General features: G+C 71.9%; 36 protein-coding genes, 1 pseudogene and 1 CRISPR repeat array (1 of these 38 only partly in view). Of the genes and pseudogenes, 25 read left to right on the top strand and 12 right to left on the bottom strand.

What is annotated here, in order from left to right:
- On the top strand, positions 1 to 239 hold the end of the coding sequence (locus ACFVTF_RS22000; RefSeq protein WP_387815734.1) for an ABC transporter permease. It extends 2,266 nt beyond the left edge of the window; 239 of the gene's 2,505 nt are visible here — the last part of the coding sequence; its start codon lies off the left edge, out of view; it ends in the stop codon at positions 237 to 239.
- Positions 240 to 293: 54 nt separating this feature from the next.
- Here the strand turns inward: ACFVTF_RS22000 and ACFVTF_RS21995 are convergent, their stop codons facing one another.
- The gene (locus ACFVTF_RS21995) at positions 294 to 1,277 is read right to left on the bottom strand and encodes a LuxR C-terminal-related transcriptional regulator (RefSeq protein ID WP_387815733.1); all 984 of its coding nucleotides are present in this window, start codon (positions 1,275 to 1,277) and stop codon (positions 294 to 296) included.
- Between the two features lie 337 nt (positions 1,278 to 1,614).
- On the opposite strand from ACFVTF_RS21995, the gene ACFVTF_RS21990 reads away from it, so the two are divergent.
- From ACFVTF_RS21990 to ACFVTF_RS21940, 11 genes are all read left to right on the top strand, one after another.
- The gene (locus ACFVTF_RS21990; RefSeq protein WP_387815731.1) at positions 1,615 to 2,847 is read left to right on the top strand and encodes an IS256 family transposase; all 1,233 of its coding nucleotides are present in this window, start codon (positions 1,615 to 1,617) and stop codon (positions 2,845 to 2,847) included.
- 260 nt (positions 2,848 to 3,107) lie between these two features.
- Positions 3,108 to 3,236 (top strand): hypothetical protein, encoded by a 129-nt coding sequence (locus ACFVTF_RS21985; RefSeq protein WP_387815729.1) that lies wholly within the window; start codon positions 3,108 to 3,110, stop codon positions 3,234 to 3,236.
- Positions 3,237 to 3,296: 60 nt separating this feature from the next.
- On the top strand, positions 3,297 to 3,509 hold the full coding sequence (locus ACFVTF_RS21980) for an MbtH family protein (protein WP_363585184.1): 213 nt from the start codon (positions 3,297 to 3,299) through the stop codon (positions 3,507 to 3,509).
- Between the two features lie 219 nt (positions 3,510 to 3,728).
- The gene (locus tag ACFVTF_RS21975) at positions 3,729 to 13,274 is read left to right on the top strand and encodes an amino acid adenylation domain-containing protein (protein ID WP_387815727.1); all 9,546 of its coding nucleotides are present in this window, start codon (positions 3,729 to 3,731) and stop codon (positions 13,272 to 13,274) included.
- 158 nt (positions 13,275 to 13,432) lie between these two features.
- Positions 13,433 to 20,560, top strand: a complete 7,128-nt coding sequence (locus tag ACFVTF_RS21970; RefSeq protein ID WP_387815725.1) for an amino acid adenylation domain-containing protein — start codon at positions 13,433 to 13,435, stop codon at positions 20,558 to 20,560.
- Positions 20,561 to 20,708: 148 nt separating this feature from the next.
- Positions 20,709 to 21,755 carry a class I SAM-dependent methyltransferase gene (locus tag ACFVTF_RS21965; RefSeq protein WP_363586159.1) on the top strand — a complete coding sequence of 349 codons (1,047 nt, stop codon included), beginning with the start codon at positions 20,709 to 20,711 and terminating at the stop codon, positions 21,753 to 21,755.
- The gene (locus ACFVTF_RS21960; protein ID WP_387815723.1) at positions 21,755 to 22,768 is read left to right on the top strand and encodes a pyridoxal phosphate-dependent aminotransferase; all 1,014 of its coding nucleotides are present in this window, start codon (positions 21,755 to 21,757) and stop codon (positions 22,766 to 22,768) included. The genes ACFVTF_RS21965 and ACFVTF_RS21960 overlap by 1 nt, the downstream gene beginning before the upstream one ends.
- Before the next feature lie 210 nt (positions 22,769 to 22,978).
- Complete coding sequence (locus ACFVTF_RS21955; RefSeq protein WP_387815721.1) at positions 22,979 to 24,313, top strand: MFS transporter; 1,335 nt, start codon at positions 22,979 to 22,981, stop codon at positions 24,311 to 24,313.
- Between the two features lie 52 nt (positions 24,314 to 24,365).
- Positions 24,366 to 25,463, top strand: a complete 1,098-nt coding sequence (gene hppD / locus ACFVTF_RS21950; RefSeq protein ID WP_387815719.1) for a 4-hydroxyphenylpyruvate dioxygenase — start codon at positions 24,366 to 24,368, stop codon at positions 25,461 to 25,463.
- Positions 25,460 to 26,662: an alpha-hydroxy acid oxidase gene (locus ACFVTF_RS21945; protein WP_387815717.1), complete on the top strand. Its 1,203-nt coding sequence runs from the start codon at positions 25,460 to 25,462 to the stop codon at positions 26,660 to 26,662. The genes hppD and ACFVTF_RS21945 overlap by 4 nt, the downstream gene beginning before the upstream one ends.
- Before the next feature lie 65 nt (positions 26,663 to 26,727).
- Positions 26,728 to 27,957 (top strand): PLP-dependent aminotransferase family protein, encoded by a 1,230-nt coding sequence (locus ACFVTF_RS21940; RefSeq protein ID WP_387815812.1) that lies wholly within the window; start codon positions 26,728 to 26,730, stop codon positions 27,955 to 27,957.
- Positions 27,958 to 28,066: 109 nt separating this feature from the next.
- Here ACFVTF_RS21940 and ACFVTF_RS21935 read toward each other — a convergent pair whose 3' ends face one another.
- Positions 28,067 to 28,639 carry a MarR family winged helix-turn-helix transcriptional regulator gene (locus ACFVTF_RS21935; RefSeq protein ID WP_387815715.1) on the bottom strand — a complete coding sequence of 191 codons (573 nt, stop codon included), beginning with the start codon at positions 28,637 to 28,639 and terminating at the stop codon, positions 28,067 to 28,069.
- Positions 28,640 to 28,871: 232 nt separating this feature from the next.
- On the opposite strand from ACFVTF_RS21935, the gene ACFVTF_RS21930 reads away from it, so the two are divergent.
- From ACFVTF_RS21930 to ACFVTF_RS21920, 3 genes are all read left to right on the top strand, one after another.
- Positions 28,872 to 30,071, top strand: a complete 1,200-nt coding sequence (locus ACFVTF_RS21930; protein ID WP_371519723.1) for a cytochrome P450 — start codon at positions 28,872 to 28,874, stop codon at positions 30,069 to 30,071.
- 40 nt (positions 30,072 to 30,111) lie between these two features.
- The gene (locus ACFVTF_RS21925; protein WP_371519721.1) at positions 30,112 to 30,306 is read left to right on the top strand and encodes a ferredoxin; all 195 of its coding nucleotides are present in this window, start codon (positions 30,112 to 30,114) and stop codon (positions 30,304 to 30,306) included.
- Between the two features lie 722 nt (positions 30,307 to 31,028).
- A complete protein-coding gene (locus tag ACFVTF_RS21920) occupies positions 31,029 to 32,300 on the top strand; it encodes a hypothetical protein (protein ID WP_387815712.1) in 1,272 nt (423 codons plus the stop codon).
- On the opposite strand, the gene ACFVTF_RS21915 is transcribed toward ACFVTF_RS21920, so the two are convergent.
- Positions 32,284 to 34,440, bottom strand: coding sequence for a tetratricopeptide repeat protein (locus tag ACFVTF_RS21915; protein ID WP_387815710.1), 2,157 nt, complete (start codon positions 34,438 to 34,440; stop codon positions 32,284 to 32,286). The genes ACFVTF_RS21920 and ACFVTF_RS21915 overlap by 17 nt on opposite strands.
- 475 nt (positions 34,441 to 34,915) lie before the next feature.
- Here ACFVTF_RS21915 and ACFVTF_RS21910 point away from each other — a divergent pair, with 475 nt between their 5' ends.
- Together ACFVTF_RS21910 and ACFVTF_RS21905 are read left to right on the top strand one after the other, a co-directional pair.
- The gene (locus tag ACFVTF_RS21910) at positions 34,916 to 35,215 is read left to right on the top strand and encodes a YciI family protein (protein ID WP_387815707.1); all 300 of its coding nucleotides are present in this window, start codon (positions 34,916 to 34,918) and stop codon (positions 35,213 to 35,215) included.
- Positions 35,216 to 35,347: 132 nt separating this feature from the next.
- Positions 35,348 to 35,671, top strand: coding sequence for a hypothetical protein (locus ACFVTF_RS21905; RefSeq protein WP_387815705.1), 324 nt, complete (start codon positions 35,348 to 35,350; stop codon positions 35,669 to 35,671).
- Between the two features lie 215 nt (positions 35,672 to 35,886).
- On the opposite strand, the gene ACFVTF_RS21900 is transcribed toward ACFVTF_RS21905, so the two are convergent.
- Positions 35,887 to 36,297 (bottom strand): RidA family protein, encoded by a 411-nt coding sequence (locus ACFVTF_RS21900; protein ID WP_387815701.1) that lies wholly within the window; start codon positions 36,295 to 36,297, stop codon positions 35,887 to 35,889.
- 135 nt (positions 36,298 to 36,432) lie between these two features.
- Here ACFVTF_RS21900 and ACFVTF_RS21895 point away from each other — a divergent pair, with 135 nt between their 5' ends.
- The gene (locus ACFVTF_RS21895) at positions 36,433 to 36,819 is read left to right on the top strand and encodes a winged helix-turn-helix transcriptional regulator (RefSeq protein WP_387815699.1); all 387 of its coding nucleotides are present in this window, start codon (positions 36,433 to 36,435) and stop codon (positions 36,817 to 36,819) included.
- A 29-nt stretch (positions 36,820 to 36,848) separates the two neighbouring features.
- Here the strand turns inward: ACFVTF_RS21895 and ACFVTF_RS21890 are convergent, their stop codons facing one another.
- Positions 36,849 to 37,466, bottom strand: coding sequence for a TetR/AcrR family transcriptional regulator (locus tag ACFVTF_RS21890; protein ID WP_387815697.1), 618 nt, complete (start codon positions 37,464 to 37,466; stop codon positions 36,849 to 36,851).
- Positions 37,463 to 38,311, bottom strand: coding sequence for an oxidoreductase (locus ACFVTF_RS21885; RefSeq protein WP_387815695.1), 849 nt, complete (start codon positions 38,309 to 38,311; stop codon positions 37,463 to 37,465). The genes ACFVTF_RS21890 and ACFVTF_RS21885 overlap by 4 nt, the downstream gene beginning before the upstream one ends.
- A 181-nt stretch (positions 38,312 to 38,492) precedes the next feature.
- On the opposite strand from ACFVTF_RS21885, the gene ACFVTF_RS21880 reads away from it, so the two are divergent.
- A complete protein-coding gene (locus ACFVTF_RS21880; protein WP_387815693.1) occupies positions 38,493 to 38,972 on the top strand; it encodes a hypothetical protein in 480 nt (159 codons plus the stop codon).
- Positions 38,857 to 39,708, top strand: coding sequence for a tyrosine-type recombinase/integrase (locus ACFVTF_RS21875; RefSeq protein ID WP_387815810.1), 852 nt, complete (start codon positions 38,857 to 38,859; stop codon positions 39,706 to 39,708). Before ACFVTF_RS21880 ends, ACFVTF_RS21875 begins: the two co-directional genes overlap by 116 nt.
- 531 nt (positions 39,709 to 40,239) lie before the next feature.
- Here the strand turns inward: ACFVTF_RS21875 and ACFVTF_RS21870 are convergent.
- Both ACFVTF_RS21870 and ACFVTF_RS21865 read right to left on the bottom strand, forming a co-directional pair.
- Positions 40,240 to 40,899: a DUF2290 domain-containing protein gene (locus ACFVTF_RS21870; RefSeq protein WP_387815691.1), complete on the bottom strand. Its 660-nt coding sequence runs from the start codon at positions 40,897 to 40,899 to the stop codon at positions 40,240 to 40,242.
- Complete coding sequence (locus ACFVTF_RS21865; protein ID WP_387815689.1) at positions 40,886 to 43,033, bottom strand: DEAD/DEAH box helicase; 2,148 nt, start codon at positions 43,031 to 43,033, stop codon at positions 40,886 to 40,888. Before ACFVTF_RS21865 ends, ACFVTF_RS21870 begins: the two co-directional genes overlap by 14 nt.
- 1,231 nt (positions 43,034 to 44,264) lie before the next feature.
- Here ACFVTF_RS21865 and ACFVTF_RS21860 point away from each other — a divergent pair.
- The 4 genes and pseudogenes from ACFVTF_RS21860 (at position 44,265) to ACFVTF_RS21845 (ending at position 47,363) form a co-directional block, all read left to right on the top strand.
- Positions 44,265 to 44,954 (top strand): hypothetical protein, encoded by a 690-nt coding sequence (locus ACFVTF_RS21860; protein WP_387815687.1) that lies wholly within the window; start codon positions 44,265 to 44,267, stop codon positions 44,952 to 44,954.
- The gene (locus ACFVTF_RS21855; RefSeq protein ID WP_387815685.1) at positions 44,951 to 45,559 is read left to right on the top strand and encodes a restriction endonuclease; all 609 of its coding nucleotides are present in this window, start codon (positions 44,951 to 44,953) and stop codon (positions 45,557 to 45,559) included. Before ACFVTF_RS21860 ends, ACFVTF_RS21855 begins: the two co-directional genes overlap by 4 nt.
- Before the next feature lie 553 nt (positions 45,560 to 46,112).
- A pseudogene (locus tag ACFVTF_RS21850) lies at positions 46,113 to 46,322 on the top strand (Arm DNA-binding domain-containing protein); the annotation flags it as partial.
- The gene (locus ACFVTF_RS21845) at positions 46,323 to 47,363 is read left to right on the top strand and encodes a tyrosine-type recombinase/integrase (protein WP_387815808.1); all 1,041 of its coding nucleotides are present in this window, start codon (positions 46,323 to 46,325) and stop codon (positions 47,361 to 47,363) included.
- A gap of 171 nt (positions 47,364 to 47,534) precedes the next feature.
- A CRISPR array of direct repeats spans positions 47,535 to 48,601; the repeat unit is 36 nt; unit sequence TTGCGATCCTCGGCCGCCCCGGAGGGCGACCGCCAC.
- A 1,754-nt stretch (positions 48,602 to 50,355) separates the two neighbouring features.
- Here the strand turns inward: ACFVTF_RS21845 and cas7c are convergent.
- The 4 genes from cas7c to ACFVTF_RS21825 form a co-directional block, all read right to left on the bottom strand.
- Positions 50,356 to 51,213 carry a type I-C CRISPR-associated protein Cas7/Csd2 gene (gene cas7c, locus ACFVTF_RS21840; protein WP_387815683.1) on the bottom strand — a complete coding sequence of 286 codons (858 nt, stop codon included), beginning with the start codon at positions 51,211 to 51,213 and terminating at the stop codon, positions 50,356 to 50,358.
- 33 nt (positions 51,214 to 51,246) lie between these two features.
- A complete protein-coding gene (gene cas8c / locus ACFVTF_RS21835) occupies positions 51,247 to 53,073 on the bottom strand; it encodes a type I-C CRISPR-associated protein Cas8c/Csd1 (protein WP_387815681.1) in 1,827 nt (608 codons plus the stop codon).
- A gap of 1 nt (position 53,074) precedes the next feature.
- Entirely contained in the window at positions 53,075 to 53,767 is a 693-nt protein-coding gene (gene cas5c / locus ACFVTF_RS21830; protein ID WP_387815679.1) for a type I-C CRISPR-associated protein Cas5c, read from the bottom strand.
- A gap of 465 nt (positions 53,768 to 54,232) precedes the next feature.
- Positions 54,233 to 56,371, bottom strand: a complete 2,139-nt coding sequence (locus tag ACFVTF_RS21825) for a CRISPR-associated endonuclease Cas3'' (protein ID WP_387815677.1) — start codon at positions 56,369 to 56,371, stop codon at positions 54,233 to 54,235.
- Positions 56,372 to 57,430: 1,059 nt separating this feature from the next.
- On the opposite strand from ACFVTF_RS21825, the gene ACFVTF_RS21820 reads away from it, so the two are divergent.
- Positions 57,431 to 57,671, top strand: a 241-nt coding sequence (locus ACFVTF_RS21820; protein WP_387815675.1) for a hypothetical protein, incomplete at its 3' end; no start/stop codon positions are given.

Below are 57,671 nucleotides of genomic sequence, written 5' to 3'. Positions count from 1 at the left end.
GCCTGTCGGTGCTGTGGCAGACCCTCGTCCCGATGGCCCTGGGCATGCTGCTGGCCGTCGTCGGCGGCCTGCTGATGGGAGCCGTCCTCCAGTACACAGCGGGCCTGCCCTTCGCCCTCGACTGGGGCTCCATGCTGGCCATGTCCGCGATCGCCGCCGGCGCCGTCCTCCTCACGACCGCGCTCGGCCTGCCGCAGCTCCTGCGCCTGATGCGGCCCGGCGAACTGCGCTACGAGTAGCACCGGCCACCGGGGGCCGTCCCGCCAGGCGGCGGCGACGGCCCCCGGTGCCGGTCACAGGTCGTCGAGGGGTTCGTCCAGGACGCCCTCACGGGCGATGATGTAGCCGAGGTGGCCGCGGCTGCGGCTGCCGAGGAGTTCGCTGGCCTTCTGGATGTGGCTGGAGACCGTACGGGTGCTCATGCCGAGGCGGGAGGCGATGGCCTCGTCGGTGTAGCCGTTGACCATCAGGCGCAGGACGTTCTGGCGGGTGCGGTCGGTGAGCAGCTGGGGGCGGTGGCGGCCCTCCAGGTAGGTGACCGGCTCGGCGCGTTCCCACATCAACTCGTAGATCTTGAGCAGGTACTCGACCAGCGGTGGGAACTGGATGAGCATCGCGGCGGCCTCGCGGTCGGCCGCGGCCGGGACGAAGGCCGTGGAGCGGTCGCAGATGATCACCCGGTCGAACACCTCGTTCAGGGTGCGTATCCGGGCGCCCTGGGCCGTGACCTGCTCGATGTAGGCCAGCGTCGGGCCGTGCGCGCGCACGGTGTGCTGGTAGAGGGTGCGCTGGCGCACGCCGCGCCCGGCGAGGGCGAGGTCGCGCGGGAGGGCGTCCGCGAGGTGCTCGGGGCTGCGGCCGCCGCCGGGCTGGGCGGTGCGCAGTTCCTCGGTGCAGGCGGCGACGGCCTTCTCCAGCGCGGGGTTGATCTCCTCGCCCGTCAGGAGGCGGACCGGCAGCTGGGCCCGGCGCATGACGTCCTGGTAGGCGCGGTCGGCGGCGGTGAAGGCGGTGCGCAGCTCGGCGAGCCGCTCCTGGTGGCCCAGCACGGCGAGTTCGAGCGGCCGGGTCAGGCCGGTGGCCGCGATGTCCGGCGGGACGGGGGTCAGCCGCTCGCCGGAGCCGGGCACGGAGCGCAGCAGGCCCATCGAGAGCAGGCACTCGGGGGCGTCCCCGGCGGCGCGGCCCTCGGCCAGCGCCACCCGGTAGAACTCGATCCCCCGGTCACAGAGCTGCGGTGTCCCCATTCCCGCGCTGTTGTCCTGGGATAGGCACATCTGGGCATCCTTCCGGCTTCGGCATTGCGGTTTCACGAATGCCCGTACCGGCCACCGCCAAGCGTCTGAAATGGCAGGATGGAAATCACCTGTCGTTCGGAAGCCGTCCCCCCGGGCTCTGACTGCCGTGAGTGTACGCCCAAGTGGCGCGGAAATCAGCGGCCGGCGGCGAAGCCGAGCACGCCCGGAGGCGGGGGAGCCGACCGCGGCAGTGTCGGACCCGAGCGCACCCGGCCGCGGTGACAGGCGGATGGCCGCCGTTGCGCGCCTGTCGCCCCGTCAGGGCGGCCGGAGCGGACGGCCGGCGGACGAACGGCCGACAGACGGAGGGCACCCCTTGTTGCGAGCTGATCCCGGCCCGGCGGTCCCGCCCGTGGACCTGGCCGAGCTGGTGGACCAGCGGCTGGTACGGCAGTTGGCGGAGGCCGCCGCCGAGCAGGTCGGCTCCGGCGCGATCAGGCTGCTGGGCGACGGCGGGCTGTTCCAGACGCTCGCCAAGCAGCTGATCGAGCACGCCCTGGAGCTCGAACTCCAGGAGCACCTGCGCGGGGCCGAACCCGGCGCCAACGTCCGCAACGGCGCCCGGGCCAGACGGCTGCTCACCGAGGTCGGCCCGGTCGAGGTGCGGGTGCCCCGGGACCGCCAGGGCAGCTTCACCCCCCGGGCCGTCCGCCCCCGGGCCCGCCGGCTGCCCGGACTCGACCGGCTGGTCATCTCGCTCACCGCGCGCGGCCTCAGCTCGGGCGAGCTGGTGGCGCACCTGGCCGAGGTGTACGGCGTGGAGCTCAGCCGGGAGACCGTCTCCGCCATCACCGACCAGGTGCTCGACGAGCTCGACGAGCGGCGCCGGTGCCCGCTCGACCCCGTCTACCCGGCGGTCTTCCTCGACGCGGTGCGCAGCGGCCGCTCGGGCGGCCCGCTGGTGCACCTGGCGCTCGGGATCTCCGCCGACGGCCGGCGCGAGGTCCTGGGCCTGTGGCCGGCCGCGGACGGGGAGCACTGGCCGCAGGTGCTGGCCGAGCTCACCGAGCGCGGGGTGCGCGAGGTCTGGGTGCTGGTCGGCGACACCGGCGGGGGCCTGGCCGAGGCGGTGGCGGCGCGGTGGCCGCGCACCGTGGTGCACGGCTCGATGGCCCACCTGCTGCCCGCGGCGCTGCGGCACGCGCCCGGCGAGGACTGGGGTGCGCTCGCGCGGACGCTGCGCGAGATCTGTGCCGCGCCCACCGAACGGGCGGCGATGGCGCGGCTGTCCCGGGCCGAGCGGGAGTGGGGTCCGAGCCATCGCGAGGTGTTCCGGGTGTGGCGGTCGGCCTGGCCGCTGCTCGCCGCCGGCTTCCGTTTCGGCCCCGAGGCGCGGCGCCTGCTCGCGGGCGGGGGCGCGCTGGAGCGGCTGCACGCCCGGCTGCGCCGGATCGAGCAGGCCTCGGGCCGGGTGCAGGACGAGCGGGCCGCGCTCAAGCGCGCCTACCTGGCGACGATCGCCCTGGAGTCACCCGCCTCGGCGGGGCGGACGTGGTCCGACGACTGGCCCACCGTCCGCGATGAACTGCGCCAGGGCTCCCGCTTCTGACGCTCCGTTGACCGAAACCCTCGCCGGTGACCGGTTCCCACCACTGATCTGACAGTGCCAGGCACTCTTTGGATCAGATCTGTCTGTTTTTGACATGGTCTGTTCGGGCTTCCGGTTCCCGCAATGCGTGTTCCCGATCATGGCCAGAGCTTCCACCCCCGTTTGAGCCTCGGCAGGATGAATTTCCGAGCGAAGAGGGCCGACCGCCCCCTCGGAAAAAGGAATTAACGATGAAGAATCTTGCCGTTCGCATTCACCATATGCTCGGGATTCTCGCCGTTCTGCTGGTCGCCGGACTGGGCGTCCAGAGCAGCGCCGACCCGTACGCGCCCCTGGCCGCCGCCACCCTCGTCTCGGCGCCCAACGCCGACTCCGGCTGGGGTCCGTGAGCCGCGCTCCGGCGTAATTCCCCCCTCCCGAAATTTCTCCGAACAAAGAGGAAACCGACGATGGCGAACCCGTTCGAGGACCCCGACGCCAGCTACCTCGTCCTGGTGAACGACGAGGGCCAGCACTCGCTGTGGCCGGTCTTCAGCCCGGTGCCCGACGGCTGGCAGCAGGTCTTCGGCGCCGCCGGCCGGCAGGACTGCCTCGACTACGTCGAACAGCACTGGCAGGACCTGCGGCCGAAGAGCCTGCTCGCCCAGCAGTCCGGCCACTGACCGCGACAGCCCGGCGCTGAAGCCGCACCACCAGCACAGCAAGACCCGCCAGAACAGCAAGACCCGCCAGAACCGGCCAGAACCGGCCAGAACCGCCGAACCGCGCCACCACGCCACCGCACCGCCGCTCCACCGACCACCCGGGCCGACCGCCCCGAAGGTCGCCGAGCAAGCCGTTCCCGCCACCGCGGGGGCCAGCCGTACGAGGGAGAGAGTCACATGTCCGGGGTCCAGCAGACGCACAGAGCCGACCGGCGGCCGACCCTGACCGCGCTGGTGGACGCCCAGACGTCCCGCACCCCGCAGGCCCCCGCCCTGTACGCCGAGGGCACCACCCTCACGTACGCCGAGCTGGACGCCCGCGCCAACCGGCTGGCCCGGGTGCTCGCGGCCCGCGGCCTGGGCACCGAGGACATCGTCGCGCTCGCCCTGCCGAAGTCCCCCGAGGCCGTCGCCGCGATCCTCGCCGTGGCCAAGACCGGCGCCGCCTGGCTGCCCGCCGACCCGGCCTACCCCGCCGAGCGGCTGCGCCACATGCTGACCGACTCCCGCGCCGCCCTGGTGCTCACCACCGCCGAGGCCGCCGCCCAGCTGCCCGGGACCGGCGCCCCCCGGCTGCTGCTCGACTCCCCCGAGCACCTCGCCGAGCTGGCCGCACTGCCCGGCACCCCCTTCACCGCCGCCGAGCGGGTGCGGCCGCTGAGCGCCGGGAACACCGCGTACGTGATCTACACCTCCGGCTCCACCGGAGTGCCCAAGGGCGTGGCCGTCACCCACACCGGGCTGCCCAGCATGATCGACACCCAGGTCGCCGCCACCGGGGTCGGCCCCGGCAGCCGGGTGCTCCAGGCCGCCTCGCTCAGCTTCGACGTCTCCGTCTCCGACCTGGCCGTGGCACTCTCCACCGGCGCCGCCCTGGTGCTCCCCCGCGAGCAGAGCCAGCTGGTCGGCGAGCCGCTGGCCGCGCTGATCGAGCAGTACGGCGTCACCCACGCCGACATCGCCACCGCGATGGCGGCCACCCTGCCGGACGTGCCGCTGCCCTCCCTGCGCACCCTGATCGGCGGCGGCGAGGCCATCCCGCGCGAACTGGCCGCCCGCTGCGGCCGCGACCGCCTGATGCTCAACAGCTACGGCCCGACCGAGACCACCGTCATCGTCACCATGAGCGAGCCGCTCACCGGCGAGGAGCAGCCCCCCATCGGCCACCCCTGCCAGGACGTGCGCATCCACGTGCTGGACGAGCGGCTGCGCCCGGTCGAGCCGGGCACCGTGGGCGAGCTGTACGTCTCCGGCCCGCACCTGGCCCGGGGCTACCTCGGGCGCCCCGGCCTGACCGCCGAGCGCTTCGTCGCCTGCCCCTTCGGCGAGCCCGGCGAGCCCGGCGAGCGGATGTACCGCACCGGCGACCTCGGCAGCCGACGGCCGGACGGGCAGCTGGACTTCGTCGGCCGGGCCGACGACCAGGTGAAGATCCGCGGCTTCCGGGTGGAGCTCGGCGAGGTCGAGCAGGCCCTCTCCGCCCACCCCGAGGTGCGCCAGGCCGTGGTGCTGGTCCGCGAGGACCGCCCGGGCGAGCGCCGCCTGGTCGGCTACACCGTCGGCGCCGCCGACCCGGCCGAGCTGCGCGCGTACTGCTCCGAGCGGCTGCCCGACCACATGGTGCCCACCGTCGTGGTGCTCGACCGGCTGCCGCTCACGCCCAACGGCAAGGTGGACAAGCGCGCCCTGCCCGCGCCGGTCTTCGCCGCCGCCGAGGAGGGCGGCCGGGCCCCCGCCGGAGAGCTGGAGCACACCCTCGCCCGCCTCTTCGCCGAGGTGCTGGGCCTGCCCGCGGTGGGCGTCACGGACTCCTTCTTCGAGCTCGGCGGCGACTCCATCGTGGCCATCCGGCTCGTCTCCCGGGCCCGGCACGCCGGGCTGCAGCTCACCCCCCGCGAGGTGTTCCTCTCGCCGACCGTCGAGGCACTGGCCCGGATCGCCCGACCGCTGGAGGGGCCGGTCGTCGCCGAACCCGCCGGCGCCGGCCTCGGCGAGGTGCCGCCGACGCCCATCGTGCACTGGCTGGCCGCGCAGCACGGCGCCGTCGAGAGCTTCTACCAGTCGACCCTGCTCACCCTCCCCGCCGGGAGCGGGCCCGAGCACGTGGCCACGGCCCTCCAGGCGCTGCTCTACCACCACGACGTCTTCCGCGCCCGCACCTCCCCGCTCGCCGAGCGCCCCTGGACCCTGCACGTCCCCGCCCCCGGCGCCGTCCCCGCCGAGGCCGCGCTGCGGCACGTCGCGGGCCCGGCCACCGAGGAGGCGCTGCGCGCCGAGACCGAGGCCGCCCGCGAGCGCCTCTCGCCCGAGGACGGCCGGATGCTCCAGGCCGTCCGGTTCGACGCCGGGCCGGGCCTGTCCCCGCAGCTCCTGCTCGTGATCCACCACCTGGCGGTGGACGGCGTCACCTGGCGCATCGTCGAGGAGGACCTGCTCGCCGCCCTCGCCGCCCTCCGCGAGGGCCGGGCCGTGGCGCTGGCGCCGGTGCCCACCTCCTTCCGCCGCTGGGCCCAGCGGCTCACCGCCGAGGCCGGGACCGACCGTCGGGCCGCCGAACTCCCGCTCTGGGAGGCCGCCCTGGCCACCCCGGACCCGCTGCTCGGCGAGCGCCCGCTCGACCCGGCCCGGGACACCTACGCCACCGAGGGCGTCCTGCGGCTCGTGCTGCCCGCCGAGACCACCCAGGCGCTGCTGACCCGGGTCACGGCGGCCTACCACGCGCAGGTCAACGACGTGCTGCTGACCGCGCTGGCGCTCGCCCTCGGCCACTGGCGCGGCGCGGCGACCACCGGTCCGGACGGCGCCGTGCTGGTGACCGCGGAGGGCCACGGCCGCGAGGAGATCGTCGACGGCGTCGACCTGCACCGCACCGCCGGCTGGTTCACCTCCCTCTACCCCGTCCGGCTCGCCCCCGGGGCGCTGCCCTGGTCCGAGGTCACCGCGGCCGGCCCCGGGCTCGGCCGGGCCCTCGGCCGGGTCAAGGAGCAGCTGCGCGCCGTCCCGGACAACGGCATCGGCTACGGCCTGCTGCGCCACCTCAACCCGGCCACCGCCGCCGTGCTGGCGGGGTACGCCGATCCGCAGGTCGAGTTCAACTACCTGGGCCGCTTCGCGCCGGAGGGCGTCACCGCCGAGGACGTGCTCGCCGGCACCGAGGCGATGAGCGAGGGCGCCGCGACCGGGCTCGCGCTCGGCCGGGTGCTCGGCCTGGACGCCACCACCGTCGACACCCCGCAGGGCCCGCTGCTGGTCGCCCAGTGGTCCTACGCCACCGGGCTGCTCACCGAGGAGCGCGTGGCCGCGCTCGCCGAGGCGTGGTTCACCGCGCTGCGCGCGCTCGCCGAGCACGCCGACCGGCCGGACGCGGGCGGACACACCCCCTCCGACTTCCCGCTCGTCACGCTCGACCAGTCCGAACTGGACCAGCTCGCCGAACACCACGCCCCCGCCCGCCTGGTGGACGTCTGGCCCACCTCGCCGCTCCAGCAGGGCATGGCCTTCCACGCGGCGTACGACACCGACGGCGCCGACGTCTACACCTCCGTCTGCACCTTCGACCTCACCGGCCCGGTGGACGCCGACCGGCTGCGCGCCGCCGCCGAGGCGCTGCTGCTGCGCCACCCCAACCTCAAGGCGGGCTTCCACCAGCGCCCCGACGGCCCGCCCGTGCAGGCCGTGCCGGACGGCGTCGAACTGCCCTTCACCGTCCTCGACCTGACGGCGCACGCCGACCCGCGGGCCGAGGCCGCGCGGATCGCCGCCGCCGAGTACGGCCGCCGCTTCGACCTCGCCCGGCCGCCGCTGCTGCGCTACACCCTGCTCACCCTCGCCCCCGGGCGCCACCAGCTGATCGCCGCCGCGCACCACATCCTGCTGGACGGCTGGTCCACCCCGCTGTTCGCCGAGGAGCTGTGGGGCCTGTACTTCCAGCAGCCGATGCCCCCGGCCGCCCCCTACCGCGAGTACCTGCGCTGGCTCACCCGGCGCGACGGCGCCGCCGCCCGCGCCGCCTGGGCCCAGGCCCTGGCGGGCGCCGACGAGCCCACCCTGCTGGCCCCCGGCCGCTCCGCCGCCGCCCCGCAGCTGCCGCTGCGCCTGCACACCGGCCTCACCCCGGCGGCCACCGAGGCGCTGGCCCGCACCGCCCGCCGCTACGGCGTCACCCTCAACACCCTCGTCCAGGCCGCCTGGGGCGTGCTGCTGGCCCGGCTCACCGGGCGCGAGGACGTGCTCTTCGGCACCACCGTCTCCGGCCGGCCGCACGACCTGCCGGGCGTGGAGCGGATGGTGGGCCTGCTCATCAACACCGTGCCGGTGCGCGTCGCCCTCGACCCGGCCGAGAGCTGGGGGCAGCTGCTGCTGCGCCTCCAGCACGAGCAGTCCGCGCTGCTGGACCACCAGCACCTCAGCCTCACCGAGATCCAGCAACTCGCCGGAGTGGGCAGCCTGTTCGACACCGTCACGGTGTACGGCAACTACCCGGACCCGTCCGCCCTGGACGAGGCCGACCCGAGCGGCGCCACCCACGTCACCCTGGTCGAGGACGTCGACAGCGCGCACTACCCGCTGCTGCTGGCCCTCACCCCGGGCGACGGCCTCCAGCTGCGCCTGGACCACCGGCCCGACGCCTTCACCCCCGCCGAGGCGCGCACCCTGCTGGACCGCTTCCTCGCCCTGCTCGACCGGATCGTCGCCGACCCGGCCGAACTCGTCGGCGCCGTCGAGGTGTTGACCGAGGAGGAGCGCGAGCGGCTGCTGACCCGCGGGACCGGCGCCACCGCGCCGCTGCCGGAGGCCGCGCTGCCCGAGCTGTTCGAGGCGCGGGCCGCCGCGACGCCCGACGCGGTCGCGCTCACGGCCGAGGACGTCGAGCTGACCTACGCCGAACTCAACGCGCGGGCGAACGGGTTGGCGGTGCGACTGGTCGAGGCCGGGGTCCGCGCCGAGACCCCCGTCGCGCTGCTGATGGAGCGCTCGGCCGCCCTGGTGGTGGCGATCCTGGCCGTGCTCAAGGCCGGCGGCGCGTTCGTGCCGCTGGACGACGCGCAGCCGGCCGAACGCCTGCGGGCCGTCCTCGCGGACTCCGGGGCCCGGCTGGTGCTGGCCGACACCGCCCACCGGGCGCACCCCGCGCTGACCGGGCTGGACGTGCTGGACCCCGAGGGCCACGGGACCGCCGGGAACCTCGGACTCCCCCTGAGCGCCGACCAGTTGGCGTACGTGATGCACACCTCCGGCTCGACCGGCGTGCCCAAGGGCATCGGCGTCGCCCACCGGTCCGTGGTCGACCTCGCGCTCGGCGGGGAGTTCACGGGCGGCGGCCACGAACGCGTCCTGCTGCACTCCCCCGTCGCCTTCGACGCCTCCACCTACGAGCTCTGGGTCCCGCTGCTCTCGGGCGGCCGCGTGGTGGTCGCCCCGGCCGGGCGGCTCGGCGTCGCCGAGCTGGCGACCGCGATCGGCCGGGGGCGGGTCGGCGCCGCCTGGATGACGGTCGGGCTCTTCAACGTGCTGGCCGCCGAGGCCCCGGAGACCTTCGCCGGGCTGCGCGAGGTGTGGACGGGCGGGGACATCGTCTCGCCGGCCGCCATCCGGCGGGTGCTGGAGCACTGCCCCGGCCTGCGGGTGGTGAACGGCTACGGGCCGACGGAGACGACCACCTTCGCGACCCGCCACCCGATGGCCACCGCCGCCGAGGTGCCGGCCGCCGTGCCGATCGGGCGTCCGCTGCCCAACACCCGGGCGTACGCGCTGGACGCCGGGCTGCGCCCGGTCCCCGTCGGCGTCGCCGGCGAGCTGTACGTCGCGGGCGCCGGACTGGCCCGGGGCTACGTCGGCCGCGCCGGCCTGACCGCCGAGCGCTTCGTGGCCTGCCCCTTCGGCGAGCCCGGCGGCCGGATGTACCGCACCGGCGACGTGGTGCGCTGGACCACCACGGGCGAACTGGAGTTCGTCGGCCGCGCCGACGACCAGGTCAAGCTGCGCGGCTTCCGGATCGAACTCGGCGAGGTGGAGGCCGCGTTCACCGCCCACCCGGCCGTCGGCCAGGCCGTCGCCGTGGTCCGCCAGGACCAGCCGGGCGACAAGCGCCTGGTCGCCTACGTCACGGGCCCCGTCCGGCCCGACGAGCTGCGCGCCTTCGTCGCCGACCGCCTGCCCGGCTACATGGTGCCCGCCGCGATCGTCACCCTCGACGCGCTGCCCGTCACCCCCAACGGCAAGGTCGACCGCCGCGCCCTGCCCGCCCCCGACTACAGCGGCGCCGCCGCCGGCCGGGCCCCTCGCACCGGCACCGAGCAGGCGCTCTGCGAACTCTTCGCCGAGGTCCTCGGATTGGCCTCGGTCGGCATCGACGACAGCTTCTTCGACCTGGGCGGCCACTCGCTGCTCGCCACCAAGCTGGTCAGCCGCGCCCGCACCGCCCTCGGCACGGAGCTGCCGATCCGCGCGCTCTTCGACCACCCGACGGTGGCCGCCCTGGCCGCCGCCCTGCCCGCCTCCGGCGCGGCCCGCCCGGCCCTGCGGCCCGTCACCCGACCGGAGCGCGTCCCGCTGTCCTCCGCGCAGCAACGCCTGTGGTTCATCGAGCAGTTCGAGGGCCCAAGCGCCCTCTACAACACGCCCGTCGCCCTCCGGCTGACCGGCGCCCTCGACCGCCCCGCGCTGGAAGGCGCGCTGCGGGACGTGGTGGCCCGGCACGAGGTGCTGCGCACCGTCTTCCCGACCACCGACGGCCAGCCGCACCAACTGGTCGCCGAGGCCCCCGAGTCGATCCTGCGGACCATACCCGTGGCCACCGAGGAGGCGCTCCGGGCCGCCCTGGCCGAGGCCGGCGGGCAGGTCTTCGACCTCGCCCACGACCTGCCCGTCCGCGCCACGCTGCTCTCCCTCCCCCACGACGAACACGTCCTGCTCGTCCTCATGCACCACATCGCCACCGACGGCTGGTCCGTCGCCCCCCTCCTGCACGACCTCGCCACCGCCTACCAGGCCCGACTGGCCGGCACCGAGCCGCAGTGGAAGCCGATGCCGGTGCAGTACGCCGACTACACCCTCTGGCAGCACGAACTCCTCGGCACCCCGCAACAGCCCACCGCCCTGCTCACCGAACAACTCGCCCACTGGCAGCAGGCATTGTCCGGCCTCCCGGAGGAACTGGCACTCCCCTACGACCGGCCGCGACCGACCGCGCCCAGCCACCGGGGCGGCGCCGCCGAGTTCGAGGTCGGCACCGAACTGCACACCGCCCTGGCCGAGTTGGCGGGCAAGCAGAACGCCAGCCTCTTCATGGCCCTGCAAGCCGCCGTCGCCACCCTCTACACCCGCCTCGGCGCCGGCACCGACCTCCCGCTCGGCACCCCCGTCGCCGGACGCACCGACGAAGCCCTCGACGACCTGGTCGGCTTCTTCGTCAACACCCTGCTGCTGCGCACCGACACCACCGGCAACCCCACCTTCCGGGAACTGCTGGACCGCGTCCGCCGCACCGACCTCGACGCCTACGACCACCAGGACATCCCCTTCGAGCGCCTGGTCGAACACCTCAACCCCCCGCGCACCACCCGCCACCCCCTCTTCCAGTCGCTCGTCGCCCTGGAGAGCGGCCCGGCGGTGCCCGCCGCCTTCGGCGACCTCACCTGCGCGGACCACCCCTTCGAGCTGGACGTGGCCAAGTTCGACCTGTCCTTCCGCTTCACCGAACAGGGCCCCCAGGCGGGCCTGTCGGTGGCGGTCGAGTACGCGGCCGACCTCTTCGACCACACCACCGCGACCGCCCTCGCCGAACGGCTGCTGCGCGTCCTGCGCGCCGTCGCCGCCGACCCGGACACCCCGATCGGCAGCATCGACATCCTCGACCCCGCCGAACGCGAGGACCTGCTCACCGGCTGGAACGGACCGACGGCCCCGGTGCCCGACGCCACCCTGCCGCAGCTGTTCGAGGCCCGGGCCGCCGCCACCCCCGACGCCACCGCCCTGATCACCGGCACCGCGCAGCTCAGCTACGCCGAACTCGACTCCCGGGCCGAGCACTTGGCGTCCCACCTCGCCGAGTCGGGCGTCGGCGCCGACACCCCGGTGGTCCTCCTGATGGACCGCTCCGCCGACCTGGTGACGGCGATCCTGGCGGTGGCCAAGGCCGGCGGCACCTACGTCCCGCTGGACGACCGGCACCCGGCCGAGCGGCTGCGGCAGATCACCGCCGAGACGCGGGCGGCGCTCGTCCTGGTCGATCCCGCGCACCAGGGCCACCCGCTGGCCACCGACGCCCCCTGCCCCGTCCTGCCGCTCACCGAGGGCTGGTTCGACGGCCCGCGCAGGCGGCGCGCCCAGCCCGCCGGGCTCCACCCGGAGCAGCTCGCGTACGTGATGTTCACCTCCGGATCCACCGGGGTGCCCAAGGGAATCGCCATCACCCACCGGGACGTGGTGCAGCTCGCGACGGACCCGTGCTGGCACCACCCCGACGGGCTGCGGGTGCTCTTCCACGCACCGCACGCCTTCGACGCCTCGACCTACGAACTGTGGGCGCCGCTGCTCTCCGGCGGCCAGGTGGTCGTCGCGCCGCAGGGCGACCTGGACGCCTCCGCCATCCGCGAGCTGGTCCGGGTGCACGGGCTCACCCACGTCCACGTCACCGCCGGGCTGTTCCGCGTCATCGCGGAGGAGGACCCGGGCATCTTCACCGGCGTGCGCGAGGTGCTGACCGGTGGGGACGTCGTCTCCGCCCCGGCCGTCCGCCGGGTGCTGGAGGCCGTCCCGGGCATCGCGGTGCGGGCACTGTACGGGCCGACCGAGACGACGCTGTGCGCGACCCAGTTCCCGATGCCGACCGTCTCGGCGGTCCCGAACGTGGTACCGATCGGCCGCCCGCTGGCCAACACCCGCGCATACGTGCTCGACAACGCGCTACAGCCCGTACCCGCCGGCGTGGCAGGCGAGCTGTACATCGCCGGCGCCGGACTCGCCCGCGGCTACACCGGCCGCCCCGCCCTCACCGCCGAACGCTTCGTCGCCTGCCCGTTCCTCACCGGCGAGCGCATGTACCGCACCGGCGACCTCGCCCGCTGGACCACCGACGGCATCCTGGAATTCCTCGGCCGCGCCGACGACCAGGTCAAGATCCGCGGCTTCCGCATCGAACTCGGCGAAGTCGAAACCGCCTTCACCGCCCACCCCGCCGTCGGCCAAGCCCTCGCCCACGTCCGCGAAGACCAGCCCGGCGACAAACGCCTCGTCGTCTACACCACCCTCACCACAGGCAGCGTCACTCCCGGCGAACTGCGCGCCGCCGTCACCGACACCCTCCCCAGCTACATGCTCCCCGCCGCCGTCGTCATCCTCGACACCCTCCCCGTCACCGCAAACGGCAAAGTCGACCGCCGCGCCCTCCCCGCCCCCGACTACACCGGCACCACCGAAGGCCGCGCCCCGCGCAACGACACCGAACAGACGCTCTGCGCACTCTTCGCCGACGTCCTCGGACTCACCACCGTCACCATCGACGACCGCTTCTTCGACCTCGGCGGCCACTCCCTCCTCGCCACCAGGCTGGTCAGCCGCATCCGCGCCGCCCTCGGTACGGAGCTGCCGATCCGCACCCTGTTCGACGCTCCCACGGTCGCCGCTCTGGCCGCCGTCCTGCCCGAGCGCGAGCAGACGGCCGCGCCGAAGAAGGCCCGCCCGGCCCTGCGGCCGATGCGCCGCCCGGGCGGCCCGGCCTGACCTGCCGCCCACGTCGCGGCCCCGTCCACCGCAGGATGCGCGCCCGCCGCCGGCCCGGCCGGCGGCGAGGCCCGCCACGTCCCGCGGCCGCCGAACCCCACCAGCCCCACCCGCCCCAGCAGTCACAGCACCCGTAAGTCGCCAGTCGGAGGCAGACCTTGATCCCGTTGTCGTTCGCCCAGCAGCGGCTCTGGTTCATCGAGCAGTTCGAGGGCCCGAGCGCCCTCTACAACACGCCGTTCGCCCTCCGGCTGACCGGCGAGCTCGACGCCGCCGCCCTCGAAGGCGCGCTGTGGGACGTGGTGGCCCGGCACGAGGTGCTGCGCACCGTCTTCCCGACCACCGACGGCCAGCCCCACCAGCACATCCTCGACCAGGGTCGCCCGCCGCTGCACCGGGTGCCGGTAGCCGACGAGACCGAGCTGTCCGAGCGGCTGCGCGAGGACGCCGGGCAGGTCTTCGACCTCGCCGCCGACCTCCCCGTCCGCGCCTGGCTGTACGCCCTCCCCGCGCCGGGCGAGCACGTCCTGCTGCTGCTGACGCACCACATCGCCAGCGACGGCTGGTCCGTCGCCCCGCTCTTCCGCGACCTCGCCACCGCGTACGAGGCCCGGCTCGCCGGCACCGAACCGCAGTGGGAGCCGCTGCCGGTGCAGTACGCCGACTACACCCTCTGGCAGCGCGAGCTGCTCGGCGAGGAGGACGACCCGGAGAGCGTCGTCTCCCTGCAACTCACCTACTGGCAGCAGGCGTTGTCCGGCCTCCCGGAGGAACTGGCGCTCCCCTACGACCGCCCGCGCCCGACCGCGCCCACCCGCCGGGGCGGGGCCGCCGAGTTGGAACTCGACGTCGAACTGCACACCGCCCTGGCCGAGTTGGCGGGCCGGCAGAACGCCAGCCTCTTCATGGCCCTGCAAGCCGCCGTCGCCACCCTCTACACCCGCCTCGGCACGGGCACCGACCTGCCGATCGGCACCGTCGTCGCCGGCCGCACCGACGAAGCCCTCGACGACCTGGTCGGCTTCTTCGTCAACACCCTGCTGCTGCGCACCGACACGTCCGGCAACCCGAGCTTCCGGGAACTGCTGGACCGCGTCCGCCGCACCGACCTCGACGCCTACGACCACCAGGACATCCCCTTCGAGCGCCTGGTCGAACACCTCAACCCCACCCGCACCGCCGGCCACCCCCTCTTCCAGTCGCTCGTCACCCTGAACACGGAACGGGCCGACGACCTCGCCTTCGGCCCGGTGTCGGCCCGGCCGGTCGAGGCCGGCGAGGCCCAGGCCCAGTTCGACCTGAACTTCAACTTCGTCGAGCACCTCACGGCGGACGGCGACTGCCTCGGCGTCCGCGGCGCCGTCGACTACGCGGCCGACCTCTTCGACCACGCCACCGCCACCGCCCTCGCCGAACGGCTGCTGCGCGTCCTGCGCGCCATCGCCGCCGACCCCGACGCCCCGATCGGCAGCATCGACATCCTCGACCCCGCCGAACGCGAGCACCTGCTCACCGGCTGGAACGGACCGACCGCCCCGGTGCCCGACACCAGCCTGCCCCGGCTGTTCGAGGCCCAGGCCGCCGCCACCCCCGACGCCACCGCCCTGATCACCGACGCCGAACAGCTCAGCTACGCCGAACTGAACGGACGCGCCAACCGCCTCGCCGCCCTGCTGCTGGCACGCGGCCTAACCACCGAACAGCCCGTGGCGGTGCTGATGGAGCGCTCCGCCGGGCTGCTCACGGCCGTCCTCGCGATCGCCAAGGCGGGCGGCACCTACGTCCCGCTGGACGACCGCTACCCGCTGGACCGGCTCCAGCACATCCTCACCGACACCCGCACCGGCCTGCTGCTCACCGACCCGGCCCACCACGGGCACCCGGTCCTCGCCACCGGCGGCTTCGCCACCGTCGAGGTCACCGACGCGCTGCTCGCCACCGCCCCCGAGGCGGGCGACCCGGCCGTGCCCGTGCACCCCGGCCAGCTGGTCTACGTGATGTACACCTCGGGCTCGACCGGCCTACCCAAGGGCGTCGCCGTCACCCACCGCAACGTCGTGGACCTGCTGGGCAACCAGCACTTCCGCGAAGGCCACCACGAGCGCGTCCTGCTGCACTCGCCCACCGCCTTCGACGCCTCCACCACCGAGATCTGGGCGCCGCTCGTCACCGGCGGGGCGATCGTGCTGGCCGAGCCCGGCGAACTGGACATCCGGCGCCTCGCCGAGACCATCACCACCCACCGGGTGACCCTGGTCCAGGCGCCGTCGGGCCTGCTGCGGCTGATGGCCGAGGAGACGCCGGAGGCCTTCCGGGCCGTCCGGCAGGTGTGGACCGGCGGCGACGTCGTCCCGCCCGAGGCCGTCCGCCGGCTCTTCCAGGCGTGCCCGGACACCTCCGTCGTCGCGGTCTACGCGCCCACCGAGACGACGGCCATCAAGACCACCTTCACCATGACCCCCGCCTCGGCGGTCCCGAACGTGGTGCCGATCGGCCGCCCGCTGGCCAACACCCGCACATACGTGCTCGACAGCACCTTGCAGCCCGTACCCGCCGGCGTGGCAGGCGAGCTGTACATCGCCGGCGCCGGACTCGCCCGCGGCTACACCGGCCGCCCCTCCCTCACCGCCGAACGCTTCGTCGCCTGCCCGTTCACCACCGGCGAGCGTATGTACCGCACCGGCGACCTCGCCCGCTGGACCACCGACGGCATCCTGGAATTCCTCGGCCGCGCCGACGACCAGGTCAAGATCCGCGGCTTCCGCATCGAACTCGGCGAAGTCGAAACCGCCTTCACCGCCCACCCCGCCGTCGGCCAAGCCCTCGCCCACGTCCGCGAAGACCAGCCCGGCGACAAACGCCTCGTCGTCTACACCACCCTCACCACCACCTCGACCGACAGCGTCACTCCCGGCGAACTGCGCGCCGCCGTCACCGACACCCTCCCCAGCTACATGCTCCCCGCCGCCGTCGTCATCCTCGGCACCCTCCCCGTCACCGCCAACGGCAAAGTCGACCGCCGCGCCCTCCCCGCCCCCGACTACACCGGCACCACCGAAGGCCGCGCCCCCCGCAACACCACCGAACAAACCCTCTGCACACTCTTCGCCGACGTCCTCGGACTCACCACCGTCACCATCGACGACCGGTTCTTCGACCTCGGCGGCCACTCCCTCCTCGCCACCAGGCTGGTCAGCCGCATCCGCACCACCCTCAGCACCGAACTGCCCATCCGGGCCCTGTTCGACGCCCCGACCGTCGCCGCCCTGGCCGCCGTCCTGCCCGCCTCCGGCACGGCCCGCCCGACCCTGCGGCCCGTCGACCGGCCCGAGCGCATCCCGCTCTCCCCGGCGCAGCAACGCCTGTGGTTCATCGACCAGTTCGAGGGCCCCAACGCGCTCTACAACACCCCGTGCTCGGTGCGCCTGACCGGCCGGATCGACGCCCCCGCCCTCCAGGCGGCGCTGACGGACGTCCTCGACCGCCACGAGGTGCTGCGCACCGTCTACCCGGCGACCGACGGCCAGCCGCACCAGCTGATCGTCGAGCGCCCCGAACTCCCGCTGCACACCGTGTCGGTGGCCACCGAGGAGGCGCTCCGGGCCGCCCTGGCCGAGGCCGGCGGGCAGGTCTTCGACCTCGCCCACGACCTGCCCGTCCGCGCCACGCTGCTCTCCCTCCCCCACGACGAACACGTCCTGCTCGTCCTCATGCACCACATCGCCACCGACGGCTGGTCCGTCGCCCCCCTCCTGCACGACCTCGCCACCGCCTACGAAGCCCGCCTCGCCGGCACCGAACCGCAGTGGCAGCCACTCCCCGTGCAGTACGCCGACTACGCCCTCTGGCAGCACGAACTCCTCGGCACCCCGCAACAGCCCACCGCCCTGCTCACCGAACAACTCGCCCACTGGCAGCAGGCATTGTCCGGCCTCCCGGAGGAACTGGCACTCCCCTACGACCGCCCCCGCCCGACCGCGCCGACCCGCCGGGGCGCGGCGGTGGAACTGCACCTGGACGGTGAACTTCACGGCGCCCTGGTCGAGTTGGCGCAGCAGAGCAAGGCCAGCGTGTTCATGGTGATGCAGGCGGCACTCGCCACCACGCTGGGCCGCCTCGGCGCGGGCACCGACGTGCCGATCGGCACCGTCGTCGCCGGCCGCACCGACGAAGCCCTCGACGACCTGGTCGGCTTCTTCGTCAACACCCTGGTGCTGCGCACCGACACGTCCGGCGACCCGAGCTTCCGGGAGCTGCTGGAGCGCGTCCGGATCGGCACCCTGGACGCCTTCGGGCACCAGGACGTGCCCTTCGAGCGCCTGGTCGAGCTGCTCAACCCGGCGCGCTCGACGGCGCGGCACCCGCTCTGCCAGGTGATGCTGACCTCGGGCGGCGACGCCGGACAGATCAACTTCGGCGGTCTGCCGGGCCGGGTCGAGGCCCTGGATTCGGACCTCGCCAAGTTCGACCTGACCTTCGCCTTCGGCGAGACCTTCGACCGCGACGGCGCCCCCGCCGGGCTGGAGCTGTCGGTCGAGTACGCCGTCGACCTGTTCGACCGGGCCACGGCGGCGGCGACGGCCGCGCGGTTCGAGCGCGCCCTGCGCGCGGTGCTGGCCGACCCGGACCAGCGGGTGGGCCAGGTGGAGATCCTGGCGCCGGAGGAGCGCCGGCAGCTGATCACGGCCTGGAACGACACCGACCACCCCGTCGCCCCCGCCACCTTCCCGGCGCTCTTCCAGGCCCAGGCCGCCGCCCGCCCCGACGCCGTCGCGCTCGCCTTCGGCGCCGAGCAGCTCAGCTACGCCGAGCTGAACGGACGCGCCAACCGCCTCGCCCGGCTGCTCACCGCACACGGCGCGGGCCCCGAGCGTTTCGTCGCGATCGCCCTGGACCGCTCGATCGAGCTCATCGTCGCCCAGCTCGCCGTCCTCAAGGCCGGCGCGGCCTTCCTCCCGCTCGACCCGCGCTACCCGGCCGACCGCATCGCCTACATGCTCGCCGACGCCGCGCCCGTCCTGGTCCTCACCACCGGCACGGTGGCCGCCGGCCTGCCGGCCGACAGCGCCGTCCCGCGCCTGCTGGTCGAGGAGCTCGACACCTCCGGCCACCCGTCGCACGACCTCACCGACGCCGAAACCGACGCCGAAACCGGCACCGAACCCGGCACCGCCACCGACGCCGCCGCGTACGTCATCTACACCTCCGGCTCCACCGGCCGCCCCAAGGGCGTCGTCGTCCCCCACACCGGCCTCGCCGCCCTGGTCGAGAGCCAGCGCCGGAGCCTGGCCGTGACCCCGGACAGCCGCTACCTGCTGTTCGCCTCCCCCTCCTTCGATTCCGCCATCGCCGAGCTCAGCCTGGCCCTGCTCACCGGCGCCCGCGCCGTCCTCGCCGACGCCGACCAGCTGCTGCCCGGCCCCGCCCTGGCCGAACTGATCGCCGAGCAGGGCGTCACGCACCTCACCCTGCCGCCGACCGCCCTGGCCGTGCTGCCGCCCGACGCGCTCGCGCACGTCGAGACCCTGGCCGTCGCCGGGGAGGCCTGCCCGCCCGACCTCGTCGAGCACTGGTCCGCCCGCCTGCGGATGGTCAACGCCTACGGGCCGACGGAGTCCACCGTCTGCGCCAGCATGACCACCCCGCTGTCCGGCCGGATCGCACCACCGCTGGGCCGGCCCGTCCTGAACACCCGGCTGCACGTCCTGGACGCCGCCCTGCAGCCCGTCCCCGCCGGGATCGTCGGCGAGCTCTACCTCGCGGGCGCCGGCCTGGCCAGGGGCTACCTCAACCGGCCCGGCCTGACCGCCGAGCGCTTCGTCGCCAACCCCTACGGCGCCCCCGGCAGCCGGATGTACCGCACCGGCGACCTCGCCCGCCGCCGGGCCGACGGCTCCCTGGAGTACCTCGGCCGCACCGACCACCAGGTCAAGGTCCGGGGTTTCCGCATCGAACCCGGCGAGATCGAGGCCGCCCTCGTCCGGCACCCCTCCCTCGCCCAGGCCTTCGTCCTGGTCCGCGAGGACCGCCCCGGCGACCGGCGTCTGGTCGGCTACGCCGTGGCCCGGCCCGGACAGACGGTCGACCAGGCCCTCCTGCGGGCCCACGTCGGCGCGACCCTGCCCGACCACATGGTGCCCTCGGCCGTCGTGGCCCTGGACGCCCTCCCCCTCACCGCCAACGGCAAGGTCGACCGCCGCGCCCTCCCCGCCCCCGACACCGCCGCCTGGACCGGCGCCGGCCGGGCACCCGGCACGCCGCAGGAGGAGGTGCTCTGCGGGCTGTTCGCCGACGTGCTCGGGCTCGAACGGGTCGGCGTGGACGACAACTTCTTCGAGCTCGGCGGGCACTCGCTGCTGGCCGCGCGCCTGGTCGCGGGGCTGCGGGAGCTGGTCGGCGCGGGCGAGGGGATCGGGGTCCGCACCGTGTTCGAGGCGCCGACCGTCGCCGGGCTCGCCGAGCGGCTCGCCCGCGGGCCGGGCGCCGAGAGCTTCCCCGTCCTGCTGCCGATCCGCACCCGGGGCTCGCGCCCGCCGCTGTTCTGCGTCCACCCGGCCGCGGGCATCAGCTGGGTGTACACGGGGCTGCTGCGCCACCTCGACGCCGAGCAGCCGATCTACGGCCTCCAGGCCCCGGGCCTGGCCGATCCGGACCACCGCCCTTCCTCCGTCGCGGAGTTGGCGCGCGACTACCTCGCGCAGATCCGCGCCGTCCGCCCCGAGGGCCCGTACGCCCTGCTCGGCTGGTCCTTCGGCGGGGCCGTCGCCCACGCGATCGCCGCGCTGCTGCGCGAGCAGGGCGAGGAGGTCCGGCTGCTGGCCCTGCTGGACGCCTACCCGGGCACCGGCGAGGCCGGGCCCGAGCAGGGGCGGGACGACCCGGAGCAGTTGGCGGTGATCCTCGACTCGCTCGGCCACCCGGCCGGGGAGATCGGCGCCTGGCCCGAGGACGAGGACGGCTACGCCGAGCTGGTCCGGCACGGCGAGGGCCCGCTCGCGGGCCTCAGCGGCGCCGCGGTGGCCCGGGTGGTCGCGGTCTTCCGGACCAACGCCGAGCTGGCGCACGCGCTCCCGCTGCCCGGCTACGACGGCGACGCGGTGGTCTTCACCGCCGCCAAGGACCGCCCGGCCGACGCCCCCGACCCGGACGGCTGGCGCCCCCACGTGGGCGGCCGGATCGACGTCCACGAGGTGCCGAGCACCCACGGCGCCATGACGGGCCCCGAGGCGCTCGCCGTCATCGGCCCGGTGCTCGCCGCCCGCCTGACCGACCGACCGGCCACCTGACCGACCGGCCTCCTGACCAACCGACCGGCCACCTGACCGACCGGCCTCCTGACCCGCCGACTTTCGCATCCCTTCCGACCGCAGGCCACCGACCTGCACCCACCGCACGGGCCGCACCCGGCCCGCCCACCGAGAAACGGACACCACCATGACCACTGCCGCCATCCCCGACACCTGGCGCGGCGTCACCCCGTCGCCCATCACGTCGACCGACGCCTACAACGGCTTCATCGCCGCCAACGTGATCTTCGCGCTGGACCGGATCGGCGTGCTGGAGAAGCTCGGGCGCGGCGAGCCGCTCTCGGCCGTCGAGGCCACCGCCCAGGGCGGCGACACCGCCCGGACCGAGGCCGTCCTGCGCGCCGCCGCCGACTGCGGCTACGTCAAGGCCGACGGCGGCACCTACGTGCCCACCGAGGTGGGTCTCGAAGTCGCCGCCGCGCGCGGCTACTTCACCTGGGCCGTCGGCGGGTACCACGACGTGTTCGGCCGTGCCGGGCACCTGAGCGCGGGGACGCACCGCTACAGCGAGGACGTCCTGCGCGACGAGGCGATGGTCGCCCTCGGCTCCGCCCAGTGCGACCAGTCGCTGTTCGCCGCGCAGCTGACCGACGTGCTCTCCGGCATCGACTTCCGCACCATCGCCGACCTGGGCAGCGGCACCTCCGCCCGGGTGCGCCGGGTGGTCGGGCAGCGCGAGGGCACCCGGGGCCTGGGCATCGACATCAGCCGCCCGGCCACCGACATCGCCCGCCGCGACATCGTCACGGCCGGGATGCAGGACCGCGTCACCGCCGTCCGGGCCGACGTCCTGGGCCTGCTCGGCACCCAGATCGACAACGACGCCGAGGCCGCCGAGGTGGCCGAGGTCGACACCGTGATGAGCTTCTTCCTGCTGCACGACCTGCTGGCCGACCCGGCCACCCGCTCCTCGATCTTCACCCGGATGCGGGAGGCCTTCCCGAAGGCCCGCACCTTCGTGCTCGGCGACACCATGCTCCGCGGCCCGGGCGAGTCCCAGAGCGCCCTGCCGGTCTTCTCGGTCGGCTTCGAGCTGGCGCACGCGATGATGGGCGTGCCGCTGCACACCAAGGAGACGTACGAGGAGCTGTTCACCGACGCCGGACTGCGGATCGACCGCGTCGAGGCGCTGGCCACCCCGCACTCCTGGCTCTACGTCCTCCAGGCCGACTGATGGCCGCCGCCTCCGCCGCCAGACACCTGCTGGCGCAGAACGAACACCCGGGCCCGCCGCTGCCGTCCGTCGTGGCCGCCCTGGCCTCGGCCGCCGGCGACCTGCACCGGTACCCGGACTTCCGCCCGCAGCGGATCGAGGGGATCATCGCCGACTGGCAGGGCGTCCCGGCCGCTCAGGTCGTGGTCGGCCACGGCTCGGCGGGCGTGGCGCTGGACCTCTTCCACGCCGTCGTCGAGCCCGGCGACAACGTGGTGCACTCGGCGCCCTGCTTCGACGCGTACCCGCTGTTCTGCGAGATCGCCCGGGCCGAGGCCCGGGCCGTCCCGCTCGGCCCCGACGCCCGGCACGACCTGGCCGCGATGGCCGAGCGGCTGGACGAGCGCACCCGGATCGTCGTGCTGTGCAACCCGCACAACCCGACCGGCACGGTCTACTCCTGGGCGGAGCTGACGGACTTCTTCCGCCTGGTCCCGGCCACGGCGCTGATCCTGCTGGACGAGGCGTACGTCGACTTCGCCCGGGACTGGGCGGCCCCGTCGGTGCCGGACCGGATCGCCGAGTGGCCGAACCTGGTGGTGCTGCGCACCCTCTCCAAGTCGCACGGCATCGCCGCCCTGCGGATCGGCTACGCGCTCGCGGAGGAGTCCGTGGCCCAGCGGGTACGGGACCACCAGGTCCCGTACGCGGTGAACCGGCTCCAGGAGGCGGGTCTGCTGGCCGCCGTCTCGGCCCGGGACGAGGTGGACCGGCGGATCGCCGAGATCGCCGCCGAGCGGGAGCGCCTGCGGGCCGAACTGCTGGGTCTGGGCTGGACGGTGGCGCCGAGCCTGACCAACTTCCTCTGGGTCGTCGCGCCGGGTGACCAGCTCCCCCTGCGGGCGGAGCTGGAGCGCCGAGGGGTGGCCGTCCGCTACTACCCCGGCCAGGGCGTCCGGATCGCCGTCGGCGAGAAGGACGCCAACGACGCGGTGATCGAGGGCTTCACCGCCACCGCGCCCGCCGCTCCCTGACGGCACCCCGCGCCTCCCTGCACCTCCTCGCGCACGTCCCCGCGCACGGCGCGTGAGGGCGCACCGTCCGCGCCCCACGCGCCCCACCGCCTCACGCACCTCACGCACCTCACGCGCCGAGCAGCCCAGCGCCCTCAGCACCTCCAGCAACCCAGCACGCCCAGCACTCCCAGCACCCCGAAGCGCCGTCGGCGCAGCGAAGGAACCACGATGCACCCGCTGTTGGCCCGCCCGGAGTTCCGGCGCTACCTCGTCGGGCAGACCCTGTCCGTCCTCGGCGACAGCGCCCTCTCCATCGCCCTCGGCATCTGGGCCAAGGTGCTGACCGGCAGCAACTCCGCCGCCGGGCTGGTGCTGTTCTGCTTCGCCGCGCCGCTGCTGCTCCTGCCGCTGGGCGGCCTGCTCGCCGACCGGGTCCGGCGCAGGCCGCTGCTGGTCGGCGTCAACCTGGTGGTGGCGGCGGGGTTGACGCCCCTGCTGCTCGTCGACGGTCCGGACCGGGTCTGGATCATCTACTGCACGGCCTCGCTCTGCGGTCTCGCCGGGGCCGTGCTGGCCCCGGCACAGAGCGCCCTGCTGCGCACGATCCTGACGGATCGTCAGGACTTCGGCGCGGCAGCCGGGTTCACCCAGAGCGCCCGGGCCGGCACCACGCTGGTCGCGCCGCTGCTCGGCTCGGGCCTCTACAGCTGGCTGGGCGGGCACGCCGTGGCGCTGGCCGACCTCGGCGTGCTGCTGCTGGCGGCCCTGGCCTTCCTCGGCCTGCGGGCGGACGAGCCCAGGCCGGAGCCCTCGGGCCGCCGGTGGCGCACCGAGGTGCTGGCGGGCTTCGCCCACCTGCGCGGTGCGACCGGGCTGCGCCCGCTGGTGGCGGCCACCGCCGTCACGGGCTTCGTCCTGAGCCTGCTCCAGCCGGTGCTGTTCGCGCTGACCCAGCACGGGCTGCACCGCCCGCCGCAGTTCCTCGGCGTGCTGGAGACGACCGAGGCGGTCGGGGCGCTGGGCGGCTCGGTGGTCGGCGGTCTGCTGATCGGCCGGCTCGGGCCGCGCCGGACGGTCATGGCGGGGTCGGTGGTGTTCGGCCTCGGCACGGTCCTGCTGCTCGCGCCGTCCCTCCCCGTGGTGGCGGCCGGCCTGGTGATCGCCGGGGCGGGCATCCCGGCCGCCATGGTCGGCCTCGCCACGGCCGCCCAGGCGGCCACGCCGCCCCAGCTGATGGGCCGCGCCCAGGCGGCCGTCAACCTCTCGCTCACCGCGCCGCAGGCCCTCGCGGTCGGCGTCGGCTCCGGACTGGTGGCCGCCCTGGACTTCCGGGTCGTGCTGGCCGTGATGGTGCTCGGCGCCCTGCTCGCGGCCGCCCACCTGCTCGGCAAGCCCGAGGCCCCGACCGGGCCCGAAGCCCCCGACGGCACCGCGGCCTCCGCCGGGACCGAGACCTCCGCCGAAACCGCGGCCCCCGAGGAGCCCGAGAGCCCCACCGCGCCTCCGGCCGGCTCCGAGAGCCCCACCGAGCCCGGGAGCGCCCCGGACCTCCAGCGCACCTGATCACCCGATCACCCTCGACACCTCCTCTCCTCCTCACCAGAAAGCTCCTCAGATGACCGACCGCTCCTCGCCCACCGCCGCCCCGCTCCCCGTCGAACTGGACCACGTCGAGTTCTACCTGTCCGACCTCACCGCCGAGACCACCCGGCTGACCAGCGAGTACGGCTTCGAGCTGCTCGTCCCGCCCACCGAGCGCGGCGAGGCCGCCGAGCGCTGCCTCTCGGCGCTGGTCGGGCAGGGCACCATCCGGCTGCTGCTCACCCAGCCGCTGGCCGGCGGCCACCCGGCCACCGGCTACCTGGCCCGGCACGGCGACGGCGTGGGCGCACTGGCCCTGCGGGTGCCGGACGCCGCCGACGCCTACCGGACGCTGACCGGCCGGGGCGCCGACGGCCTGCGCCCGCCGCAGGCCGCGCACGGCTGCGTCACGGCGGTGGTCGGCGCCTTCGGCGACGTGGTGCACACCCTGATCGAACGCGGCCCCGAGGCCCCCGCCGGCCGGATCCCCGGCCTGCCGGACGCCCTCCCCGTGACCGGTGCCGGCACGGTGGGCCTGCGCTCCGTCGACCACTTCGCGGTCTGCGTCCCCTCCGGCGAGCTGCGCGAGACCGTCCGCCGGTACTGCGAGGTCTTCGGCTTCCGGATGATCTTCGAGGAGCGGATCGAGGTCGGTGCCCTCGGCATGGACTCGGCGGTCGTGCAGAGCGCCGACCACAGCGTCACGCTCACCCTGATCGAGCCGCTCAGCCCGGACGCGGGCGGCCAGATCGCCTCCTTCCTCGCCGACCACGGCGGCGCCGGGGTGCAGCACGTGGCCTTCTCCTCCGCCGACGCCGTGCACTCCGTCTCCGCGATGGCGGAGCGCGGCGTGCCGTTCCTGCGCACCCCGGGCGCGTACTTCGACGTGCTGCCCGCCCGTCTGACGCCGCTGCGGCACTCGCTCGACCAGCTGCGCGCCCTGCACCTGCTGGTCGACCAGGACCACGACGGCCAGCTGTTCCAGATCTTCACCCGCTCCCAGCACCCGCGCGGCACCTTCTTCTTCGAGGTGATCGAGCGCATCCGGGCCCGCACCTTCGGCAGCAACAACGTCCGCGCCCTCTACGAGGCCGTCGAACTCCAGCGCAGCGCCAGCGAAGTGGCCGGATGAGCGCGCCGGCCCTGACCGGGCACCAGCCCTCCCCCGCCCCGTCGCCGTCCTCCCCGTCACCCTCCGCCCCGTCACCCTCCGCCCAGCCGCTCTCCCCCCAGCCGCTCTCCGTCGCCGAGTACGCGGAGCCCGCCCGGGCCGTCCTCGCGCCCGAGGTCTGGGACTGGCTGGAGGGCGGCGCGGAGCGCGAGCGCACCCTCACCGGCAACCGGGCGGCCTTCGACCAGCTGGCCCTGGTGCCCCGTGTGCTGGCCGACGTCTCCACCTGCGACACCGCCGCCACCCTGGTGCGCAGCCGCGCGAGCCTGCCGGTGGCGGTGGCGCCCGTCGCGTACCACCGGCTGTTCCACCCCGAGGGCGAGCTGGCCTCGGCCCGGGCGGCGGCCGCGGCGGGGGTGCCGTTCACCGTCGGCACGCTCAGCAGCGTCGGCTTCGAGGAGCTGGCCGCGACGGGAGCCACGCTCTGGTTCCAGCTGTACTGGCTGCGCGACCGGGGTCGGCTGCTCGACCTGGTCGCGGCGGCCGAGGCGGCGGGCAGCGAGTGCCTGGTCGTCACCGCCGACGTGCCGTTCATGGGCCGCCGCCTGCGCGACGCCAGGAACGCCTTCGCGCTGCCCGCGGACGTCCGCGCGGTCCTGCTCGAAGACGGCGCCGCCGGGCGGGCCCACCAGGCCACCACCGCCGTCTCGGCCGTGGCCGCGCACACCGCCGAGCTGCTCTCCCCCGCCGTCACCTGGGCGGATCTCGCCTGGCTGCGCGAGCACACCAGCCTGCCGCTGATGGTCAAGGGGGTGCTCGACCCGGCGGACGCGGTGCGGGCCGCCGAACTCGGCGCCGAGGCCGTGGTGGTGTCCAACCACGGCGGCCGCCAGCTCGACCGGGCCGTCCCCTCGATCACCGCGCTGCCCGCCGTCGCCGAGGCGCTGGCCGGCCGCGACTGCCAGGTGCTGCTGGACAGCGGGGTGCGCGGCGGATCGGACGTGCTCACCGCCCTCGCCCTCGGGGCGTCCGGGGTGCTGCTCGGACGCCCGATGATCTGGGGCCTGGCGGCCCGGGGCGAGGCCGGCTGCGCCCACGTGCTCGACCTGCTGGCCGCGGAGCTGCGGCACGCGCTCGGCCTCGCGGGCTGCGCCGACCTGGGCGCGACCGCCGCGCTGCGCACCACCCCCATGCCCTGCCCCACCTGGAGTGCCCCGTGACCACCACCGCCCCACCCCGCGGCCTGCTGCGGGCCGACCTGCACCCCTCCCTCGCCGACCCGGCGATGACCTCGATGAACCTGCTCAACGAGATCTCCATCCGCTACCCGGAGGCGGTCTCCTTCGCCGCGGGCCGCCCGGCGGAGCAGTTCTTCGAACTCGACGCCGTCCACCGCCACCTGGACCGCTACGTCGCCCACCTGCGCGCCGAACGCGGGCTCTCCGAGGAGGCGGCCCGGCGGCAGGTCCTCCAGTACGGGCGGACCAAGGGGATCATCCACGAGCTGATCGCCACCCACCTCGCGGTGGACGAGGGCATCGAGGTGCCCGCCGAGTCGATCGTGGTGACGGTGGGCTGCCAGGAGGCGATGTTCCTGGTGCTGCGGGCGCTGCGCCGCGGCCCCGAGGACGTGGTGCTCGCCGTCTCGCCCACGTACGTGGGGCTGACCGGCGCGGCACTGCTCGCCGACCTGCCGGTGCGGCCGGTGGCCGACGGCCCGGACGGCGTGGACCTCGCCGACCTGCGCCGCCAACTGGCCACCGCCCGGGCCGAGGGGCTGCGCCCGCGCGCCCTCTACCTGGTACCGGACGTCGCCAACCCGAGCGGGGCCAGCCTGCCGCTGGAGCTGCGGCGGGAACTGCTCGCCCTGGCCGCCGAGGAGGACTTCCTCCTCCTGGAGGACAACCCGTACTGCGTCTTCGCCGGCGAGGAGCGGCTGCCCTCGCTCAAGGCCCTGGACACCGAACGGCGGGTCGTCCACCTCGGCTCCTTCGCCAAGACGGCCCTCCCGGGCGCCCGGGTCGGGTACGTGGTGGCGGACCAGCCGGTGGCGGACGGCGCGGGCGGCACCGACCTGCTGGCCGACCTGCTCGGCATGATCAAGAGCATGACCACGGTGAACACCTCACCGATCGCCCAGGCCGTGATCGGCGGGGCACTGCTCGAACACGGCTACAGCCTGCGGGCCGCCAACACCGAGGTCGCCGCGCTCTACCGGCGCAACCTCGCGCTCGTCCTGGCGGGCCTGGCCCGGCGCTTCCCGCCCGGCAGCGGGGTGAGCTGGAACGAGCCGCGCGGCGGGTTCTTCCTGGTGGTCACGGTGCCGTTCACGGTGGACGACGCGCTGCTCGAACTCTCGGCCTCGGAGTACGGGGTGATCTGGACCCCGATGTCGCACTTCTACCCGGGCGCGGGCGGGGAGCGGCAACTGCGGCTCTCCGTCAGCCAGGTCGACCCGGACACCGTCGACCGCGGCCTGGACGGACTGGCCGCCCTGATCGCCGCACGGTCCTGATCGCCGCGATCGCCGGACGGCCCTGACCTCCGTACGGTCCCGTCCTCCGTACGGTCCTGACCCCGGAGGGGGCGCCCACCCCGGCGCCCCCTCCTTGCCACACCCCGTGTCAGGGGCAGTGGTTCGGGCCCGAGTCGGCGCCCCCGACACCCCCGACGCCCCCGACGCCCCCGGCCGCCCGGTCCGCGGGCGTGGCGTCCTCGGACAGCATCTTGATCCTGACCTGCCGCACGTACCGGTCCACCAAGTGGCGCAGCACGCTGACCGTGGCGGCGACGTCCGGCGCCGGAATGCCGTCCAGCGCATTGGCCAGACCGGCGATGTTGGCCTGTTTCAGACGGTTGAGCATCGCCCGCCCCTCGGCCGTGAGCGCCACCTGGCGGGCCCGGCGGTCCAGCACATCAGGGGTCCGTTCCACCAGTTGCTGGGTCTGCAGCCGGTCGATCTGCCGGGTGACGTGGGAGGGCTTGACCATCAGCCGGGCGGCCAGGTCGCCCACCCGGCTGACCTCCTCGGCCTCGGCGAGCGCGCGCAGCAGGTAGACGTCCGAGCGCGCCGCCGTGATGCCGGCCCGCGCCGTCTGGCGCTCGTGCTCCTGCGAGCGGGTCAGCAGGTAGGCCAGCGAGGCCAGCACCTCCTCCAGTTCGGAGGTGGCGGTCGGATTGTCTGTTGCGTCCGGCATGGGGGAACTGTAGCGACCCCGTTCGGGGAGTGGCTCCCCTCTCGACCACTGACCGGTTTCCGGACAGATTCGTTCGCCACCGGATGGGCCCTTTCGCCACCACTGACCGCGAGTTAGCGTGACGGTGAGTTAGTTGCTTAGGGCATGCAATGGTCCCGGGCGCTACCCCACGGCACCGCAGGCCCATCCGCTCGGCGCCACCGGCAAATCCGCTCCGCGAAGGGAGCCCATGATGGCCACCGCCGCTCACAACCCCCGGTTCACCCACCCCGCCGCCCGTGGCGGCTGCCCGTTCGACCCGCCGCCGGCCTACCAGCAGGCCCAGCAGGACGAGCCGATCAGCCGGATCACCCTCTGGGACGGCGCCCCCAGCTGGCTGGTCACCCGCCACGACGACATCAAGGCCGTGCTCAGCGACGCCCGCTTCAGCTCGGACGCCGCCCGGTCCGGCTTCCCGTTCATCAGCGCCGGCGCCCGGCAGCTGAGCACCGGCCAGCGGACCTTCATCCGGATGGACGACCCGGAGCACGCCCACCTGCGCCGGATGCTCACCAGCGAATTCATGATCAAGAAGGTCGAGGCGCTGCGCCCCGAGATCCAGCGCATCGCCGACGAACTGCTCGACGAGATGACCGCCGGCCGCAACTCCGGCGACCTGGTCCACGAGTTCGCGCTGCCGCTGCCGTCCCTGGTCATCTGCCTGCTGCTCGGCGTCCCCTACCAGGACCACGACTTCTTCCAGGAGTGCAGCCGGGTCCTGCTGCGCCGCGACTCCTCGGCCGAAGAGGTGCAGATCGCCCAGAAGAACCTGGTCGACTACCTGATCAAGCTCACCGACTCCAAGCGCACCGAGCCCGACGACGGCATCCTCAGCCGCCTCGTCGCCCGCGGCGAGCTGAACACCGAGGAGATCGGCGCCATGGGCCGGCTGCTGCTGGTCGCCGGACACGAGACCACGGCGAACATGACCGCGCTCTCCATCCTGGCCCTGCTGCAGAACCCCACCCAGCTCGCCCACCTGCGCGAGCACCCGGAGTCGGTCGCCGGCGCCGTCGAGGAACTGCTGCGCTACCTCACCATCGTGCACTCCGGCCTGACCCGGGTCGCCACCGAGGACGTCACCATCGGCGACGTCCGGATCCGGGAGGGCGAGGGCGTGATCTGCATGATCAGCACCGCGAACCGGGACGAGCAGAAGTTCCCCGACGGCGACGAGCTCGACCTCTCCCGCGACGCGCGCCTCCACCTGGCCTTCGGCTTCGGCGTCCACCAGTGCCTCGGACAGCCCCTGGCCCGGCTGGAACTGCAGATCGCACTGAACTCCATCCTGCGGCGACTGCCCGAACTGCGCCTGGCCGTACCGTTCGAGGAGATCCGCTTCCGGGGCGACATGCTCATCTACGGCGTCCACGAGCTCCCCCTCGCCTGGTAGCGGCCCCCCGCGTCCGAACCGATCCTCCGAAGGGAAAGCCATGCTCATCCACATCGACCAGGAAAAGTGCTGCGGCGCCGGCCACTGCGTACTCGCCGCCCCCGAGGTCTTCGACCAGCGCGACGAGGACGGCATCGTCGTCCTCCTCGACGCCACACCCCCCGCCGACCTCCACCAGGCCGTCCAGGACGCCGCCGCGGTCTGCCCGGCCGCGGCCATCCGCCTCGAACTCTGATCACCCCCCCAATCACCCCCACCCCCAACCCGCCGCCGAGCGACGACCCTGACCGCGCGTCGGGTCCGGCCGAACCGACCGGCCCCGACCGAGGCCGAGCCTCGACATCCACTCCGTGGGACAATGGACGGACCTCGCGAGGGGAGGCGGCGAGCATCGAAGGAGCGGCGGGTTGGCAGGGCTGGTGACCGACTGGATCCGGGTTCCGGTGGGTGAGGACGCTTCGAGGTGGACCACTCGCGGTGGCTGCCGCCGGGTTCTCCTCGTCGTCCACAACGTGACCTCCGCGACCCGGCTCCTGGACGTCGTCCCACTGTTCCGCGACGACCTCCGGATCCAACTGCTGGCCACCTGCACGGGATCGTCCCCCTTCAGCGCGGGAGTCGCCGAACTGCTGAGCTCCCTCGGGGTTCCGGTACTTCCGTGGGAGCAGGCCAAGCAGACACCCGTGGACCTCGCCCTGTCGGCCAGCTTCGGCGGCGAACTCTCCGAGCTCCAGGGGAAGTTGGTCGTCCTCTCACACGGAGCCGGATACAATAAAACGCTCGCGACACCGAACACCGAACACCGAACACCGAACACCGAACACCGAACACCGAACACCGAACACCGAACACCGAACACCGAACACCGAACACCGAACACCGAACGCGCCGCATGCCCCCGTCTTCGGCCTGGCGCCCGAGTGGCTGCTGTCCGACGGGGTTCCGCTCGCCCGGGCGATGGTGCTCTCCCACCCCGAGCAGCTCGGCCGGCTGCGCGAAGCCTGCCCCGAGGCCGCTCCGACGGCGGTGCTCGGCGGCGACCCCTGCTTCGACCGCATCCTGGCCGCCCTTCCGCACCGGGAACGCCATCGCCGCGCGTTCGGCGTCCGGCCCGGACAGCGGCTCATCGTGCTCAACTCCACCTGGAACCCGCAGTCGCTCTTCGGTGACGCCGGCGCGAACGACCCACTGCCGTGGCTGCTCGACCGCCTCACCGCCGAACTCCCGGTCGACGACTACCGGGTGGCGGCCGTCCTCCACCCGAACATCTGGCACGGCCACGGCCCCGGCCAGGTCCGCCTCTGGCTGGACCGCGCCGAGCGGGCCGGCCTCACCCTGATCGACCCCCTCGACAGCTGGCGACAGGCACTGATCGCCGCCGACGCGGTGATCGGGGACTTCGGCTCGGTCAGCTACTACGCCGCGGCACTGGGCACCCCCGTTCTGCTCGGCGCGGCCTCCGACGAGGTCCTGGGCGCGACCTCGCCGGTGGCGGCCTTCGTCCGCGAAGCCCCCCGGCTCGCCCTGGACTCCCCTCTGCGACCGCAGTTGGACAAGGTCCTGATGGATCATCAATTCCTCACCAGTCCCGGCGAGTTGACCACCTCGGCACCCGGTGAGGCAGCCGCCCTGCTGCGCTCGCTCTTCTACGAGGTCATGGGGCTGCCCGAGCCGACAGAGCCGGCCCTCCTGGACCTGCTCCCACTCCCGGACTACCGGCCACCGACCAGAACCGTGCCGCTGCGGGTCCGCACCCACCCGGGGCCCCGCCCGTACGAAGTCACCGTCGAGCGGGTCGCCGAAGGCCGGTACGGGCCTTCCGGACCGGGCTCCGACCACCTCGCGGTGCACGAGGACACCCTCGACCAGGGCCTCCTCGGCCTGGCCGACGCGATCCTCCGCCACGGGGAGGCCGACGACCCCCGGATCGGTCCGCCCCGGGAGTGGGCCGCGGCGACGCTCGCCCGCTACCCGAACTGTTCGCTCGCGGCCTTCGTCTCCGGCCCGGACACCTGTGAAGTGCTGCTGCGCGACCGGGGATTCGTCCGCCTCACCAGCCCCTCGCTCGACCCGGCGGCGGCCGCCTCGGCGCTGTTCGCCCAAGTGGACAACGCCGCCGTCCCCCGACCCCTGCAATCCCTACAACCCCTGCGATCCCTGCCGCCGATGGAGCTGACGGTGCGCACCGGCGGCGCGTCCCACCCGGTCCTGGTCAGTCCCGTTCCATGAGGCACTGCTGCCGCAGGCCCGCCAGGTAGCGCAGATGGGGCTCCGCCTGCTCACGGTCCAGGATCGCGGCGGCCTCGTCGATCGCGGCCAGCGCCTCCTCCGTCGCCGAGGTGTCCGCCCAGGTCTCCGCGAGATTGGTGAGGGTGCGGGCCGCGTTGTAGTTGTCGCGCAGACGCCGGAAGTCGGACAACGCCTCCGTCAGCCAGACCCGGGCCCGCTCGTACTCGGTCAGGCCTCGCAGCGCCCGCCCCCGGTGCCGCTTCAACAGCGCCCGGGCCCGCGGAACGTCCCCCGCCCGCTCGTGGTCCGGTCCGATCGAGGCGAGCAGTCCGTCGGCCTGCTCGAAGCAGTCGTACGCGGGCTGCCACCGCCACTGCCGAAGCCTCAGCAGCCCGAGCGACTCGACGGCCGTGGCCTGGCCCAGCAGGTGACCGGCCCGTTCGAACGCCGAGGAGGCGTCGACCAGGCAGCTCTCGGCCTCGGCCAGCAGGTCCAGTTCCATCAGGGCGAACGCCAACTGGGTGTGCATCCGGCCGGCCATCGCCGAGTCCGGGTCGTGCGCGACCGCCGCCCGCACCGCGGTGCGCAGCGCCGGCAACAAAACCTCGTGCCGACCGGCCTTGAGCTGCACCGCCCACGACGCCTCCGCGAGCTCGCACGCCGTGGCCGGCGCGGCCAACTCCTCGGCGGCGAGCACCGCCTCGACCAGGTTGCCCACCTCCGCGGCCAGCGCGGCCAACGCCGCACCGGCGTCCGGGTAGTCGCCGGGCCCGAGCTCCCGGTAGAGCGGCCCGACGTGCCAACGCTCCCGCAACGCCGCGTAGTCGGCCCGGACGGCGAAGCGCAGCAGGTGCTCCACGGCACGCGTCACCGCACCCGCGCACGCGGCCAGACCGTCCACCCGCGCCGCCTGCTCCTCGGCGAACCGGCGCACGGCGGGCCGGTAGCGGTAGCGGCCCTCGGGCGTGGCCTCCACCAGTCCGGCCTCGGCGAGCCCGGCCAGCAGGACGCCAGCGCGCTCAACCGTGGGTCCGCCGGGTCCGGCGACCGCCACGGCCAGCTCGGGACCGACGGCCGGCCACGGCCGCAGGGCACAGAGCCGGAACAGCCGGGCCTCCTCCGGCTCCAGTACCTCGTACGACTCCTGCACGGCGGCGCGCACCGGATCACCCGCATGGGGATCGCCGTCGCCACCACCGCCCCGGCCCCGGCGCTGCTGGGGGATGAACGCCAGCCGGGGAGCCGCGGCGCGCAGGGCGAAGGGCGATCCGCCGCACCGTTCGAGAACATCCACCAGGGCGGCGCCGGCGGCGGAGACGGTCTCCTTCCCCGCGAGGTCCGTGAGCAGCCGCCTGGCGTCCTTGTCGGACAGCGGCCCCACCGGAATCGGGACGGCGTCGAGACCGGTGAGCGGACGCCGGGCCACCACGACCGTGACGACGCCCGGAGCCGCGGTGATCAACGGCCGGACCTGGGCCGCCGACCGGGCGTGGTCCAGCACGACGAGCAGCTGCCGCTCGGCGACCAGCGACCGGAACCGCTCGACCCGGTCCTGCGCGGCCGGCGGAACCCGGTCCGCCGGCATGCCGAGGTGGATCAGGAACTGCCGGAGCACGGCGGCCGCATCGGGTGCGGTGGCCGGCGACCCGCCGGAGAGGTCCGCGTACAGCTGCCCGTCCGGAAACCGCTTCCGCTGCAGGGCTCCCCAGTGAACGGCCGCGGCGCTCACACCCATCCCCTGAGGCCCGTACAGAACGCTGACGCGTGGCGTGCCGTCCGTCTTCCGCCCGGCCTCCTTGTCCAACAGCGCCAGCACCTTGCGCCGGTCGGTGAAGAAGCGGTCCGAGGGCGGCAGCAGGGAGGGCGTCGCCAACGGCCCGGACCAGCCCCCGCCCTGGCCCCCCAGCCAGGCCCGAAGCGCCCTGGCCTGCGCGGGGTCCGACCCCGCCACATCCAGCAACAGCTGCGCCACAGCAGCCCGTTCGACGGCACCGGTCGGCGCCGGCACGTCCCGCCCGGTCACCCGGCGGACGAAGGCACCCGCCGACTCCCAGGCCCACTTACCGGCCTCGCTCGCCACGCTCGCACCCACGGCGCCGAAAACAGCGGCCACCGCCGACAGCGACACCGGCTCGAACACCCCACACCCCCTGCTCCACCGCGGCACCCAACCAACACCGCCGCACCCTCGCGTCCGCCCCCACGCTAGCCTGCCGAACCCCACCCCGGACACGACACCAGCAGGCCCACTCCCGCCTCCCCTCCCCGCCGCAGCTCCTCCGCCGGCCCGACCACCCCCGAGCGACGGGCGCGGCGCAGGACGATGCACCGTTCGGCCGTATTGCGCTTCCGGCCCGGTCCACCGCTGCGGGGTGACCGCCTGAACGGCGCCTGCCCCCAGTCGGCCCGGGCCCGTTCGTCGGGGGATCCCCCGGATGGGCCCGAACGGCCCACATCCTGCCGAGCGCGGTTGCCGGTGCGAAGGTGTCCGCGGCCGACTCCTCCTTCAGGCCCCGCGACACGCGATCCCTCCACCCCGGCGTGGGCCTTGCCCGGCCGATCCGGCCCGCCCGGTCCGCGTAACGGAACGATCGCCAAGCGTTACCATCATCGCCATGTTCATCCTTGAGCTGACCTACACCGCACCCCTGGAACGCGTTGAAGCGTGCGCGCCCGAACACCACGCCTGGCTCGACTCCCACTACGCGTCCGGGATCTTCCTGGCCTCCGGACGCAAGGACCCGCGTGACGGCGCGGTCATCCTGGCGGTCGGCGACGATCGGACCAAGATCGAGGAGATCACCAACAGCGACCCGTTCTCGGTGGCCGGAGTGGCCGAGTACACCATCACGAAGTTCGTCGCCATGAAGACGGCGCAGCCGCTGGAGCAGTACAAGGAGAACCCGCCCTCCTAGGAGCTGTCCTGGCGATCACGGGGGAGCCGGACAACGGAGCCGGCTGTGGTGCCACCCACGCCCCCAGCCGGCACCGTTCGCTCAGGTGACCGCACTGCCGCTGTCCTTCAGCGACCTCCTTCATTTCCCAGGGTGAAGGAGGTCGTGCCGTACCCGGAAGCGGCCGACCGCGCCCACAGGCTCGCCGAGGTCGTTGACGGTGCACGGTGGTCGGGGGCAAGTCTTGTCGGGGGCAGTGAAGTTACCGTCCGAGGCGGCCGGCGCCGCCGGACAACGCGCTGTCCTCATCGACGGCCGCGTCGCCGCCACCTGGACCACCGGCGACGCCGCCTCACGATCAACCCCCTGCGTGACCTCACCCGGACCGAAGAACGAGAACTGGAGGCGGAGGGCCAGAACCCGGCCACCTTCATGGACCAGGGCATCGACACGATCCATATCGCCGAATCCACCTGAACCGCAGCACCCTGACCGCAGGGGTGCCGCAGTTGGACGCTGCGTGATCCTCGGGGCGGTCGCGAATCCGCAGGTCGCCACTCACGGAACTTCTCTCGAACCGGCCGCATAGCTGCGCGACGGGCTGGGCCGTGAGGCCGCGTGGCGCCGGAGGGCCCGCCGCCCGGTGAGCTCCACGACCCCGGATCCGTCGGGTGCGTGCGCGGACCGCAGGTTCAGTCCAGCAGTGCGGTCGCCTCGACCTCAACCAGGACGTCCGGCTCGAAGAGGCATTCGACACCGATGAGCGAAGCCGGGGGCATCGGCAGCGGCAGCCCGACCTCCCCGGCGACGTCCTCCACCCCGGTCATGAACGCGCCGATCAGCCCAGGGTGCCAGTGGGTCACGTAGAACGTCAGCCGGAGCACGTCTGCGAACGAGGCCCCGGCGCCGGCCAGGCCGACAGCGGTGTTGCGCAGCGCCTGGGCGACCTGCCCGGCCAGGTCGCCGGGCGCCACCGGCGTGCCGTCGGCCCGGCGGGCGACCTGCCCGCTGACGTGGACGTGCCGGGTGCCGGTGCCGACGGCGACGTGGTGGTACGGGGCGGGCTGCATCATGCCCTTGGGAGTGAAGTGCCGGACGGTCACGGTGGTTTCTCCTGTTCACGGACGGTCGGCCGGACGGCGGGGAGGCGCCGACGGGGCGTCACTCTTGACGCCTCGACCCGGTATACGGAAGATACTTAGTAGCCCGAAGGAACTTCAACGAGACCAGGTTTCGCCGTGGATACCACCGACCCCGCCGGGCTGCGCATCGACGCCCCGCACCGTGAACTGCTCGACCAGGTGCTGGACAAGTGGTCACTCGCCGTACTCGACCGCCTGTGCGAACACCCGTGCCGTTTCAACGAGTTGCGCCGGGCGATCCCCGCCGTCACACAGAAGTCCCTGACGGCGACCCTGCGCCGGCTGGAACGCAACGGCGTGATCGAACGCGAAGTGACCGCCACCCGCCCGGTGGCGGTCACCTACCGGATCACCCCGCTCGGCAAGACCCTGCGCCACCCGGTGGACGTCCTGCTGGCCTGGGCCGACGCGAACCTGCCCGCCATCGAGTCCGCCCGCGGCGTCTTCGACGGCCAGGAGGAGGGCGGCCTCCGCCTCCGCTGAGCACCCCTACCCCGACCTGAGGTGCGTGGTCAGCCGGCCAGTCCGGCGCTGGTCAGCCAGATGTGCTCGCAGGTCGCCGATGCCATCCGCAGTTCCCGGGGGGACTGCTGCGAGGCATGGTAGAAGGTCCGCTCGATCATCCAGCACAGGGCGCGCGCCATCGCCGGGGCGTCCTGCGCCCCGGCACCGGGCCGGACGTCGGCGCGTTCCAGGACGGCGGTGATGGCCGCCGTGAACAGGTCGGCTGTGCGGCTCCACAGCTCCCCGATCGCGGGGACGGTCAGCGAAAGGTCGATCGCGGTGCGCATCACCAGGCCGTGCTCGTCCCACAGTTCCACCGTGCGCCGCATGGCTGCCGCGACGGCCAGGCGCGGGTCCTCTGCCTGCGCGGTGGCCCGGGACCGCTCCCACAGATGTTCCACCGTCCGGGCCACCAGGGCCGTCACCACCTCCTGTTTGGAGCCGAAGTAGAAGTACAGCGCGCCCCGGGTGATGCCGGCACCCCCGGCGATGTCGCCCACGGTCATGGCCTCGTAGCCCTTCTCGGCCAGCAGGGCCTCGCAGGTGTCGAGAATGGCCCGCTCCCGCGCGTCGCCCTTGCGTTCACCGGTCCTCCGGCCCCTGGCCGTGACGTGGTCGGGCGTCACAGCTGTGCCCCGTCGGGGAAGTCGGTGGTGCGGGAGAGCGCTTCCCAGGTCCGGATGTCCGCGTCCACGGCCCGGCGTGCGGCGCCGACCAGCCGCAGCGCGTCCGAGCCGAGCAGGAGGTGGGCCGGCGGCTGCTCGACGGTCGTGATGTGCACGATGGCTCCGGCGGCCTTGACCGGGTCGCCCAGCTGGTTTCCGCTGGCCTGCTGCCGCGCCTTGCGGATGGGGGCGAACAGGTCGTCGTAGTCCTCGATGCTCCGTTCGGCGCGGGTCATGGACCGTCCGGCCCAGTCGGTGCGGAAGGAGCCGGGTTCGATCGCCGTGACGTGGATCCCGAACTGGGCGACCTCCTTGCCCAGTGCCTCCAGAGCGCCCTCCAGGGCGAACTTGCTGGCGCAGTAGGCCGACATGCCGGGCACGGCCATCAGGCCGCCCATCGAGGTGACGGCCATCAGGTGGCCGCTGCGGCGCCGGCGCAGGTGAGGGAGTGCGGCCTGAAGCGTGGCCATCGCCCCGAACACGTTGACCTCGAACTGCCGCCGCACCTCGGCCAGCGGGGTCTCCTCGAAGGTGCCTTCCAGTCCGTAGCCGGCGTTGGCGACGACGACGTCCAGCGGGCCGATGTTCCGCTCCACCTCCGCGACCGTGTCGAACACCGCGCGGTCGTCGGTCACGTCAAGGATGCGGCCGTGGGCGCGCCCCGGCGCCGACTCCTCGAAAGCCCGCAGATCGCCCACCGAGCGAACGGTGCCGACCACGGTGTGCCCGGCGTCCAGGACGGCCCGGGCGATAGCCCGCCCCAGACCCGTACTGACGCCGGTGATGAGCCAGTTGCGCTGCTCCATCGCTCCTCCAGAAAGGGGTGTTCCGAAGAGGTCGACCGCCTCCTCGGCCAGAAATCTACACTACGTCGATTTTTGCTATCGGTGCGTAGATTTTCGGGAGGCTGGGACCGGCCTCGTCGTCGCCGTCCGGCCCGGACCCTCCGCGGCCGCAGAGCCGATCGCCGTGGAAACCACCGTCCCCATGGGTGTCGACCTCACCACCGACATCGAGCACCGCCCCGACCGCCGCCCGCAGTTCCGCTACCGCGCCCGTGTGCGGTGGACAGACCCCAACGGCGGCGGTCGCAAGTCGGCTTCCTCCTCCGTCCCCACGGAGACCGAAGCCGAGGCCTGGATCGCCCGCATGACGCGGGCCGCGGCACGCGGCATCACTCCCATGACCCTCGCCGAGTACGGCGACGAGAACTGGGACCTGGCGATGCGCGGCCTGGAGACCACCACCCTCGACACCTGCACCGCCGGCTGGAAGCTGCGCGTCATCCCGGTCCTCGGCCACATACCCGTCACCAGCATCACCAACGGCATCGCCGACCGGCCCTGCACTCCTGGATCGCCGACGGGCTCAGCATCTCCTCCGTCAAGAACAGCCTCGCCCCGCTCGTGCGCATCATGGAGCAAGCCGTCCGCGACGGCCTCATCGACTTCAACCCATCACGCATGAGCGGCTGGCAACGCCTCTACAAGAAAGCCGAGGACGAACTCGACGACCCCCGATCCCTGCCGACTGGGACGCCCTCGACGAACTCGCCAACGCCCTGGTCGAGCGCTCCCACAACCACTACCGCGGCTGGGGCGACATCGTCCGCTTCGCCGCCTGCACCGCCGCCCGCATCGGCGAAGTCTCCGGCGTCCACGTCAAGGACATCAACCGCTTCGACTGGACCTGGTACCTGTGCCGCCAGACCACCACCGGCCCCGGCGGCCTCATCGACAAAGGCACCAAGGGCAAGCGGCGGCGCACCGTCCCCATCATCGAAGAGATCCGCGACCTCGTGAACTGGCGCATGACCGTGGTCGGCAACGACCCCATGGCCCGGCTCTTCACCGGACCTCGCGGCGGACGCATCACCACCGCGATCCTGCGCGACGCCACCCACTGGGACGAAGTCGTCGTCAGCCTCGGCTACGAGTACCTGCGCCGACACGACCTCCGGCACACCGGCCTCACCTGGTTCGCCGACGCCAGCGTCCCCATCCACGTCCTCCAGAAAATCGCCGGACACGGCCACATCACCACCACCCAGCAATATCTCCACCCGGACAAGAGCTCCATCCAGAACGCAGGCCGCACCCTCAGCAGGCACCTGTCAGCAGACCGGACCACCTCGCAGACGGCAGCACCCGCCCAGGCAGCAGCAACCGAGGCGCCAGCTCGTCATCTACGTCTCGTTCAATAGACGGGCATTGCACCAGCTCACTGGCCACATGTCGTGCTCCACCGAGACCATAGTGCTGCGGTGTGCCGGGAAGGCACGGAACTTCATAGCGCACGGAGGCGCCGACGTTGGTGACATCGGCGCCGCCTGGGCGAAGCACTTCCTCGCGCACGTGGGCCGCCTACGCTCCGCGGTGTCATACCTGGCAGCTGGCCACAACATCACGTTAGGGGTTACTTCGAGGAGCCGAATTACTCACTCCCGCAAGCCCTGATTGATGTCTACTCGGCGATGATCGACGAATGGAAATTCGGGAATTTTGGGAATCTCCTCGACAAAGTCACGGCCTCAACACAGAAGCCACCGGGCTAGCAAAACAGTCGCTGTAGCCGACCCTTGCCGAGTCTAAGTGTCTTCCTCCAGTTCGTTGCCAGGCGAAAAATGAGATTGCCGGCCAGCAACCTCAATGAGTTGGTATCGGCGCTGACTGCGCCTTCCTGCGGCCGTGCGGCGACATGCGAAGCGTTGCCTGAACTCGCCGCGCAGGGTGTTCTAGCTCCAGTACAAGTGCGGGGTGTTGCGCTCATCATGGGTAAGTGTGCGGGGGCCGACTTCCCTGGTCGCTGAGCTTCCGAAGAACGGAAGATGGGCTTTCCAGAGGTCAGGATAGAAGTGTCGGAAAATGAAATCGGTGAACCGCCCAATATGCATCGGTGCAGCGCAGGCGATTCGGCAGTTGGCAGAGTTGATGGTCAAATGCGCCGCCGGATGGCCCGGAGCTGCAGACCCGGGGTCGAAGTCGAAGCGGATCGCAGAGTGCAGAACCATGTTCGTCGGCTCGGTCTCGACGTGAAGATCAATCACATCAATGATCGGATCCTGGCGCACAAGTTCGCTGTCCAGACGGTAAGGGCAGGGGATGTAGGCGAGTCGGTGCCCAGCGATCTCTCCCCTCTCAATCTCATAGGTGATCTGCAGCAACGCGCCATCGAACAGGAGAGCTGAATAGGCGCTGGCCTGGGCCCATCGCCGGTAGTCCTGAAGGGTTGGGTCTCCTCGATTGACCAGGAAAGGGATACCAGGGTTTGTCGCGTGCCAGGAAACGCGCGTCCCGCTGACAGAGACCGTGTTGACGTAAGCGGCTATCTCCGCGTTGAGAAGATAGTCGAGGAGGTTTCGAACCTCCTCCGCGACCGTTCTAGTCGTCGTCACGCGGCATGTCTTCCTTAAGTTTCATCACCAGCCGTGTCCGCATTGCGGGCGGAAGGTCATAGAGATCGATCTGATCGGTCTCGTAGGCTTCGAGGAAGGCCTGAAGTCCATCCTTGGCCTTCTGTACCACAGCACGGTCATCGTCAGATCGGTCGCGGTGAAGGTGGCGAAGCTGGTCCAGCTCCTCGCGCGAGGGAATGGTGAAGCCGAGACGGAAATTCTTCTCCCGAACCGCGTCGATCTCGCGGGAGATCGCGGACATCCGGTCGCCCCAACCCACGATGCGGACCCACGCTCTACTGCGGGTGATGGCAGTGAAGAGGGTGTTGCGACGGGTAACGGTCTGATGATCACTGTTTGCATGCTGAGCATCGATGACGTAGACCATAGGAGCCTCGTTGCCCTTGGCCCGGTAGATGTGGGCCAGGGCGACGGAGTCCCGTTTGAACACCTCGTCGACACTCGTGCCGACTCCCACCAGATGCGAGGCGATCCCGTATTGCAGGAGTGTCTGCATTAGCCGCGGGGCCCGGGACTTGGCACGGTAGACATCGGGCAAGACGATCAGGATGTCGTCGTGCTCAAGTTCGTCCTCGGTCAAATTCTTCTTGATCTGCTGAGCTACCCAGATGTCCTGGGCAGCCTGATCGTCGAATCGCTTCATGATGACCGCGTCGTCCGAGGTTAGCAGCTCACGGAAGTAGGCCGGGGAACTCGACTCCGCCCGCTCCAACGTCACCGCTGAGCCGAGAGCAAGACTGCCGTGGACCGTGTTATATCCGATTTCCCCCCACAGTTCGGGGGCGTCGAAATGCTGCAGCAGGCCGTCCTTGCGGTACACGCCGATTCCCAAGGCGTGGGCTGTGGCCAGTGCCCAGGGGGTGTTGCGGTAGCAGACCGGCAGCACAATGTCGCGCCGCGGCTGCTTGTCCTGCTGAGCGAGACTGACGAGGCTTTCCCCCGAAGGACCTGTTCCGAACAACTCATCGGTCCCGGGCATAGCCGACTCCGACAGCTTCTGAAGCTCGTCGTAGCCCCAGACGATGCGCTTGGGGTCCCTCGTCAGTAGATAGACGAGCTGGAAGAACTCCGGCGGAAGATCCTGGGCCTCGTCGATGAGGACCGCATCGAAGACCGGCTCGGGTGAGCCGGCACGCACCACCGCGAGGAGTTCCTGGCACACCCCCTGGAAAGCGTTGTCCATGCCATAGGTTGCGCGCGCGTAGTTCCAGTCCCTCGGTGTGACCCCCACAGCACGGGCCATCTCGCTGTACATGCCTGCCTTAGAGCTCGACCCCCAGGAGTGCATGATCTGCAGAAACTGCTCGTCGTAGCGGTCGTTGCTGTACTCGAATGTGAAGCGTTCCACCAAGTCCTGGATCTGCTGATATAGGGCTCGGGAGTGGAAGGTCACTGCTATGCGCCACTCGGGGTGCTGGGTATGCAGGTAGGCAGCCTTAAGAGCAAGAACAACCGTCTTGCCCGATCCAGCCAGGCCACGGATCCGCTGTGGCCCTTCAGGTGTCTCGATTGCGGCAGCCTTCTGCCATTGGTCTAGGTTCGCAATACCTCGTTCGATCACCTTCAAGGTAGCGCCGCGGGAGGACGCGTCCTGGACCGATGAGCGCTTTTTGACCGGCTTTATCGTCGTTACTCGCTGCAGCGCCGCTTGCAGTGCCCGCTCGGTGTCCTCATCGATACCATCGAGGCCCGCCACTTCCGTGGCGACGTCTAGTAGGTCACAGTAAATGCCCTCGACATCGGAGGGCTGATCGCCTACCGGCCCCGGGAAGACGGTGACCGTGGAGATCTTCAGAGCCAGCTGCCGACGCCGACGCAGCCCACTGTGCTTGCCGAGCGTGCTCTCCAGGACGTTGTACAGACGATCCTGGGCCGAGGAGACAACGTCCCATCCGTCCGCATCACGTGGGATGGTGTCCGCAAGGAGGAAGGCCACGAGTCCGTGACCCCTGCTGACCAGGAGAGCATCCACCTCAACACGGTCGTCAGCCGTGGCCAGCACCGGATACCCGAGATACACCGTGCCATCGGAGACCACCTCACGCAGCTTCTCCGCCAGCTGCGATGCGGTGCTCCGGTCTCGGCTCTCGCCGTATACAACCTCCAGCGGCACTACGGCGCTCTCTTCCCTCTTGATGTGGTCAGGCGTAGCCGTGACACACGTGCTTACCGGTCGTCACTCATCCTAATGATCCAGGTCTGTCTCCACCGCAGAGTCGATGCGACAACCACCAGAAGCTCGTCATCGTTCGCGGGCTTCGCATAGCGATGCACCGTGCAGTAGCCGGGATCCAGGTCGCGACTGATGCCGCGTAGTAAGCGGCTTCGGCGGTCAGGTCTTGGACGACTTGGTGCAGCTCGCGGATGGTGGCTGCGAGCCGACTGCGTTGGCCGGGGGACAAGGACGCTACCTGATACTGGTGGCGGTTCCTGGGCATCGATGCCCCAACTGCGGCGACTCGGATCGCACCTATGTGCCTCATGTGACAGAAACGCTCACCCTGCCCTTGTCGTGCGAGATGGGCTTGACACCCCTAGATAGCCACCGACCACGCTGTTGTAGAAGTGGACTTGTGACAGACAACGAAGAAGGTGCGGAACCCTGGGTCCGGTTGCTTCACCGCGAACAGACGGCGCGCAACCTTCACGGCAGCCTCCAAGTCTCTGGCATCACCGTGTCGCTGGACGCCGTTCTCGACCTGTTCAACCGCGAGGTAGTGACGCACGACGGCAACCCCGCGCTCCCCCACCCGAATGAGCGCTCCGTCTCCTCGACGAAACCAGCACGATGCCACCCAATGCTTGCTCCGACCCCGCTCCGATCCCACGGCGGATTTCCGGCGGCCCCAGCCGGGCAGGGCTGCTGTCATATCGCGCAGGCAGCGCGGCCCCCATGCGGGTTCGCATTGCCACGGACCAGGGGGTGGACCGGGTGGCACGCCGAAAGACGGTGGCGGAAATCCTCGCCGAGGCGTACCGCTTGAAGCAGCAGGCGCGAGCCGTGCAGGCACAGGGCGGGGCCCAACAGGCGACCGGCCGCGCTGCCGCCCCAGCAGCTCAACCCCGTCCCAGGATGCGGAAGGTGGACCCGGCCGTCGAACACGCCCGGCTCCTGGCCGCCGGCGAGAAGCACCTCCAACGCGAGGAGGCCGCCCGCGCCAAGGAAGCCGCCCGGGTGGAAGCCGAGTTGGCCAAGCGCCAGACGGCTCGCCGCCGGGAGGAGGAGGCGAAGAAGCGCGCGGACGCCCAGGCCGAGAAGGAAGCCCAACGGCAAGCCCGGCAAGCCGAGACGGCCCGGCTCAAGGCCCAGGCCGAGGAGAGAACCGCCGAGTGCAACCGGCGCCGTGAGGAACTGGAATCAGTCCTGCTGCTGCGCCCCGAAGGTCTGGAGGCATGGCACCCGCACATCGAAGAGGCCTTCGCTCAAGAAGGTCCTCAGGGCGTCGCGGAGCGGATCGAGGACCTGCTGCAGCGCTCCCCCTGTCCCCCCAGGCTGCCGGACCGCGGCCCAGGCAGTCTACGTCCCCGAGGCCCAGCAGCTCCTGGTCGACGTCGAGCTGCCCAACCACGAGATCGTCCCCGCGGTAGCCTCCTACCGCTACGTCGCGCAGCAGGCCAAGGTCGTCCCCCAGCCCGCCAAGCAGGCCGAGATCCACGAGGCCTACGCCCGACTCGTGGCCCGCCTGGCACTGCGCGCGCTGGACGAAGCGTTCTCCGCCACCCCGGCCTCGTTCGTGGAGACCGTCATCCTCAACGGCCGCGTCAACAACACCGACCGGGCGACCGGCCAGACCGTCAGGGCCTGCGTCGTCAGCGTCGTCGCCGAGCGCAAGGACTTCGCCGAACTGGTCCTGGACGAGCCCAGACTCGACCCGCAGCAGTGCCTCCACCGCCTCGGCGCCACCGTCTCCAAGCACCCCCACGACCTGGAACCGGTCACGCCTGTCGTCGAGGCCGACCTGTCCCGCTACCGCATCACCACCGACACCGCCGTGGTCGCCACCTGGACAGCCGGCCCGACCTGCTCCAGATGAACCCCTACGACTTCGAACACCTGGTGCGCGAACTCTTCGAAGCCATGGGCTACGAGACCTGGCGCACCCAGGGCTCCCGCGACGACGGTGTGGACGCCGTCGCGACACTGTCCGACCCGACCGGATCCACCATCTTCGCCATCCAGGCCAAACGCTCCAAGAACGTCGTCCCGGTGAACACCGTCCGCGCCATGTCCGGCGTCATGCACGACAAAGACGCCGGCTACATCGTCGTCACCACCTCGTGGTTCGGCAAGGACAGCTACGACTTCGCCCACCGCAACGGCCGCCTCCGCCTCATCGGCGGCCGCAACCTCAAGACCCTACTCGCCGAGCACCTGAACATCGACGCCCTGATCGGACTGCCCAAGGTCCCCCGGGCTGGCAGGCCGGCGACCTCGTGTAGACGAACCCGCGGCCGCCGCACGGGGTTGCGGCGACCCCTTGGCCGATGGCTGCGGTCCCTGGCTGGTCCCCAGCAAGATCGCAAAGCCGCAGCGTCACAGCCGCCCACCACCTGTCGGACCATCAACAAAAAGGCCGCTGACCTGGGATTTCTCCCGGCCAACGGCCTTTCCGACTCACGTCGGGACGACAGGATTTGAACCTGCGACCCCTTGACCCCCAGTCAAGGGGTTCAACTACTGTCGGCAGCCGAGGCCTCGCGGCCTCGGCTTTTTTGTTGCTCAACCATCCTGGGGCACAAGTGAATTGGGACTTTCCGGCGGAATCGCCGGCGCAGAGAGCTGACAGTTGCTCAGTGTTTACTTCGTGCAGAAGTGTCCGTTTCGGACCATCAGCGCCCATAGGCGCTCATCCCGCGTGGTCCCAAAGTGGTCCCCAGGCCGACCGCCCCGCCGCAACTACTGCCGGTGATCGAGATCTGTCGGCCCTTCAGCGAGCGGCGTCGCGCCTGCCCGACTGCGCCTGCGTCGATGCCGTCGGCCAGCCCACGGAGCCGACTCCTGCGGGCGGATCATGGTCGTCTACCCACCGATTGCGGGCAGTGATCTTCCGGGCGGTGTGTCGTCTTGAGCGTGTCTTCGCCATGTGGTTCTGAGTACTTCGTGCACCGCCCCGCACGCTCTGCCGCCACACCCGACACGGCAGCCACTCTTGCCCCAGAGGCACTACCCAGTCCGAGAGAAGGGGAAGCTCATGGGACAGCGTGCGCAGCGTGGTCGGGTGTACCGGCGGTGTGGTTGTTCGGACGGGCACGGGAGGCAGTTGGGTCCGTGGTGTGTGCGGTTGTTGGAGGAGGCGGGTCACGGGTCGTGGACGTATTGCGTCGACCTGGCCCCCGAGGATGGGAAGCGAAAGACCCGCCGGCGCGGTGGGTTCGCCACCCGCGCGGAGGCGGCCCGCGAGATGAGGGCGGTGCTGGACGGTGAGCTGCGCGGGGTGTACGAGGACCGGCGCGTCACGGTGGCGGGCTTCCTGCGGCAGTGGCTGGCGGTGAAGAAGGAGGAGCTTGCGCCGAACACGTACGCCGGCTACGAGGCGTGCGTGGAGCGGGACCTGATCCCCGCGTTCGGCCACTACCGGCTGCCCGACCTGCGCCCGAAGCACGTCGAGCGCTGGATCGCCGCCCAGCGCAAGGCCAAGCGCGGCAAGGTCACCGTCTACCGGATCGTCTCCACCCTGCGCAACGCCCTCAACCACGCGGTGCGGACCTGGGGGCTGCGCTACAACCCGGCCAAGCACTCCGTCCCCGCCCGGCCCCGCGCGGCCGAGCGCACCTGCTGGACCCCCGAGCAGGCCGCCACCTTCCTGCAGCACGGCGCCGAGCAGTACGCGGACCAGCTGACCGACCTGTTCGAGGTCATGCTCGGCACCGGCATGCGCCGCGGCGAGATCCTCGCCCTGCACTGGTCCGACGTCCACCTCATGGACCGCAAGCTCTACGTCCGCTGGACCCTGGCCGCCATCGACAACGGGAAGATCCACCTCCGCGAGCCCAAGACCGAAGCCAGCAGGGCCTGGATCAGCCTCTCCCCCAGAGTCATGGCTGCCCTCCATCGCCAGGCCGCGATCCAGATGAACGCCCACCCGGACGGCCGGCTGGACGGGCTAGTCTTCGCCCGCCCGGGCGGAACACCGCTGCGACCTCAGTGGGTCCTCGACCATCTCCGCAAGCGCACCACCGAATTCGGACTTCCCCGCATCGGCCTTCACGACCTCCGCCACACCGCCGCAAGCATCATGATCGCCGAAAGCATCCCCATCGCCGTCGTCTCCAAGACCCTGCGCCACTCCACCATCGCCGTCACCATCAACCTCTACGGCCACCTCCTCAAAGACTCCGCCGACCAGGCCGTCCAGGCGCTCGCCTCCGCCCTCGACCGGGCCCAGGCACGCCAGCTCCGGGCTGTCCCCCGTGACGACGACGACCTGCCCCTCGCGGCGTAGCCGAGCTGGCGCCCACCAGATCTCGAGCAGGTCCGACAGGGCGGCCCACTGCCACACCAACCACAGAATGTGACCGCCTGCTGTCCGAAGGGATTCGGTGGCCCTTCGGTCAGCAGGCGGTTGTGACCGTCAGCAGCGGACAAAGCCTCAGTGAGAATCCCTCCACGCGGGTTTGCGATCCTCGGCCGCCCCGGAGGGCGACCGCCACGGGGTCCGTGGCGCTGAACGTGGCGATGTCCGACGCGTTGCGATCCTCGGCCGCCCCGGAGGGCGACCGCCACCTCGGAAGAGGGCCGGTCCGTCATCGCGGAGCTCGGGTTGCGATCCTCGGCCGCCCCGGAGGGCGACCGCCACCGCGGGGCGGTGTCCCCGTGCCAGCCGTGCCCGGACAGTTGCGATCCTCGGCCGCCCCGGAGGGCGACCGCCACCGGCACCACCGTCCAGGCCGGGAGCATCAGCGGGACGTTGCGATCCTCGGCCGCCCCGGAGGGCGACCGCCACACCGCTCGGCGAGTTCGGTCTCGTCGGGGGTCGGGGTGTTGCGATCCTCGGCCGCCCCGGAGGGCGACCGCCACTCGGAGTCGTCGTCGGCGTACGGGATCGACGCGTCGTAGTTGCGATCCTCGGCCGCCCCGGAGGGCGACCGCCACCCCGGCGAGGACGTCGTCCGCCAGGCGCAGGCCGTGTTGCGATCCTCGGCCGTCCCGAAGGACGACCGCCACAGGGGCGTGGAACGGGCGGGGCTCCATGGCGGCGGAGTTGCGATCCTCGGCCGTCCCGAAGGGCGACCGCCACCCGCGGGCCCTTCGATGTTCTGGGTCATGTACGGATCGTTGCGATCCTCCGCCGCCACAAGGGGCAACCGCCACGGACGCTCTTACCGCCGCGGCTGTTGCGCGCATACAGGTTGCGATCCTCGGCCGCCCAAGAGGGCGACCGCCACACGCCTACCTCACCTCCGGCTTCACCCTTGTGCGTGACTTTCGATCCTCGGCCGCCCCGAAGCTCGACCGCCACCGTCGTCCTGCGACGCACGGTGGTTGACCACATCGCGTTGCGATCCTCGGCCGCCCGGAAAGGCGACCGCCGCTGGAGGGTGTCGCGGCCCACGCGCTGGCACTTCTTCGTGTTCCGACCCTCGGAGGCCTGGGAGGGCGACCGCCACGACGTGGAGGAGAACCACAAGGTCGAGACTTTCTGGTTGCGATCCTCGGTCGTCCCAAGGGGGCGACCGCCACCTGTTCGTTGCCGCCGCCCCAAGGACTAGGAGACGCCATGGCGATACTCGGCCGAACCGGGGAGCAACCACCAGTGCGGAAGGTCGGAATTCAGGCGAACAATCTGGTCGGTGCTGCGATCCTCGGCTACCCCGGGGGGCAACCGCCACCTCCGGGGCGGACTGGCCACCCTTGAGGTGGGCGTAGTTACGATCCTCGGCCCCCGGGAGGACGACCGCCACATCGCCGAGGCGGTCAGCGAGTCGCAGTCCAGCGTGTTGCGATCCTCAGCCGCCCTGCGGAGGCAACCGCCATCGTGCTCATCGGCTGGCCTCCTTCTTCTGAAGCAGGGCGTTGCACCCTCGGTCGCCCCCTTCCGCCGGGGGACGACCGCCACCTATCTGCCGCCGGACGGCGTTTGGCTCAGTGATGCGTTGCGGTCCTCGGCCGCCCCGCAGGGGCGACCGCCTCGCCACAGTACACGGCTCGTCACGGCGTCGGAGGCGGAGTTGCGAGCCCCGGACGCTCCTTAAGGCGAGAGCCACCGGCACGCCGAAAATCCTTGCGATATCGGGGACTTGGTTCCGATCCTCGGTCGCCCCAAGAGGGGGCGATCGCCACTTCGTATGTTGAGTGAGAGACGGCAGAACGTCGGGTTGCGATCCTCGGCCGCCTTGAAGGGCGACGGCCACGGCCTGGGCCAGGAACAGGTTAACGGCCCTGATGCTGTTGCGATCCTCGGCCGCCCTGAAGGGCAACCGCCACTACGGACCTGGTCATCCAGGCCAGCGCCGGATGCGGGTTCCGATCCTCCGCCGCCCCGGAGGGCAACCGCCACCTCAGGTCCTCCGCGATGCCCCAGAGGACGTCCCGCATGTTACGCTCCTCGGCCGCCCCGAAGGACGACCGCCACTCGCGCGCGCGACGATCGACGGGAACACGACGTCGTGGTTGCGATCCTCGGCCGCCCGGGCGGGTGACCGCCACCAGGGCGGCGCGCCTGACTTCGCCTACATGCACGTGCAGTTGCGATCCTCGGCCGCCCCGGAGGGCGACCGCCACCATGGGCACCGCGACGCAGGTTGACGCCTGCACAGGCGTTGCGATCCTCGGCCGCCCCGGAGGGCGACCGCCACCCACTCCTTTCCCTCGGCGAGCGGGGCACCGTAGGAGTTGCGATCCTCGGCCGCCCCGGAGAGCGACCGCCACCTGGCCTCGGCGGAGCCGTCGCCACGTTCTTCAACATGTTGCGATCCTCAGTTGCCTCGCAGGGCGACCGCCACGGCTGGAGCGGCGCGGACCTGGCCAGTCGGATGAGAGTTGCGATCCTCGGTCGCCTCGCAGGGCGACCGCCACCCCGTGGGTCGTTGGACACGGCATGACTGACTTGATGTTGCGATCCTCGGCCGCCCCGAAGGGCGACCGCCACCCGCTGGGCGAGCGCGACCTTCGTCGGGGTGTGCGGTTGCGATCCTCGGCCGCCCCGAAGGGCGACCGCCACGGTGGACGGCCTCGTCCAGGGCATGGCGCTGGTCCAGGTTGCGATCCTCGGCCGCCCCGGAGGGCGACCGCCACCAGGCTGGTCGGGGGCGCGCTGGAAGCCGAGTGCGAGTTCCGATTCTCGGCCGCCCAACGGTCGACCGCCAGCAGAGCCTGACCCAGCTCTTCGGCTTTGGTGCCGTTGCGATTCTCGGCCACCCAGAGGTGGCCGCCAGAGAATTGTGCCCTGTGTAACCGCGGAGGACTCGTCCGCACCGCATCGGTGAAGTAGCCAGTCAGTCCACCAGCGCGGTGAGGCTGACTCCTTCCGGGAGGTCCATGTCGACGGTGACCTTGTAGTCGGAGTACGAGCGTGCCGCGGTGTGGCCGAGTGGGGTGATGTGCACGCGGTCGAGGAGCTTGTGGGCGGGGGTTTGGCCGTAGGCGTCGGAGTGGCTGAAGACCCAGAGTCCTCGCAGGGCCATGGAGGCGCGGGCGGCGGCGCGGTCGTGTTCGAGCATCATTTCGAAGGCTTGCCAGAGGGCTTGGAGGTCGTCGCTGGTGACGCCGGTCTTGGCGGCGAGGGGGGCCGAGAAGTGGCCTGCGCCCCTGTAGAGGCCGTAGGGGACGATGTTCTTGGTGCCCATCTCGGTCTGCTTGGTGGCCAGGTCCTCGACTCGGGTCGGGGTGACGCGGGTGATGGGGACTTCGATCGTGGTGACGGGGTCGATGGACCTGCTGAAGGTGAGCTGCAGGGGTCCCTGGACGCGGCCGGCGGTTCGGTCGCGGTTCTTGCCGGTGGTCATGACCGCGCCCATCATGCGGACGTCGTAGAAGGTCTTGCACATCCAGTTGCGGGCTTCGGATTCGTTGGCCGCGTTGCCGGTGTCGTAGGCGCGTTCGTGTTGGGCGTTGAGGGCGACGCCTGCTTCCACGTAGATGTCGTAGCCGGGGCGGCCGGAGTTCAGGAGGGCGACGGTGTTGCGGATCTTTCGCTTGAGGGCGACGTCGGTGACGTAGCCCTGCATGGTGATGGGGTCGGTGCGGGGGGCGCCGCCGTTGTCGGGGTCGCCGTTGGGGTTTCCGTCGGCGATGTCGAAGAGGAACACGAAGTCGTGCTTGCGCGCGGGGTCGAGGTGGGCGGGGACGGTCATGGTGGGTTCTCGCTTCCTGGTGGGTGGGGGTGGTCAGGCGGTTTCGATGAGGTCCGAGACGTCGAAGAGCGCACCGGCCTCGAGGGGCTGGGGCTCGGCCGTCTCTGCCGCCTTCTCCTTGGCGGCCTTGTGAGCGAGGGCGGCGGTGATGTCGGCGGCCCGCTGGTGCTCGTAGCCGAGGACGAAGCGGCCCTGCTCGGGCACGGTGAGCAGCAGGGGGACGTCGTCGAGGTGGTGGTAGATGTCGCGCATGCGGGCTTCGAGGGCGTTGGCGGTGGGTGTATTGCGGCGGCGGATGATGCGGAGGTGGTTTTCGGCGCCGGCGCGGAGGTTGGCAAGGACTGTGGCGGGGCTGCTCATGGCGGTGCCGAAGTACTTGTCGGTGATGGTGGCGTTGACGGTGCGTCCGGTGTCCTTGGCGGCGCGGCGTTGGACGGCGGCGAGGGTGGCGAAGAGGCGGCCGCACATGTAGGCGGGGTCGTTGGCGTCGGGGTTGAGGCCGGGCATGCCGTGCTCCTGGGTGTGGTGGCGGGTGAGGGCGAGGCGCAGGAGGGCGGTGCGGGGGCCGTCGATGCGGCGGTCGGCGCGGATGCGTGCGAGGAGTCGGGGGAGCATCCAGGCGGGGGGTGGTGTGCCGTGGAGGGCGCTGTGGAGGAGTGCTTCGTCGAGTCCTTCGGGGATGGTCTTGGGGTGGTATTTCTTCTCGGCCTTGACCCATCGGGCGCACGCGAGGGTGAGCCTCCAGAGCGGGTAGACCTTGTACCGCTGGTCGGGGACGTCCGCCGTGCTCTGGTGGGCAGCGTTGAGTGACCAGGGGTCGAGGTACTGGTGGTCGCGGAACCAGCGGCCGAGGCAGTCCTCGATGATGGGCAGGGGGACGTCGATCCAGTCGCGTACGACGACGCGTGAGGAGTTCGCGCCGAGGGTGGCGGAGTAGAACTTGTTGACGTCGGCGGAGTATTCGGTGGTCCCGGTGCCCGGCTTGAAGATCTTCCCGATGAGGTGGGCGACGTCCTCGGGCTGCGGGTCGTCCAGGTTGCCGAAGCCGTTGCGCTTGACAGGTTCTCGGGTCCACCAGACCGTCACCGCGGTGTCGGCGCGCCTGCGGTGTTTCGGGTCGGCGAGGAGCTCTCCGAGGGAGGTGGTGGCCGCTGTCCCGCACGTCTCGCACAGCGGGGTGGCGGCGAGTCCGGCGCTGACGCCTGCGCGGCCTTGTGCGGCGGTGTTGACGCTGACGAGCTGGGTGCTCTTGGCCTGCTTGGCGGGGATGGCGCCCATGGCGATCGAGATGGGCACGGTGGCGAGCAGCGGGCGTTGGTGTCCGCAGACGAGGCACAGGCCCGTGTTGCCTGCTCCTTTGGTGTCGCTGACCTTGTCCGTCCAGAACTGGCGTGCGCTCGGGTGCTGGTGGGCCCACTGTCCGTCGACGCTGATGGCGACCAGGTCGCCGGCGGCCATGTCGTCCGGGGCCCTCGTGGTGGTGGCGAGGAAGCGGACGACGGCCTGCGCGGTGGGGTCGCCGGGGTTGGCGGCTGCCCACTGCCGGGCGAGGTCGGCGAAGGCCGTTCGGCACTTCGCGGCCCGAAGGGCGTCCTTGTCCTTGACCTCTCCGGTCTTGGGGTCGGTCTTCGGTACGCCGAAGACGTACTGGGCGTTGTCGGCGAGCAGGCAGGGTGCGATGGCGACCGTGCGGGTGGAGGTCGGCACGTCCAGGCGCAGCGCGGGCTGGCCCTTGGGTACGCGCAGGTCCTGGATCTGCGTGTGGTCGCCGTCGATGAGCACGGCCCATTTGATCGTCGCGGGTTTCGTGTAGGACTGTTCCTGGTCGGCGACGCGTTCGGTGAGGCGTTGCAGCAGCATGTCAGGCTCCGGTTCGCCAGGAGCCGGCGGGCATGTGGACTTCGTCGTCGCCCAGGGGGCGCCGCGGAACGTGGAGCACGCCGTTGTCCAGGCTGGCGCGGAACCAGTGGTAGGTCTCCTGGCCGCGGTCGCCGTACCTGATCGAGTGCAGCATCACGCCGAGTTCCTCGGTGCGCTCGATGGGGTCGGCCTTCGAGCCGGTGGGGCTGCCGGGCCATGATCCGCGCGGGCCGAAGCCCGCGGAGAACTCGCGGCATCCGAGGAAGGGCTGGGAGAAGCATCCGCCGCGTTCGGTGCGGCGGCGCAGCTGCTCGCGGTATTTGGCGGCCGGTGCCTTGGCGTTGCGGGTCGGGACGATCTGGGTGTTCACCCGGTAGGCGACGTCGCGAAGCGCGACGGTGTTGCGCTGGTCGCGGTCGTGTTCGACGTCGTAGCGCTCCCTGTGGTCCGTGCGCAGGGCTTTGATGCGGGGTGCGGTGATGGCGGACTTGACCTCGTTGCGTCGGATGTTGATCCAGTCGATCGGGGTGAGGACCTCGATCGACTGGATGACGTAGGTCATCTCCGGTTTCCAGAAGATGGCGCTGAGTGCTCCGACGGCCGCGGAGGGCGTCATGACGGGGTAGCTGACCCGTTCGACTTTCAGTTCGGGCCGTGTGAAGCAGGCCAGTGGTCCCCACAGCTCGACGGTCACCGGCGGCTCCGGCCAGCGTGTCTGGGCATGGCTCGGCAAGGTAATCACCCTCTCCAGGGCAATGTGACGATGTGTCAGGCATGGACCGTAGCACCACGAACACGCCTATGAAGCTGCTTCACGGGAGTGCTTGACAGCCTCAGCGGTGCCGTGTTTTGCGACGACCTTGCCGTTGCCGAATGTGTATCAGGGGTCACTGACAATGACGCCCCCGCCGGCAAGCCGACGGGGGCGCGAGCGCGCGGACAGACACCAACACGCCTATGTTTCGATCCTCGCCACCCCCTCGCGGGAGGGCGGCGCCACGCTGGGGAGCCTACCCAACCCGCACCCTCCGGCCGGGCTCTCCCCGCCGGTCCGCCTCGCGCTCAGGATGGGGAAGGAGCCCGAAGCGCCTGCGCATGTGACCAACAGCCTGCTCCTGATGGAAAGTTGGCGCGGCCGCCAACGGTCGACCGGCTACCGCTACCGGCTGGGCGGCTCGATGCCGCGCCGTGGGTGGTAGGGGCCGACCCACTCGAGGAGGTCCTCGACGATGAGCTTCGCGTGGCCGGCTTCCAGCGCCGCGTCAGCCTCGACCCTGGGGATACCGGCGATGTGGGGCTGCAGGACGCGCTGGGCCTCGGGCCCGCAGGGCTGACCCGTGCGAAGCATGTCGATGGCAGCACGGGCCGCAGCCTGTTCCTCAGGCTTCAACTCAGGCCGGACATGGACGACGCTCGCCGTGCTCTCGCCGATCATGACGAACTGCTCCGCCACGGCCGGGAAGTCGAGCTCCCGACGCAGCGCCTCGATCGGGTCCCCGAGGTTGGCGAGGCCCTGGAGCCGGTAGCGGGTCCTGGAGTAGTGGGCGAGTGCGGTGAGGTCGTCCGGGTCGGCCTTGTCGGGGCCGTCGCCGAAGCGGTTGCCTGCGATGCCGAGGGAGAGCATGTACGACGGGTCCGGGATCCTGCCGCTGTCGTGGGCTTCGAAGACGACGACCGTTCCGCGGTGCAGGTGGCCCTCGCGGTTGCAGCGGCCGGCCGCCTGCTGGAGGCTCTCCGGCGGGGCCCAGGCACGGAAGACAATCGGGAAGTCGAGGTCGACGCCGGCCTCGATCAGCGACGTGGACACAACCCGGACACTCCGCTTGGCCGCGAGGAGCGTGCGGATCTCCTCGATCGTCTCCCGGCGGTGTCCCGAGGTCATGCGGGTGGACAGATGCAGGGCACCCACGGGCAGCTGCTCGTGGACGGCGTTGGCGTCGCGCGTGGTCGAGACGACCATCAGCATCTGCTCGTGCCGGGAGGCTTCGCTCGCCATGGCGGCCAACGTGGTGTCCTCGCGCCACTCGTAGCGGACGCGTTCGAGAGCCGAAAAGAGCGGCGCCGGGTCGGAGATGACGTGCCGGTGCCCGGTCCCGTCGATACTGCTGAACTCCGGCTGGGTCGCGGACGACAGCAGCACCGTCGTGCCGAACCGCTCCGTCAGACCCCGCAGCGCCGACAGGATGGGCACCAGCAGCCGGTCCGGCAGCGCCTGGACCTCGTCCAGGACGATCACCGCACCAGCGAGCCGGTGGAGCTTGCGCATCCTCGACGGCGAGCGACTGAAGAGTGACTCGAACAGCTGCACCGTGGTCGTGATCACGAACGGCGCGTCCCAGTTCTCCGCCGCCAACCGGGCCCATCCCGCAAGCTCGAGATCGACGGAGGAGTGGTGTTCGAGGACGTCCCGCTCGCCGAGCATCTTCCGGTAGACGGCGGCGTTCTGCTCGGTGATGCTGATGAACGGCACCGCGACGACGATCCGCCGCTGGCCGTTGCGCGCGGCATGGCGCAGCCCGAACGCGGCCGCGGCCAGGGTCTTTCCCCCGCCGGTCGGCACGTGCAGCCGGTAGATCCCCGGCTCGCCGTCCGCTGCAGCCACAGCCTGCTCGTAGATGCCCGTACGGATCCCGTCGATCCGCGACGGCTGGCGATTGGCGAGCATGGCCTTCCGGGCCTCCTCGAACCGCTCGCCGAGAGCGGCCATGTCCGCGTCCGGGCGCACATACGGAACCCGGCCCAGGTGGTGCGCGCGGGTGTCCAGGCGATCGGCGTCGATGACGCAGCTGAACAGCATCCGGACCATCAGGTCGACATCAGCGAAGTCGCTGTCGCTGTCGGGGTCTGACAGCCAATCCGGCACCGCGATCCCCGCAGACTCGATCTCGGGAACCGCCGCCGAGACCCGGCGAATCGCCTCCTCCACAACACCAGGCCGCGCCCGCAACTCCCGCAGCAAAGCACGCATCTCACCCCAGGACCGCAAACCCCCGTGATGACCCTCCACCACCCCCGCAAGAGGCCCCGGCAAACACTGCGCCGCAAGACGGACCCCCGCCCTCTTGTGGTCGATCCCGACCCTCCCACCGGTACCGGCAACCTCCACCAGCCGGTCCTGCCACGCACACCCACCCTTCCCCACATCGTGGACCAACGCCAGATACTCAGCCGCGGCAGCCATACCGAACACCGCACCGAACCGAGCAGCCAGTGCAGCCGATCCACGAAGATGATCACCCAGCAGATGCCACCGGCCAGCACCATTGGGCGAATGGGCATAGAGAGGCTCGTCATGCATGACCCACAAGGCTACCCACCCGCCACGACACACGAGTTGCGACTGCGACCAGCCCCCGCATCAGGTCGCTGCAAAAGCCCAAACTATCTAGAGGAGAAGTAGCCATCCCAGGTGCTGACAACCACGTTGATGCGCTCGCCCGCCCCAGACAGCGCCCGCTACGTCAGCCTTGTGGCAGAGGGATACCGTTGCGATCCTTGGCCGACCAGGAGCGCGACCGCCACCAAATGGAGATCACGGTCCCCACCGCCGCGGCAACGTTGCGATCCTCGGCCGCCCCGGAGGGCAACCGCCACGAGCCGCAGTCCCACACTGCGCCGTCGGGCTGGATGTTGTGATCCTCGGCCGCCCCGAAGGACGACTGCCACTGGTGGAGGTCGGCGGCGGTGCCGGGGTGGTAGCAGTTGCGTTCCTCAGCCGCCTGGGAGGGCGACCGCCACGTGGAAAACGGTCAGGTTCACCTCGGGGAACTGGCCGTTGCGATCCTCGGCCGCCCAGGAGGACGGCCGCACGGTGGAGGCGGCGTCCAGCGCGGTGGCGTAGTGCGGGTTGCGATCCTCGGTCGCCCCGAAGGGCGACCGCCACCCTTGCGGTAGGCGGCGTTCTGCTTGGTGGAGACGGTGTTGCGATCCTCGGCCACCCCGGAGGACGACCGCCACGAGGAGCTCTCGCGGGAGCACCCTAGCCCGCAGGTGTTGCGATCCCCGGCCGCCTGAAGGGGCAACCGCCACCCCGGGGCGGGGTGAGCGTAGCCGGTTCCACGATGGTTGCGATCCCCGGCCGCCCGGAGCGGCGTCCGCCACCGTGTCCCACACCTCACCGGTGACGGCCGGGTGGGTGTTGCGATCCCCGGCCGCCCCGGAGGGCGACCGCCACGGCCAGGAACGGCGAGTTCTCGCCGAGGAGCTGCGCGTTGCGATCCTCGGCCGCCCAAAAGGGTGACCGCCACGCGGATCTCGTGCGCGACGAGGGACTGGTTCAGGTAGTTGCGATCCTCGGCCGCCCCGAAGGGCGACCGCCACGGCCAGGAACGGCGAGTTCTCGCCGAGGAGCTGCGCGTTGCGATCCTCGGCCGCCCCGGAGAGCGACCGCCACCTCGGCGTAGCCGATGTCGGTCAGCTGGGCGACGGTGTTGCGATCCTCGGCCACCCCGAAGGGCAACCGCCACGGCTCAACCTCACCGACCGCGTGCTGGCGGTGCTGGAGTTGCGATCCTCGGCCGCCCCGGAGAGCGACCGCCACCTCGGCGTAGCCGATGTCGGTCAGCTGGGCGACGGTGTTGCGATCCTCGGCCACCCCG

Source organism: Kitasatospora sp. NPDC057940, from assembly GCF_042887425.1.
GTDB lineage: Bacteria > Actinomycetota > Actinomycetes > Streptomycetales > Streptomycetaceae > Kitasatospora.
The sequence above is the reverse complement of the archived record's forward strand: the minus strand, read 5'-3'. Positions and strand labels throughout refer to the sequence as shown.

Excerpts from the sequence above, each read along its gene's own strand:
- ACFVTF_RS21910 (WP_387815707.1), top strand. The coding sequence starts at position 34,916 with ATGTTCATCCTTGAGCTGACCTACACCGCACCCCTGGAACGCGTTGAA.
- ACFVTF_RS21960 (WP_387815723.1), top strand. The coding sequence starts at position 21,755 with ATGGCCGCCGCCTCCGCCGCCAGACACCTGCTGGCGCAGAACGAACAC.
- ACFVTF_RS21925 (WP_371519721.1), top strand. The coding sequence starts at position 30,112 with ATGCTCATCCACATCGACCAGGAAAAGTGCTGCGGCGCCGGCCACTGC.
- cas8c (WP_387815681.1), bottom strand. The coding sequence starts at position 53,073 with ATGCTGCTGCAACGCCTCACCGAACGCGTCGCCGACCAGGAACAGTCC.
- ACFVTF_RS21975 (WP_387815727.1), top strand. The coding sequence starts at position 3,729 with ATGTCCGGGGTCCAGCAGACGCACAGAGCCGACCGGCGGCCGACCCTG.
- ACFVTF_RS21985 (WP_387815729.1), top strand. The coding sequence starts at position 3,108 with ATGCTCGGGATTCTCGCCGTTCTGCTGGTCGCCGGACTGGGCGTCCAG.
- ACFVTF_RS21955 (WP_387815721.1), top strand. The coding sequence starts at position 22,979 with ATGCACCCGCTGTTGGCCCGCCCGGAGTTCCGGCGCTACCTCGTCGGG.
- ACFVTF_RS21845 (WP_387815808.1), top strand. The coding sequence starts at position 46,323 with ATGAGGGCGGTGCTGGACGGTGAGCTGCGCGGGGTGTACGAGGACCGG.
- ACFVTF_RS21885 (WP_387815695.1), bottom strand. The coding sequence starts at position 38,311 with ATGGAGCAGCGCAACTGGCTCATCACCGGCGTCAGTACGGGTCTGGGG.
- ACFVTF_RS21930 (WP_371519723.1), top strand. The coding sequence starts at position 28,872 with ATGGCCACCGCCGCTCACAACCCCCGGTTCACCCACCCCGCCGCCCGT.
- ACFVTF_RS21855 (WP_387815685.1), top strand. The coding sequence starts at position 44,951 with ATGAACCCCTACGACTTCGAACACCTGGTGCGCGAACTCTTCGAAGCC.
- ACFVTF_RS21940 (WP_387815812.1), top strand. The coding sequence starts at position 26,728 with ATGACCTCGATGAACCTGCTCAACGAGATCTCCATCCGCTACCCGGAG.
- hppD (WP_387815719.1), top strand. The coding sequence starts at position 24,366 with ATGACCGACCGCTCCTCGCCCACCGCCGCCCCGCTCCCCGTCGAACTG.
- ACFVTF_RS21825 (WP_387815677.1), bottom strand. The coding sequence starts at position 56,371 with ATGCATGACGAGCCTCTCTATGCCCATTCGCCCAATGGTGCTGGCCGG.
- ACFVTF_RS21880 (WP_387815693.1), top strand. The coding sequence starts at position 38,493 with ATGGGTGTCGACCTCACCACCGACATCGAGCACCGCCCCGACCGCCGC.
- cas7c (WP_387815683.1), bottom strand. The coding sequence starts at position 51,213 with ATGACCGTCCCCGCCCACCTCGACCCCGCGCGCAAGCACGACTTCGTG.
- ACFVTF_RS21945 (WP_387815717.1), top strand. The coding sequence starts at position 25,460 with ATGAGCGCGCCGGCCCTGACCGGGCACCAGCCCTCCCCCGCCCCGTCG.
- ACFVTF_RS21965 (WP_363586159.1), top strand. The coding sequence starts at position 20,709 with ATGACCACTGCCGCCATCCCCGACACCTGGCGCGGCGTCACCCCGTCG.
- ACFVTF_RS21995 (WP_387815733.1), bottom strand. The coding sequence starts at position 1,277 with ATGTGCCTATCCCAGGACAACAGCGCGGGAATGGGGACACCGCAGCTC.
- ACFVTF_RS21920 (WP_387815712.1), top strand. The coding sequence starts at position 31,029 with ATGGTGCTCTCCCACCCCGAGCAGCTCGGCCGGCTGCGCGAAGCCTGC.
- ACFVTF_RS21935 (WP_387815715.1), bottom strand. The coding sequence starts at position 28,639 with ATGCCGGACGCAACAGACAATCCGACCGCCACCTCCGAACTGGAGGAG.
- ACFVTF_RS21980 (WP_363585184.1), top strand. The coding sequence starts at position 3,297 with ATGGCGAACCCGTTCGAGGACCCCGACGCCAGCTACCTCGTCCTGGTG.